58 protein-coding genes and 4 pseudogenes (1 of these 62 running past the window's edge) are annotated in these 56,711 nt (G+C 43.5%); 32 read left to right on the top strand and 30 right to left on the bottom strand.

The features are described 5' to 3' along the window. The 4 genes in view from QUA45_RS03310 to QUA45_RS03295 are tightly spaced (at most 20 nt apart) and all read left to right on the top strand, a layout consistent with a single transcriptional unit that may run on beyond the window. A protein-coding gene (locus QUA45_RS03310) for a hypothetical protein (protein WP_333219412.1) crosses the window boundary here: on the top strand, positions 1-416 show its 3' portion. It extends 97 nt beyond the left edge of the window; only the last 416 of its 513 coding nucleotides appear in the window; its start codon lies beyond the left edge, outside the window; its stop codon occupies positions 414-416. Between the two features lie 20 nt (positions 417-436). After that, on the top strand, positions 437-631 hold the full coding sequence (locus QUA45_RS03305) for a hypothetical protein (protein WP_333219410.1): 195 nt from the start codon (positions 437-439) through the stop codon (positions 629-631). 7 nt (positions 632-638) lie between these two features. After that, positions 639-938, top strand: a complete 300-nt coding sequence (locus QUA45_RS03300; RefSeq protein WP_333219408.1) for a hypothetical protein — start codon at positions 639-641, stop codon at positions 936-938. A 13-nt stretch (positions 939-951) separates the two neighbouring features. After that, positions 952-1,464: a hypothetical protein gene (locus QUA45_RS03295; RefSeq protein ID WP_333219406.1), complete on the top strand. Its 513-nt coding sequence runs from the start codon at positions 952-954 to the stop codon at positions 1,462-1,464. A gap of 39 nt (positions 1,465-1,503) precedes the next feature. On the opposite strand, the gene QUA45_RS03290 is transcribed toward QUA45_RS03295, so the two are convergent. After that, entirely contained in the window at positions 1,504-1,788 is a 285-nt protein-coding gene (locus QUA45_RS03290) for a DUF4129 domain-containing protein (protein ID WP_333219404.1), read from the bottom strand. 71 nt (positions 1,789-1,859) lie between these two features. Here QUA45_RS03290 and QUA45_RS03285 point away from each other — a divergent pair, with 71 nt between their 5' ends. Further along, positions 1,860-2,129 (top strand): hypothetical protein, encoded by a 270-nt coding sequence (locus QUA45_RS03285; RefSeq protein WP_333219402.1) that lies wholly within the window; start codon positions 1,860-1,862, stop codon positions 2,127-2,129. A gap of 225 nt (positions 2,130-2,354) precedes the next feature. On the opposite strand, the gene QUA45_RS03280 is transcribed toward QUA45_RS03285, so the two are convergent. From QUA45_RS03280 to QUA45_RS03265, 5 genes are all read right to left on the bottom strand, one after another. Continuing rightward, the gene (locus QUA45_RS03280; protein ID WP_333219400.1) at positions 2,355-2,837 is read right to left on the bottom strand and encodes a hypothetical protein; all 483 of its coding nucleotides are present in this window, start codon (positions 2,835-2,837) and stop codon (positions 2,355-2,357) included. Positions 2,838-3,104: 267 nt separating this feature from the next. Next, positions 3,105-4,103: an IS630 family transposase gene (locus tag QUA45_RS03275; RefSeq protein WP_333219398.1), complete on the bottom strand. Its 999-nt coding sequence runs from the start codon at positions 4,101-4,103 to the stop codon at positions 3,105-3,107. Between the two features lie 77 nt (positions 4,104-4,180). Continuing rightward, entirely contained in the window at positions 4,181-4,387 is a 207-nt protein-coding gene (locus QUA45_RS03270; protein WP_333219396.1) for a hypothetical protein, read from the bottom strand. Between the two features lie 96 nt (positions 4,388-4,483). Then, entirely contained in the window at positions 4,484-4,651 is a 168-nt protein-coding gene (locus QUA45_RS29070; protein ID WP_445305289.1) for a DUF6753 family protein, read from the bottom strand. 238 nt (positions 4,652-4,889) lie between these two features. Then, the gene (locus QUA45_RS03265) at positions 4,890-5,240 is read right to left on the bottom strand and encodes a hypothetical protein (protein ID WP_333219394.1); all 351 of its coding nucleotides are present in this window, start codon (positions 5,238-5,240) and stop codon (positions 4,890-4,892) included. On the opposite strand from QUA45_RS03265, the gene QUA45_RS03260 reads away from it, so the two are divergent. Together QUA45_RS03260 and QUA45_RS03255 are read left to right on the top strand one after the other, a co-directional pair. Further along, complete coding sequence (locus tag QUA45_RS03260) at positions 5,239-5,391, top strand: hypothetical protein (protein ID WP_333219392.1); 153 nt, start codon at positions 5,239-5,241, stop codon at positions 5,389-5,391. The two genes, QUA45_RS03265 and QUA45_RS03260, sit on opposite strands and share 2 nt — an antisense overlap. A 148-nt stretch (positions 5,392-5,539) precedes the next feature. Continuing rightward, positions 5,540-6,184, top strand: coding sequence for a hypothetical protein (locus tag QUA45_RS03255; protein ID WP_333219390.1), 645 nt, complete (start codon positions 5,540-5,542; stop codon positions 6,182-6,184). Between the two features lie 259 nt (positions 6,185-6,443). Here the strand turns inward: QUA45_RS03255 and QUA45_RS03250 are convergent, their stop codons facing one another. Together QUA45_RS03250 and QUA45_RS03245 are read right to left on the bottom strand one after the other, a co-directional pair. Beyond that, a complete protein-coding gene (locus QUA45_RS03250) occupies positions 6,444-7,253 on the bottom strand; it encodes a peroxiredoxin-like family protein (protein ID WP_333219388.1) in 810 nt (269 codons plus the stop codon). 454 nt (positions 7,254-7,707) lie between these two features. Then, positions 7,708-8,190, bottom strand: a complete 483-nt coding sequence (locus tag QUA45_RS03245; protein WP_333219386.1) for an Hsp20/alpha crystallin family protein — start codon at positions 8,188-8,190, stop codon at positions 7,708-7,710. 244 nt (positions 8,191-8,434) lie between these two features. On the opposite strand from QUA45_RS03245, the gene QUA45_RS03240 reads away from it, so the two are divergent. Together QUA45_RS03240 and QUA45_RS29065 are read left to right on the top strand one after the other, a co-directional pair. Next, positions 8,435-8,791: a WD40 domain-containing protein gene (locus QUA45_RS03240; RefSeq protein ID WP_333219384.1), complete on the top strand. Its 357-nt coding sequence runs from the start codon at positions 8,435-8,437 to the stop codon at positions 8,789-8,791. Next, positions 8,742-8,894 carry a WD40 repeat domain-containing protein gene (locus QUA45_RS29065; protein ID WP_445305286.1) on the top strand — a complete coding sequence of 51 codons (153 nt, stop codon included), beginning with the start codon at positions 8,742-8,744 and terminating at the stop codon, positions 8,892-8,894. Before QUA45_RS03240 ends, QUA45_RS29065 begins: the two co-directional genes overlap by 50 nt. A gap of 160 nt (positions 8,895-9,054) precedes the next feature. Here QUA45_RS29065 and QUA45_RS03235 read toward each other — a convergent pair whose 3' ends face one another. The 6 genes from QUA45_RS03235 to QUA45_RS03210 form a co-directional block, all read right to left on the bottom strand. After that, positions 9,055-10,434 carry a Rieske 2Fe-2S domain-containing protein gene (locus QUA45_RS03235; protein ID WP_333219382.1) on the bottom strand — a complete coding sequence of 460 codons (1,380 nt, stop codon included), beginning with the start codon at positions 10,432-10,434 and terminating at the stop codon, positions 9,055-9,057. A gap of 248 nt (positions 10,435-10,682) precedes the next feature. Next, entirely contained in the window at positions 10,683-11,714 is a 1,032-nt protein-coding gene (locus QUA45_RS03230; protein WP_333219380.1) for a GIY-YIG nuclease family protein, read from the bottom strand. Positions 11,715-11,818: 104 nt separating this feature from the next. Next, positions 11,819-12,520 (bottom strand): site-specific integrase, encoded by a 702-nt coding sequence (locus tag QUA45_RS03225; RefSeq protein WP_333219378.1) that lies wholly within the window; start codon positions 12,518-12,520, stop codon positions 11,819-11,821. A 155-nt stretch (positions 12,521-12,675) separates the two neighbouring features. After that, complete coding sequence (locus QUA45_RS03220; protein WP_333219376.1) at positions 12,676-13,878, bottom strand: nucleotide disphospho-sugar-binding domain-containing protein; 1,203 nt, start codon at positions 13,876-13,878, stop codon at positions 12,676-12,678. Positions 13,879-14,569: 691 nt separating this feature from the next. Beyond that, positions 14,570-14,884 (bottom strand): YciI family protein, encoded by a 315-nt coding sequence (locus QUA45_RS03215; RefSeq protein ID WP_333219375.1) that lies wholly within the window; start codon positions 14,882-14,884, stop codon positions 14,570-14,572. Positions 14,885-15,017: 133 nt separating this feature from the next. Further along, entirely contained in the window at positions 15,018-15,776 is a 759-nt protein-coding gene (locus QUA45_RS03210; protein ID WP_333219373.1) for a phytochelatin synthase family protein, read from the bottom strand. Between the two features lie 267 nt (positions 15,777-16,043). Between QUA45_RS03210 and QUA45_RS03205 the strand changes: the two genes are divergently transcribed. Then, complete coding sequence (locus QUA45_RS03205; RefSeq protein ID WP_333219371.1) at positions 16,044-16,202, top strand: hypothetical protein; 159 nt, start codon at positions 16,044-16,046, stop codon at positions 16,200-16,202. A 213-nt stretch (positions 16,203-16,415) separates the two neighbouring features. Next, complete coding sequence (locus tag QUA45_RS03200; RefSeq protein WP_333219369.1) at positions 16,416-17,249, top strand: hypothetical protein; 834 nt, start codon at positions 16,416-16,418, stop codon at positions 17,247-17,249. 41 nt (positions 17,250-17,290) lie between these two features. Here the strand turns inward: QUA45_RS03200 and QUA45_RS03195 are convergent, their stop codons facing one another. Further along, positions 17,291-17,614 carry a hypothetical protein gene (locus tag QUA45_RS03195; protein WP_333219367.1) on the bottom strand — a complete coding sequence of 108 codons (324 nt, stop codon included), beginning with the start codon at positions 17,612-17,614 and terminating at the stop codon, positions 17,291-17,293. A 178-nt stretch (positions 17,615-17,792) separates the two neighbouring features. Here QUA45_RS03195 and QUA45_RS03190 point away from each other — a divergent pair, with 178 nt between their 5' ends. The 3 genes from QUA45_RS03190 (at position 17,793) to QUA45_RS03180 (ending at position 19,951) form a co-directional block, all read left to right on the top strand. Further along, a complete protein-coding gene (locus tag QUA45_RS03190) occupies positions 17,793-18,371 on the top strand; it encodes an HAD family hydrolase (RefSeq protein ID WP_333219366.1) in 579 nt (192 codons plus the stop codon). Positions 18,372-18,639: 268 nt separating this feature from the next. Further along, on the top strand, positions 18,640-19,290 hold the full coding sequence (locus QUA45_RS03185; RefSeq protein ID WP_333219364.1) for a hypothetical protein: 651 nt from the start codon (positions 18,640-18,642) through the stop codon (positions 19,288-19,290). Between the two features lie 307 nt (positions 19,291-19,597). Next, positions 19,598-19,951, top strand: coding sequence for a hypothetical protein (locus QUA45_RS03180; protein WP_333219362.1), 354 nt, complete (start codon positions 19,598-19,600; stop codon positions 19,949-19,951). Between the two features lie 118 nt (positions 19,952-20,069). Here the strand turns inward: QUA45_RS03180 and QUA45_RS03175 are convergent, their stop codons facing one another. Beyond that, positions 20,070-20,357: a leucine-rich repeat domain-containing protein gene (locus tag QUA45_RS03175; RefSeq protein WP_333219360.1), complete on the bottom strand. Its 288-nt coding sequence runs from the start codon at positions 20,355-20,357 to the stop codon at positions 20,070-20,072. 28 nt (positions 20,358-20,385) lie between these two features. Further along, positions 20,386-20,511: a hypothetical protein gene (locus QUA45_RS03170; RefSeq protein WP_333219358.1), complete on the bottom strand. Its 126-nt coding sequence runs from the start codon at positions 20,509-20,511 to the stop codon at positions 20,386-20,388. Positions 20,512-21,162: 651 nt separating this feature from the next. On the opposite strand from QUA45_RS03170, the gene QUA45_RS03165 reads away from it, so the two are divergent. The 4 genes from QUA45_RS03165 to QUA45_RS03150 all read left to right on the top strand — a co-directional run bounded on the left by QUA45_RS03165 (position 21,163) and on the right by QUA45_RS03150 (position 25,665). Further along, positions 21,163-22,452 carry a transposase gene (locus QUA45_RS03165; RefSeq protein ID WP_333219356.1) on the top strand — a complete coding sequence of 430 codons (1,290 nt, stop codon included), beginning with the start codon at positions 21,163-21,165 and terminating at the stop codon, positions 22,450-22,452. Positions 22,453-23,709: 1,257 nt separating this feature from the next. Beyond that, a complete protein-coding gene (locus tag QUA45_RS03160; RefSeq protein WP_333219354.1) occupies positions 23,710-24,192 on the top strand; it encodes a hypothetical protein in 483 nt (160 codons plus the stop codon). A gap of 33 nt (positions 24,193-24,225) precedes the next feature. Then, entirely contained in the window at positions 24,226-24,579 is a 354-nt protein-coding gene (locus QUA45_RS03155; protein ID WP_333219352.1) for a hypothetical protein, read from the top strand. A 45-nt stretch (positions 24,580-24,624) separates the two neighbouring features. After that, positions 24,625-25,665 (top strand): hypothetical protein, encoded by a 1,041-nt coding sequence (locus tag QUA45_RS03150; protein WP_333219351.1) that lies wholly within the window; start codon positions 24,625-24,627, stop codon positions 25,663-25,665. 32 nt (positions 25,666-25,697) lie between these two features. Here QUA45_RS03150 and QUA45_RS03145 read toward each other — a convergent pair whose 3' ends face one another. Then, on the bottom strand, positions 25,698-30,062 hold the full coding sequence (locus tag QUA45_RS03145) for an nSTAND1 domain-containing NTPase (RefSeq protein ID WP_333219349.1): 4,365 nt from the start codon (positions 30,060-30,062) through the stop codon (positions 25,698-25,700). 490 nt (positions 30,063-30,552) lie between these two features. Between QUA45_RS03145 and QUA45_RS03140 the strand changes: the two genes are divergently transcribed. After that, complete coding sequence (locus QUA45_RS03140; RefSeq protein WP_333219348.1) at positions 30,553-30,840, top strand: hypothetical protein; 288 nt, start codon at positions 30,553-30,555, stop codon at positions 30,838-30,840. Positions 30,841-30,859: 19 nt separating this feature from the next. Next, on the top strand, positions 30,860-31,459 hold the full coding sequence (locus QUA45_RS03135) for a transposase (protein ID WP_333219528.1): 600 nt from the start codon (positions 30,860-30,862) through the stop codon (positions 31,457-31,459). 337 nt (positions 31,460-31,796) lie between these two features. Here QUA45_RS03135 and QUA45_RS03130 read toward each other — a convergent pair whose 3' ends face one another. From QUA45_RS03130 to QUA45_RS03100, 8 genes and pseudogenes are all read right to left on the bottom strand, one after another. Next, complete coding sequence (locus QUA45_RS03130; protein WP_333219347.1) at positions 31,797-33,209, bottom strand: caspase family protein; 1,413 nt, start codon at positions 33,207-33,209, stop codon at positions 31,797-31,799. A 134-nt stretch (positions 33,210-33,343) separates the two neighbouring features. Then, positions 33,344-35,464: a caspase family protein gene (locus tag QUA45_RS03125; protein WP_333219345.1), complete on the bottom strand. Its 2,121-nt coding sequence runs from the start codon at positions 35,462-35,464 to the stop codon at positions 33,344-33,346. Between the two features lie 150 nt (positions 35,465-35,614). Beyond that, positions 35,615-36,517, bottom strand: coding sequence for a peptidoglycan-binding protein (locus tag QUA45_RS03120; protein WP_333219344.1), 903 nt, complete (start codon positions 36,515-36,517; stop codon positions 35,615-35,617). Positions 36,518-36,558: 41 nt separating this feature from the next. Next, the gene (locus QUA45_RS29060; protein WP_445305288.1) at positions 36,559-36,687 is read right to left on the bottom strand and encodes a peptidoglycan-binding domain-containing protein; all 129 of its coding nucleotides are present in this window, start codon (positions 36,685-36,687) and stop codon (positions 36,559-36,561) included. Positions 36,688-36,689: 2 nt separating this feature from the next. After that, a complete protein-coding gene (locus QUA45_RS03115; RefSeq protein WP_333219342.1) occupies positions 36,690-36,881 on the bottom strand; it encodes a hypothetical protein in 192 nt (63 codons plus the stop codon). A 99-nt stretch (positions 36,882-36,980) separates the two neighbouring features. Continuing rightward, positions 36,981-38,048, bottom strand: a pseudogene (locus QUA45_RS03110) (ISKra4 family transposase). Between the two features lie 5 nt (positions 38,049-38,053). Further along, a complete protein-coding gene (locus tag QUA45_RS03105; protein ID WP_333219340.1) occupies positions 38,054-38,644 on the bottom strand; it encodes a lysozyme in 591 nt (196 codons plus the stop codon). A gap of 1,070 nt (positions 38,645-39,714) precedes the next feature. Beyond that, positions 39,715-40,808, bottom strand: a pseudogene (locus QUA45_RS03100) (IS630 family transposase). A gap of 67 nt (positions 40,809-40,875) precedes the next feature. On the opposite strand from QUA45_RS03100, the gene QUA45_RS03095 reads away from it, so the two are divergent. Both QUA45_RS03095 and QUA45_RS29055 read left to right on the top strand, forming a co-directional pair. Beyond that, positions 40,876-41,301, top strand: coding sequence for a hypothetical protein (locus tag QUA45_RS03095; RefSeq protein WP_333219339.1), 426 nt, complete (start codon positions 40,876-40,878; stop codon positions 41,299-41,301). Continuing rightward, entirely contained in the window at positions 41,225-41,869 is a 645-nt protein-coding gene (locus tag QUA45_RS29055) for a transposase (RefSeq protein WP_445305285.1), read from the top strand. The genes QUA45_RS03095 and QUA45_RS29055 overlap by 77 nt, the downstream gene beginning before the upstream one ends. Positions 41,870-42,473: 604 nt before the next feature. Here QUA45_RS29055 and QUA45_RS03090 read toward each other — a convergent pair. The 4 genes from QUA45_RS03090 to QUA45_RS03075 all read right to left on the bottom strand — a co-directional run bounded on the left by QUA45_RS03090 (position 42,474) and on the right by QUA45_RS03075 (position 50,522). Continuing rightward, positions 42,474-43,070 carry a L,D-transpeptidase gene (locus QUA45_RS03090; RefSeq protein ID WP_333219337.1) on the bottom strand — a complete coding sequence of 199 codons (597 nt, stop codon included), beginning with the start codon at positions 43,068-43,070 and terminating at the stop codon, positions 42,474-42,476. 468 nt (positions 43,071-43,538) lie between these two features. Beyond that, on the bottom strand, positions 43,539-44,195 hold the full coding sequence (locus QUA45_RS03085; RefSeq protein ID WP_333219335.1) for a hypothetical protein: 657 nt from the start codon (positions 44,193-44,195) through the stop codon (positions 43,539-43,541). A gap of 109 nt (positions 44,196-44,304) precedes the next feature. Next, positions 44,305-49,029: an ATP-binding protein gene (locus tag QUA45_RS03080; RefSeq protein ID WP_333219333.1), complete on the bottom strand. Its 4,725-nt coding sequence runs from the start codon at positions 49,027-49,029 to the stop codon at positions 44,305-44,307. A 47-nt stretch (positions 49,030-49,076) separates the two neighbouring features. Beyond that, positions 49,077-50,522, bottom strand: coding sequence for a lipase/acyltransferase domain-containing protein (locus QUA45_RS03075; RefSeq protein ID WP_333219331.1), 1,446 nt, complete (start codon positions 50,520-50,522; stop codon positions 49,077-49,079). 612 nt (positions 50,523-51,134) lie between these two features. On the opposite strand from QUA45_RS03075, the gene QUA45_RS03070 reads away from it, so the two are divergent. The 10 genes and pseudogenes from QUA45_RS03070 to QUA45_RS03030 all read left to right on the top strand — a co-directional run. Then, complete coding sequence (locus QUA45_RS03070) at positions 51,135-51,737, top strand: IS4 family transposase (RefSeq protein WP_333219526.1); 603 nt, start codon at positions 51,135-51,137, stop codon at positions 51,735-51,737. Then, a complete protein-coding gene (locus QUA45_RS03065; protein ID WP_333219329.1) occupies positions 51,694-52,077 on the top strand; it encodes a hypothetical protein in 384 nt (127 codons plus the stop codon). Before QUA45_RS03070 ends, QUA45_RS03065 begins: the two co-directional genes overlap by 44 nt. 178 nt (positions 52,078-52,255) lie before the next feature. Further along, positions 52,256-52,411: a hypothetical protein gene (locus tag QUA45_RS03060; protein WP_333219327.1), complete on the top strand. Its 156-nt coding sequence runs from the start codon at positions 52,256-52,258 to the stop codon at positions 52,409-52,411. A gap of 15 nt (positions 52,412-52,426) precedes the next feature. Next, positions 52,427-52,531: pseudogene (locus tag QUA45_RS29050) on the top strand (IS5/IS1182 family transposase); the annotation flags it as partial. After that, positions 52,531-52,743: a hypothetical protein gene (locus QUA45_RS03055; RefSeq protein ID WP_333219325.1), complete on the top strand. Its 213-nt coding sequence runs from the start codon at positions 52,531-52,533 to the stop codon at positions 52,741-52,743. The pseudogene QUA45_RS29050 and the gene QUA45_RS03055, both read left to right, overlap by 1 nt. Positions 52,744-53,286: 543 nt before the next feature. Then, entirely contained in the window at positions 53,287-53,877 is a 591-nt protein-coding gene (locus QUA45_RS03050; RefSeq protein WP_333219323.1) for a ParA family protein, read from the top strand. Beyond that, positions 53,874-54,125 (top strand): hypothetical protein, encoded by a 252-nt coding sequence (locus QUA45_RS03045; protein ID WP_333158371.1) that lies wholly within the window; start codon positions 53,874-53,876, stop codon positions 54,123-54,125. Before QUA45_RS03050 ends, QUA45_RS03045 begins: the two co-directional genes overlap by 4 nt. A gap of 323 nt (positions 54,126-54,448) precedes the next feature. Beyond that, the gene (locus tag QUA45_RS03040; RefSeq protein WP_333092461.1) at positions 54,449-55,198 is read left to right on the top strand and encodes an SDR family oxidoreductase; all 750 of its coding nucleotides are present in this window, start codon (positions 54,449-54,451) and stop codon (positions 55,196-55,198) included. A gap of 163 nt (positions 55,199-55,361) precedes the next feature. Next, positions 55,362-56,267: a DNA/RNA non-specific endonuclease gene (locus tag QUA45_RS03035; RefSeq protein ID WP_333219321.1), complete on the top strand. Its 906-nt coding sequence runs from the start codon at positions 55,362-55,364 to the stop codon at positions 56,265-56,267. 154 nt (positions 56,268-56,421) lie between these two features. Then, a pseudogene (locus QUA45_RS03030) lies at positions 56,422-56,711 on the top strand (photosystem II q(b) protein); the annotation flags it as partial.

Raw genomic sequence — 56,711 nt, 5'->3', positions numbered from 1 at the left:
GGAAGTACCGGGGGTATGAGGAATTGGTTTTAGAGTGCGGAAGGGTGATGGAACCCAAACCGCTGCCTAAAAACATCAAACAAGGTCAACCGAGACTTTGTTACGCCAACTGCCAGCGCTTAGTCTTAAAAAACCGCAGCCTCACTTACGTGGAGGGTTATGCAATGGCGCAAGACGTGTCTATCCCGCTGCACCACGCTTGGCTGCTCGATGCCAACGGATACGTTATCGACCCGACTTGGGAACCTTTTGGCTGTTGTTATTTGGGAATTCCCTTGGCGACATCGTGGGTAAAATCAATTTGGAAGTCCCGGAAGCAGAAGGGACGGCCTGATGAACTGAGCATTTTGCAGGGGAATCACCTCGAAGAGTTTTCGATTTTCAAACAAGGATTCCCGGCGGAGGCTCTTGCTTAACCTCGAATTAATTGAATGTCATGAACATTACAGACACCGCTAAACAATTTGCAATTGCCCAACACGGCACTCAACAATACGGCGAGCATCCCTACTCCTATCATCTAGCTCAAGTATCCCACGTTCTAAGCGAATTCGGTTATGCAGGCGATGAAGCAATTGCAGCAGCAGGATGGCTCCACGATACGCTAGAAGATAACGCCAACAACTTATGAAATGCTTGTGTCTGAATTCGGGAAAGAAACGGCGGATATTGTGTGGGCTGTAACCAGTGAACAAGGGGAAAACCGAGCCGAGCGCTTTCGCAAAACTGCCTTAAAAATCCAGTCGAACAAAAAAGCTTTGATTGTCAAATTGGCTGATAGAATCGCTAACACCGAAGCTAGCCTCCAAAGCAATCCCCAACTCTATAAAATGTACCTCAAAGAGTTCCCGCTATTCAAGGAACTGCTGTATAATCCCCAGGATGTCGAGCTATTGCCGATGTGGAATCACCTCGAACAAGTAAACTCTTTTTTGTAACAGGAATTACATCGTGAGTAATGTAACTGAAACTATATCAGGAGAGCAGATAAAGCGCTACTTAGAAAGTGTAGTTGCAGCAATGGAAGTACCGCCCGCCAGAGCGCATTGGAAGTACCAAAGGTATGAGGAATTAGTCTTAGACTGCGGCTTCATTATGGAACCTCAGCCACTACCCGAAATGATGGAACCCGGCATCCCACAGTTTTGTTATTGGAATTGTCAGCAATTGGTATTAGCTTCGGACAGCCTCACCTACGTCGAAGGATACGCCCTTCATGCTGATGTCGGGTTTCCCATTAGCCATGCTTGGTTGCTCGCACCCGATGGATATGCCATCGACCCGACTTGGGATTCTCCGGGTTGCTATTTTGGAGTTCCGCTCTCTACAACATGGGTGGAGTCTGTTCTAGCAACGCGCAACCCTCTGGATAACCTCAGCATTTTTGATGGCAACTACATTGAGCGATTTTCCCTGCTCAAAGATGGATTGCCGGTTGATGCTTTTGCTAACTTACTGCGGTGAATTGAACTAAACGCTGCGGGTTATCTATCGGTTGCACCGTTACGAATGATGGTTCCACAACAATTGTACGAGCAGTTGCAGGTGTTCGAGTTCGGGCTCGAAGCCGCAAGCCTCTTCCCAAGCCTCGGTTAAAGCTGCCCATCCTTCGGGAGTGTCGGGTTTTTGACGCATGAGGGCGATGAAATTGGTGGTGGTGCGGGCTCTTGCTGGGTCAATCCCCGACCTCACCAGTTGCAGCTCGAACGGGGGATGGCTGCTGTTGGCGAGGATGTCAGCGTAGTCGGTGTCCAGTAAATTGATTTGTTCAAGCGGCGAGTCAGTCATTTCCCTGCATTCCATATTTCTTAGTGCCTCCCCATCATTTCACGCTTGTCTGACTCTTGAGCGATCGCCAAGTGAGAGCAAACAAAGTACGCAGCAGCAGAAACTCGCTTGGCGACCGCACACAGCTCCGGCGACTCCTGGGTTTTTTAACTTGCTATCCTCAAGTTGTCCTACTGGTAGAGCTAGGGTCTTTTCGATTTATTCGGAATCATTCAAGGGCGACGGCTACTAATGTCTATTTAATGCTGTATCCTAAACCTGCTCTTGCCAAAGCGTTTTTAGAGAAGCCCGAATTGCTCAAAGAGGTGTGGCAGGCGCTCGATCGCCTGATGAGGCGTTGATGGCTGAAGATCGCGTGTATGGGGGTGGGTGGCATAAGCTCGAACCGAGGAATTGGGTAATGCTTTAGGAGAGAAGATTCTTGAGGTTTTACCTGAACGCTCATCGAATAATCTCGTAATCTAACGTTCCCAATCACCGGACGCAGATCGCGAGTCTAGGGCAAGGACAGCATCAAATCGTTCCGGTGCATTGGGCTTGTTATGCGGCTCTGATACAATCGTTCATTAATTGCTAAAGCACACTTGTAGAGATCCTCCATTGTCGCCAAGTGCATTGTCCGCATCATTGATTCGCATATCAACAGCATTAAATGAACCTGTGAAAGATGCAGAACTTTGAATCCACAAAACACCTTGACCACTACTCATTAATAATGCACCAAAAGGGAATCTCTGATCGTATTTATACTGATTGTATGGTCTGAGAGATTCAGCATCTCGTCCACTATGTCCAGAAGAACCAACAGGTGCATAGCCTCGAGTATCGACACTCCAACCTCCGCTAATACTTGCTACCTTAGAAAAACTACGCGGAAAATTAAATCTCTGCCAACCTTTCTTTGAATCTACTGCTACACAGTAGGGTCGAGATCTTTCTCCAACAATAAATTCTTCAACCTTGCTCAGGTATCTGCTTTGTTTACTTTGTGCTTCTTGATGATAATTTCCTGGAAAGGGAAGTCCCCCTGTAACTACTGCCTGAGACATCCACTCTGCTCGTCTTAGGCAATTATCAACTGCGGCAACTCTTGATCCACCTCCTGTCAGGATATCTTGTGGTCTTAAGCGTTGAGAGGCTCCATCCTTACACACCTGGAAAAGCCCTCGTGTAAACTCATCGTTGCATTGAATACCAATCGTACCAAGCGAGTAGTAGCAGCGATCGTGCCTGTTACAAATATCTCTAAAGCTAAAATTATAACCAAGACTACCAAAGTTATCATATTCGCCTGGTCTTCCTCCTGGGATAAGTAGTTAGACAAAATTAATTACATATTTATCACCAAATTCTCTGAGGATTTTTTCCACAGATGCAGTAAAAATTTCCCAACTAGAGTAAGCATCTATATCAATCCATTCATACTTAATAAACCGCCACAAAATTTCTATCAAATTTAACTCGGGTGAATAGGTAGGTAGTTCAAATATGGTAATCCCACGTTCTTTCCATTCTTCTATTTTATCAAGAATGTAACCACTGGTATGAATTGATGCTCGATCTACAACAATCACCGTGGGCTTATTGACTATAGGAAAGAAAGCGTCAATACAAGCAACAATCACATCCGAATTAATACTTTGAAGTGAAACATAAGCTTCAAGATTATTTTTTCTATTCATGATACCCAACACATTGATTCGACGACTACGACGACTTTTTATTTTCAAGTATTTTCCCCGCTCTTGCCATCCATAGGGAACGCAAGGGATGAGACAAAAACCAGTTTCATCTAAGTAATACAAATCCAGTTCCCCTCGCTCTTCTAATTGTTTAAATTCGTCGAGTTGAGTCTTTTTCTCTTGATATTCTGAGGGGTCTGGCTCTCCTCCAACCTCTAGACGCATTCGATGCCAACTCATATTAAACTTTTTGATAATTCTTTTGATTGTTTTGGTACTGATTTTGATTCCCCATGTTTCTTTGATCTTCTGTACTACGTGTTTTAATTGTTTTGGTTCTTGTTTAGTCCATTCTCTAATTTGGTCTTCTTGTGCAGAATCAAATGTGGCTTGACGCCCTCTTCCAGGTTTGTTGTATAGTCCTAATATTCCTTCAGATTCCCATCGTTCAAACCAGTTATAAATTGTTTTGCGAGTTACTTGAAAAGTTTTAATTAACTGTTCGATTTTTGCCCCTCCTGATGCTAAAATTAGGAAATGAGCTCTTTGCCGCACCTGATGATGTCGGCTTTGGCGATGAACTCGCTTCAGCAATTTTAATGAAAGAGGATTAATTTCTCGAAAAAATATCATGTCAAATCTCTGTTGATACACAACTTGTTTTATTTCATTATATTTTATCAGTTTTTTGTATAATTAATTCTGTCTACCTACTTACTACAACCATTCGGGCGTTTGGCGTAGGGATATAAAGGAAGCGTTTCATCTCCCTCACCACTATCTAAGAAATCTCGCCAGCAAGGTAGAGAATATCCGTCTTTGCTACCACAGTCCTGAGCTTTTGCTGGCTGCTCAACCGCAAATAAAAAACCTTCAATAACCAATAGTGAAAACAGAACCGTTACGATTTTTTTCATCACTCTTTGCCTAGTCTTAAATCTTAGCCGTATAACTATTAATTGTGTCGCAGTTGCGGTGTAATACCCTATTACAGCCCATAAAACCGCAAGTATTTAATTCCTAAACCTACGCTTCTCTACAGGCTCGACCCAAATTGTGCAGAACCCAGAACTAGCTGACCTACCCGTCACCTCCAGAGTCACCCCAAAACGCCGAACATCTTTTTTACATTCTAAATTAGTCAGACTATCCGAATTCCACTTCATCAAATTCCGAGCCAACTTTATCAAGGGTGCTAGTTATCCACCGCGCAGAGCTTTTCCTTGCTCGCTTTGTCAGATGAACTCGTTGCAGGGAGCGCAAACTCTCCTTGCCACCAAAACAAACCCATTAATTCCCTCAAAATACAAACACCAAACGGCAGATCCGGATAACCGCAGATACCAAAAAACGCGCAGAAGCAACCCCTCGGTCAATTTGGTTGGGCGAACCAGATAACTGAAAGCTTTTGCGATCGCCTCACACCGAATCGTCCATCCACCCGCACTCCGGGCAATCCCAATGCACCGGGGGGATTTCATATTTGGGATAAGTCATTTCACATTGGGGACACCGGCCGGTAAACAAAGGGTGGGTATCCAAGAGTTCTAACTGTTGCTCTGGCGTCCAGCGCTGCGTCGGTTGCAGGATGAGTTCGCCGCTGTAGTAGCTCGCGCCTGCGGTTTCCCACAATTCTTCCGCTGGGGCGTTGGGGTCTGCTCGAAAGTCGGGGCAAGTGTCGGTGTTAGGGCCTGCGGGGTGGACGGCGCAGACGAGGTGGGGGTTGCGGGCAAAGAGGAGGCAGCGGTCGCATTCGGAGAGTTTGGGCATGGCGGGGCGCGTTGGGTTGGGTTTGGGTTTAGTTTCCCAAAAAAGGGGAATGTTGGAGCGATCGCGAATGCTGCTGAGCGTCAAGACACCGCTGCTTTACCCCCATCAAGAATACGTTATGTGTTCGCCAGGACTCTCTGATTTACTGTGATGACAGTTTTGGTAGCGAGTGTCGTTCTTTGAATGAATTCTGCTTCCGAGTGGAAGCTTTATTTTCCGATATGTTAGCGTTGGCTAATTTTAGCTTAATCTGATTCTGATAGCCTGTTGAATCCAAGAAACCAACGATGAAAAAGTTAATGCCCTTACTATTGGGTGCCGTATTGCTCAGCAACACTGTTGCTTGTCAGAAATCAAGCGAGCCGAGTGCCAACACGAATGATCCGGCTAACAATCGCCCAAATCCTGTATCTAAGCAAAACAGCCCTACGTCCAGTCAGCTTAAAAATCAGCCAGCGGCCGTCCCTGCTGGAACCAGTTTTGATACCGTTCTCCAACAAGATTTATCCACGGGTAAAAACCGCGACAACGAGCCTTTTACTCTGCGAGTCAAAGGAGGCAATAAAACTCTTAAAGATGCCGCGATACAGGGACATCTGGAAGATGTCGTCAAAGCAGCTAAAGGTAAAAAAGCGAGTTTGCATCTAGTTTTTGATGACATTCAACTCGCAGATGGCTCAGCTTATCCCATTGATGTTACTTTGGTGAATACTCAGGTAGAAACAAAAACCAAAGGCAAGTTTGTTCAGAATGCTGGCATTATTTTAGCTGGAGCAGCGGCCGGTCATTTCCTCGGCAATCAAGCTAAATTCAAGCACGGTGCTGTAGCTGGGGGTGCAGCAACAGCGGCTTATGTCTTGTCTAGTCCTGGTGGTGAAGTTGTCCTTAAAAAAGGAACCAATGTTAAGCTGAAACTTAAAACGCCTCTCGATACGAGTCCATAATAAATTGTGCTTTTTTAGACAGCATGGATGCAGAGAACGGAGGCGATTGAGTACCAATCGAAGGCTCTCGCTCGTACAGAATAATTTGCCTCCGTTGAAGGTAACAGTAGAACAGATTTTACAGGAGTTGCCAGAGGCGCGAGTTCAGGACTATCACTTAATGTTGCGGTGTCCGGCGAGTATTGGAAGATGCAAGTCCAAGCTGCGAAGCAGTACAGGGTATAGTTGGCTCCTGCAAGTTCCACCACAAGCGCGGTAGTTAGTGCATATCGTCCTGCCCTAACGAGTCTCCATCAGCCACCATTTCTGAGAGAAATGTCAGGGGATTGCTCATATCAGCAGCGAAACCAAGGATGGCGCGATCTCGATGCTCGTAGATTAAATCTCCCTCAGCATTAAACAAGAAAGTTGCGCCTCGTTGAGTGAGATAAGCAGCATTTGGAACATAGGTTTTCCAATTACTCAGCACTTCTGTCATATTCCGCAGCCGCAAAGTTGCCAATTCAAACGGACGCTGGAAACCCTTGCCACCTGCCCACCGGAAAGTGGAGCCTTTGAGGGGCGGAAGAGGGAAAGCCTGAATAATTTCATCATCACCAATTAATTGAGGTGCTTTTGCGTCGCCTCGATATCCTCTCCATACTTCTGCCAGAGTGCCGGGGCTACCAATCCCCGCACACATGAACAATAGATTGAGGTACGCATTCACAGCCGCCGATAAACCGGGTAGTTTTAACGATAAACCTGGATACAGGTCAAGTTTGTGGTGCAGTTGGGCACTTGGATCTACAAACAAACAGTCGGCAGGAAATCCTGTATAGCCGCAGAATCGCTGACCCGACGAGAGTGAGCCAATTCCCACAGCTCGGATTGCTATCCCTTGTGTTTCCAGCCGTTGAGCGTCCCGCCGCAACCACCAAGCATATTCAAGGCTGTCGAAATCTCCCAATTGCGGCAACAACAGAACCAATTGCCTCATAGAGGAATCGCAACCGTTCAAGATGGGTAAAACGGCTCCATCGCTCACCCGTTGGCGTGAGGTTTGGCTCAAGAGGGTATGGATATTCATCGGCTAATTATCTATTGAGGAATTGGGAAAGTAGAAATCATCAGTTGTTGGACAGATGCTTTACTCACATCAAATCGGGCGGCTGCTTTCGGAATTGATGTATCACCGGGTTGAGATGCTTTAACTATCGCGCTTGAGCTGGCAGGGTATATCTAGCTGTGCTACTTTACCACAGATAAGCCGGTGATTAGAGGCGATCGCCAATCCTCTCTCCGCGAGAGCAGAATCAATAAAATTAGTGCCGACCAGCGTGAAATATTTTGGCAGACTAACTGGAATCAGCGCGGGTTCACGGCATCTGTAGGTAGCTTTTCGCTCGGCTTTCCCAAATAAAGAATACCGAGAGCAAGTGTAGCTCCCGGCATCAACTTTTCCAGTTCCGTTGTTGTTAAGTAAATCCAATCAGGCTCAATGAAAGGAAAATTTGCCTCACTCGATTAAGCACAAACGCTCGTTATTGGTTAGCCTGTTCCAAAGCTGGATTCGTTGAAGCTCCAGCAATTTCGGCTAAATTAATCTTGACGACTTTATTGCGAGCTTCAGCCACTTTGGGCAGAGTTAGCGTTAGAATCCCATCTTTGCATTCAGCTTGCACAGAGTCGTTTTGAATGGGTGCGGGCAAGGAAATTACCCGGTGGAATTTGCCGTAGCGGAATTCAGAACGGACGTAGCCAGATTTTTCGTCTGTGTTTTCGTAGCGGCGTTCCCCAGAGATAGAAATTGCTTCGCGAGTCACTTGAACGTCAACGTCTTTGGGGTCAATTCCGGGCAGTTGCGCTTTTAATACGAAGTTGTCCCCAGCATCAGCCAATTCTAGAGCGGGCCTCCAAGTGGCTTCTGAGTTATCTCTCGTTGTTGCCAATTGGTCAAAAACTTTATCGAGTTGCTGGCGGAGCGTTTCAATTTCCGTGAAGGGTTGCCAAGAGCGCATCAACATAATGTGTCACCTCAAAGATTGGTAATGCTTTATGAGTTTGTTTGGCTTTAAGCTCATTGCTTACAGTTATTATGATGCCGTTTTATAAGTAGGAGCAACAGTCAGGAGAACCCAACCCAGTTAGTCGTATTTGCCAGAATAAGTGCGAAAGAATCAGAATTAACTGGCAGTGAAGAAAACCGTACAAAACTATTCCTAGAAACCGAAAAGGCTGTAGCAACGGCATGAGCTTGCCTCGTCCGTTTTGCACGGCGCGAGCGTCGGGGGAAGTATCGGCGGTGTTGCCAACCGTACCAAAAATGCGGTGCGGGTGATGTGTAGCAGGGTAATGACGAGCACAGCGATCGCTGGTTTAACTTTTAGTCCAGACGGCAAGACGATTGCCTCAGCAAGTTATGACGGGACTTTCAAACTTTGGAATTCAGCAGATGGTACGTTAATTAACGCGATTTCAGACCACAGTGCAGGGGCAGGGGACGTGAAATTTAGCCCCGACGGTCAGATGGTTGCTTCCAGCGGTGTCCATAGCAAAGTGAAAATATGGAAGCTCGATGGCACCAAGCATGAAAACATTCACAGGACATCAGGAAGCTGTAACTAGCGTAGCTTTCAGCCCTGACGGTAAAACCCTCGCCTCTTCCAGTGCTGATAAAACAGTGATTCTGTGGAATTTGGATTCGGTAGGTGCAGGGAACAATTTCTAGGGAATTGTAAGTAGAAATAGGGGGAACAGCCGGGATGTGTCACCCCCTCAGATGTTTGAGGTACTGCAAAAGTTCGTGAGGGCGTTTTGAAGCAGTCACCCCCTAAAGAACATCAAACTGGCTTGTGAAATTTTCATAACTCCCCACAAAAAATTAACACTTACTTCTTCTGGGGTACATTTCGAGGCGGGACAGCACGACCTTCATAAAACCGACGCTCTAAGTTACCCAATCCCCACCATGCCAATGCAGCAGTAATCGGTAGCAAATTTAGGAACGCAGAAGCATGATTCGCTAACGGTAAAACCGCCCATAAAATGATGCCCAAGAATGTCACAATCAACCGAATTCGTTTCAAGTTGGCAAGCGCACGCCGACAACTCCCACAATTGACTGTATGCGAATGATAGCGATCTAGCAATACTTCAGTAGATAGGGGAGGTGACAGTGATTCCCCAGGAAAAGGATCGGCGGCAAATTGATTCACCCATTGACGTAAGTGGGAGACAAACGTATCTGCTTTAGTAGGCAAATAAAACGCCTTACTAAAGCGTTCGCTACCCCCCTTGGCTTCTAAGTAACGCTCTTGGTAATGCAAGAAGATTTGGTCATCTTCTAAGATATTATTTTGCCCGATGTGAGAATACCAGCGCGGGGTGAGTTTGATAAAAAAGGCGGGAAGAGGGGAGGAAAACTTGAAGGGAAACCGAGCAAACACCCGACACTCACCCTTACGAATGGGCGTGGCATAAACAACAGTCATTGTTCTGCCAAACTGCTTTGATGTCAGGTCATGCCACATTAAATTGGGAGCAATAAAGCGAGTATGTTGCTGCCCTAGCGTGCCTTTGCGCGGCCCTTCTTCCCACAAGCCGGTGAACCCTTGCTTGTTGGATGAGCACACTTCTAACTCAACCGGGGCTGCATTGGCGCGGTTGCCGACTGATTGATGGTGTGTAAATGGCACATGACTGGCATCCAACACATTTTCTAGTAGTGTCAGCGCATCATAGGGCAGATCGCGAAATGTGTTGAGGCAAATCCATTCCTCGGGCGATTCCTCAAGCGGTTCAATAATTGGGACAGCCACTTTTGGCGCCCGGTCTGGTTGACCCGGATAAACAAACAGCAATCCTTGGCGCACCGCAGTCGGTAATGATTGAACGCAAGCCCGTTTTGATTGTTGCGGCGTTGTCCCAGCCACTGCTTGCGGGATACGCTCGCACGCGCCATCGCCTTGAAATGCCCAGCCGTGATAGGGACATTCCAGCAATCCGTCTTCAGCAATTCTCCCTTCAGAAAGGGGCGCTAACCGATGGGGACATTGATCCTCAAAAGCTCGCCAGCAGTTAGCTTGAGTGTCCCACCACAACACCAGGTCTTGACCTAGCAGGGTAAATTTATTGGGCTTAGTCTTGTCTAAATCTTCAACATAATGGACAGGATACCAGGCTTCCTTGCAGTCAAATCGAGTTGGGTCAGTGCCGCCGGCAAAAAGTTCATTCGGCTGGTTGACTGAGACTTGCGCTTCGGTCAGCATATTCAAACGATTTAAATTTGGCTTAAGAACAAAGATACTTTACACATCTTAACAACTCACTCACGTCATGCAAGGAGTGATGATTGTGCATTGCCAATATGAGAGCGATTCATGGGGAAGTCAAAGGCTGCTGAGTTTCCCGGCGCCGGCACATCACAGGTCATAATAATAGCAATTCTCTAAACGCTCGCGACTTTATTAGTTCCGAATTAGAACCGGGATGTAACCAGTGTAGCGATCGCACTTCTTCACTTCCTACCCCAGTTGCAAATCGCATCCAACTCAACATCACTCAGCACTTTGGACTCCATCTCATACAAATCATTCAGCACCGCCTTGACGTTCGGAAATTGAAAATACTCCGTCAGTTTCCCAATGCGGTAGTTAAAGGGTTGATACCGGTGTTTGAAGTACAGCTCCACATTCCCCCGGCGTTCCCACAATCCCAGCAAGTTGACAACCGCATCCGAGAAATGCGCCCTCACATCCCGCTGCACTTCGGCGATTCTCTCCTCGATCGATCGAGTAGTAATTCCAATTTTATAGAAGCAATAGCCGTCAGCTTTAACTTCAAGGAAGTAGAGCGAATTGATTAGAATCCGACGAAGCTGTGCTCGATAAATCAGCAAATCAGCCCGCCGTTCTTCCAAGCAGGATAACCCCGCAGATTCAGCAATCTCTACAGAGCCTTCCAACGAAGCCAGCTTTGACAGCAGCAGCGGTTCTTGGACTTGGTTGAACAACGCCAGGGGAAGCGCACCGACTGGGATTTTACCGAGGTTTGTAAATTGATAAAAGCGAGATCCCTCTGACTCCAGCAATCCTTTGAGTTCCCACCGAAAATTTACCAAGTCTTTGGGAATGGCGTAATCCGTTGCCCCGTACTCTTTCCACAGCACTTTCAACTGCTCCAATTCCTCACCCTTGAGTTCGATATTGAAGCTGTCGTAGAGGGGCAGTGATGGGAAAGCTTTAGTTTTAATCCGCTGCGACACTGGTTTGCAAGTTTCTCCGGTGTGCGCGAAGTGATGTTCTTTCACCGAACCCTTTTTCGCTGTGAGTCCGCCACCGCAGTAAAGACAAGCGAGATTCGTTTTTCCGCGCGCAACCTCATCAATGCTCGTCAGTTCGCCACTGAGAGCAACGCCAAATTTAAGCCACATTGTCAATAATTCTCCTTTGAGCCGGTTTTGGAGGTGCACCCGCTCCACACGATCGACGATTGTAACAACAAATCCAGGGGTGAGGGCTTCTGCCTTGGGAAAGAAAGCGATCTGCACTCGATGCTCTTGATGCGCGACTTTAATCCTTGCATCCCAAATCTAAAATCTAAAATCTAAAATCCCAAATCTAAAATCTAAAATCTAAAATCTAAAATTGCCCGTCACCAATCGGGAATTTCTTGGGCCGCGTCGTCTGCTTGGGCTTGTGACAGTTGGTGAGGGGGCAACGGATTTTCAGGCGTTGGGAGAGCTATATCAGGATATGGGTGTTTCCTGACGTAGGAAAGGGTGGAGAGTGCAGAGACGGCTCCCCTTACTTGGTCGGGCCGCACTTCTAAGTATTTCTGCAATTGTTCTAAGTTGCGGTGGCCGCTGATTTCTTGAATAATCCGCAGCGGGATACCCGCGTTGCTCATCTGAGTGAGCGCCGACCTTCTGAGGCTGTGGGTGGAAGCGCCGATGATGCCAACTCGTTCGCAGGCTTCTTGGAAGAGGTGAGAGGCGGCTTCCGGGTTTGCGTGTTTCCAGCGGTGGTTGAGGTGGCGGCTGGGGAATAGGTAGGGGTGTGAGGGATGTTTGTAGGTTTCTAACAGCAGCCTCAACTCTTGAATGATGGGGATAGTGCGGGTGCCGAGCTTGCCTTTGGTGTTGCCTTTGCGGATAATCATGGAGGAGCGGATGGCATTCGCTGGGGTGAAAACATCGATGACTTTCAAGCTGCACGCTTCGGCAATGCGGCAGGCGGTGTAGAGACAAATCCCAAAGAGGGCGCGATCTCGATCGCTCTGCAAACCTTCGTTGAACAAGAGTTCGATTTCCTCTTGAGTGAATATCTTGGCCTGCCCGTGTCCCTCTATTTTCATGCTTGGTGTATACCCGACCCGATACCAGAAAGTTTGCCGCAAATACTGCATTGCTGCATCGCATTGGGGGTATTTCTTATTAATGCGGCGGCTCTTTTAAGGTCGCCAATAGCTGGGAGATAAAGAGAATTTGGTGTACTACCGGGTTTTTTGGGTTAGCGAACGCCAGCTTTAACAGGCTGACCCGTAGAAACCGCTTGTTCGATAATATCCGCAGCGCGAGTCACACCGCCTGCACGACGAATAGTATCTTGTAACCGGAGGGCATTCTGTTTGTAAGAATCCCCTGCTAATACAAGACGGATGACATCGCGCAACCGAGGAACATTTAGGCGTACCAGAGGTACGACCTCACCTGCACCAGTTCTGGCGATACGACTCGCGATACCGGGCTGTTCGTTAGTAATAGGAATAGCCACAAGAGGGACGCCGCTGCTTAAAGCTGCCAAAGTCGTATTCATCCCAGCGTGAGTAATAACTAGAGTTGCTTTTTCGATTAACTGTTGGTGAGGAGCGTAGGGAACCACTAAAGGTGAACCCGGTAAATCGAGAGCGAAATCTTGGATATTAGGGTTTCCTAGAGATATGACTACTTGTGCACCGTTCCCTAAACAAGCTTCGGCAATAGTTTGGAAAATTTCCCATTTGCGATTTTGCAAAGTTCCCAGAGAAGCATAAATCAAACGTTGACCAGTCAATTTTTCAAAAGGAAAAGAAATAGAGGAGAAAGATACAGGTTCTAAACCAGAGGGGTCTTTTAAAGGGCCAACGTAATGAAAGCACTGGGGCAATTCTTTTCTAGGAAAATCAAACTCTGGGGGCAATTGGCAGATTTGAGCGAGGGGAGAGTAAAAATCCTGCACGCTAGAGTAAGGTGCTAAATTCCATAGATCTCGCTGACGGGCAACAAGAGCCAGAATCGGTTGGGAAAGGATCTCGATGAAGAAATTACCCACAAGATTCCGCAGACGCGCCTGCCATGTAGGGCTATAACTCCAGTCAGTAAAGAAAGGGGGAACATCGGGTTCCCGGTTAACCAACAGAGCATTACAAATAGTAATAAAGGGAAGATTCAATAACTCGGCAACAGTGCTACCTGCGGGGCTAGTTTGATCTACCAGCAACGCTTCGATACCAGCAGCTTTAAGTGCTTCTGGAAGTTCTCGCAAAAACAGAGCGGTTTCTTGTTTTATCCAATTTGCGGTAAATTTAAACCCTGGAATTCCGCTCATTTCTCCTAACTGTTTGTATTTGCGTTCCAGACTTCCGAGGGGAAATTCTGTTTCACCAATAGTCTCAAAGTTTAAATCAGAGTTTATGACTTTGGAACGGATATCGGGAATGCTGAAGAGAGTCACTTGATGGTTTCGTCTTTGTAATTCTCGCCCCAGGGCACACATGGGGTTAAGATGTCCGATGGCTGATGGACAAATAATAGCGAAGTGGGTCATATTATTTAGTTAGATTGAGTAGTGGATGAAAAAGCTTGTTTGAAGGCTAAAGTCCCAGAGGAGCGAAGACATTATTAATTATCAATTATCCTCGTTGTTTCGGTTAATAATTCTGGCATCATGCACTGTTTGATGGCTTGGGTTTGGGCGCGGCGTTCTTCTGGCAGCGGCGATTTCGGTATCCATGTCAGAGAGGAGCTGGGGGCTCACGCATTATTGGCATTTGCCTCTACCCTGTAGGCTTCTCCGATCCGGCCACCAGCGTAGATGTTGCCAATATTTACTCCCGTCAGCTTGGGTGAGTATCTTGGCTTGTCCGTGTCTTTCTATCTCGCCAATCATGCGCTATAGACCCGACAAAGCAAGAGTTTGCCGCAAATACTGCATTACTGCATCGGTTGGGGGTATTTCTTAATGCGGCGGTTGAGCGAGAGCGAGGGGAAAGAAAGGGCGATCGCTCCGGGTTGTTGATATGTTTGGTTAAGGATACAAGTGCTGCGGTTGATAGGAATAGATATGTGTTTGTACCGCTTCCAGAACGTCAATATTTAGTTGGGCGGTATGCAATAGTGATGGGAATAATATATATAGCCCCTGCCTATTTACTATCCTCAAAACGCTCGCGCCCAATATGCACCTGCCACTCCACTACTCTGGTAGATTCTGCTAACATACCATCCCGCGCACGGGGGCTGCTGTTAACAATTGTTTGAGCCTCTTCCACACTTTCTGCCTGAATCACCCAAAGCCCCGTTCCATCATGGGGGAAAAACGGCCCACAGCACAGCAGTATTCCTTTTTCCTGTTGCTCGCGAAACCAAGCTAGCTGATTTGGGTCGTGTTCTGGATGAGCGGTTTTGTAGTCGTAATACTCTGGAATGGTTGCTACAACAACCGCAAAAAGTTTAGACATAATGCTTTCCCAAAACTGATAAAGTTTAAATCAAAAATAGCATAATACTCCAATTACTTTTGGTCGCACCCGCACTCTTGCCATTTTTGAGTAAGTGATTGAAACCCCGCTAGGCAATCTCTAATTCTCTATTTTACTGGCGCACAACTAGATAGCCCCGTGTTTTTTTGGAGGTTGAATCAGTAGTATTCATCGCTTGCCAAAGATTCTCTGTAGAAGCCCATACAGGCGGATATTTATAACTGGCTACGTCTTCAATCAGAAATCTATCGCTTTGCTCGTGATAGGCAGCAAGGGGAGAAATATGCCCGCTTTTACCCTGACCCAAAACAGAGCGTTGGTAGTTCACGATTATATAGTCGCCAGAACGGGTAAGGTTGGCTTTAGCTTGGGTACGAAATTGGTTAAGTGTTGTCTCGGACGCATAGTAGACCTCAACCTTGACGTTGTGACTTCTGAGCAAAGCCGCTAATTCATCAAGAGTCATCCCCGAAAAAGTGACGGCATAAGAAGAGCGGATGTTCTGGGTTTGACCGTCAAAAAAGGTGTCTTGGGTGAGGGGACGATATCCCTGTCTTTTGCTGCCGAGTGCATTCAAAACCGTCACACTGCTAGCCACACCACAATAGGCTGGACGTTTTTGAGTTTCAATGTGGGTGCTAAGCGGTTGAAAATCATGTTTGCTCTTGCTCTGGTTCAATAGCTGTTTTCCTTCGGGTGATTCTAGAGAAACTAAAGTTTTGGGAAGTGGTTGTCGGTCAACAGAAGGTGGCGAGAAGAGTTTCCAGGTAAAAACGCTTAAACCTGTGCCGAAGATTAGTAGAATACCCCCTCCAGCTTTTATTAGTCGCCCTTGCCATCGGTGATTCCCAGACGTTTGATTTAAGTGCATATCTTCATCTCTCTCAAGAACAGTTGTTTAAAAAACTCTTAGTCACAATTGGTAGTAGAATAATTAAACATTACAACGTCTAAACCTTGCCATTTGGTTAGTGACTCTGGTAACTATCGCTTTTGCTTTGGACATCATTATAGCAAGCCTTTTTATTGTTAAAACTTCATTATTATTAAGGAAAAACATCATTTTTATAAAGTGGTATGAAAAACTTGGATTCTGTAATATAATTTTGAAATTTATGCCTGGGAGCAAGATTGCATCATGCCGCCAATCCCAACAGTCACAGTCAAATCGGGATACAAGCCGCAATCTATCGATACCAGCATTGAAGCTGACGTGCTGGTGTTTCAGATACTGCTGCCGTTAACCCTACCCCAAAATCAGAATCAACTCGCCAAACTCCTACAGTGGAAGACATAGAGCCACTGCTAGACAAAAAATAGACACAATGCTAAACAATAAATTAGTGGCTGAGTTCGCAGAGTTCGAGGAACGGCTGGGAAAACTGAGCGCCTGAACGACCGCAACGAAGAGGCATCGCGAGGGCAACAACTCGCACAAACTCAAGAGATCTAAGACCGACTTGACAGAGGTTGGGGAAATCTTAGAAATACTAGGAGGGGATATCAATTAATGAATAGTAGATTTTCTTTCTGGCTTTGTTATGTCAAATTACTGGTTTGTGATTCAGATAAAAATTACTGTCATTGGGAGTTAGTCTATTGCTCGCTGCCCGCAGAAAAATATAGGGATTTAGTGACTTTTCAGAATGAAGAATTAAAGATAATCGCTATTTTTAATTTTCATCCTATGAACCGCTGTGCTATCGCAGAGATTGATGAACCCGAACACATTAAAACCTCAATAAAAGTTTTAATGGTTGGAGATAATTGGTTGAATTTTAGCGGAGCAGCTAAGCGGTTTATTCTCAAATTTAATTTGGTTGCATATTATGGGTTTAATGTAGAAACTACTATGCAAATCGCTGTTAATAAGCAAGTGGATATGATTATGGTAAATACAGCTTATTCGGATAAATACAATGATAAGCAAGTGAATGGGGTGGAGATTGCCAAAATGTTAAAACTTAACCCGGAAACCGCACAACTTCCCGTTATTTTAAACCTGCGCGGTCAACTCATGATAGGTGACCGGGAGAGATACTTAGATGAAAGTGGTGCTGATGATGCCATTCGATTACAGCCTGAGAGTGAGAGTTGGGAACTCCTTGTCAAAAAAATACAAGATCACCTACCTAAAGAGAACCTCCCTGCGGACGATTCTAGTCTAAACACGAGAATTAATAAAAACAGAGTTAGCGGCTACCAGCCAGTTAAAATACAAGAAGAAAAAGAATCTGTATTAGAATTTATAGCATTTAAACTCTACCAACTCATGCTGATAACTGGTAGAGCTATTTATTTAACTTATGCTTTTTTACAGCGTTACAACCCATTTAGGAAATGATGTAAATAACTTGTTTAAGTTTAACTTAGGGGTTAAGTCATTTACCGCAGCATTAATATGTCTTGCCGGCGTTGGGTTTCCAAGCTGCCAGGAGGCTTCGCAAGTCTTCGATTGCGGGAATGATGCGGGTTTGGAGTTTGCCCTTGGTGTTGCCCTTGCGTCCGTTGATTTCGGGGCGGACTTTCCCCAAGGCGCGTATAAATATCTGCAACGGACAGCGAACACGCTTCGGCGATGCGGCAGGCGGTGTAGAGACAAACGCCGAAGAGGGTGCGATCGCGAGCGGTTTGCAAACCTTCGTTGAACAAGAGTTCGATTTCTTGTTGAGTGAATATTTGGGCCTGCCCGTGCCGTTCTATCTTCACGCAGGCGTGTATACTCGACCCGACGCTCCAAAGTCTTGCATACTTACTGCATTGCTGCACCGGCAGGCGGGGATTTCTTAATGAGGTAGGTGAGGGGTTGGCAGGTTTATATCACAAATCCGTTACAATAAGCGAAATTGCGTAATTTTGAAGCGCTTGTATCAAATAAATCAGTATCATGGCATTAAAAAAAGCAGTCTTTTTAGACAAAGACGGAACCTTAGTGGTCGATGTCCCCTGCAACGTTGACCCGAAGAAGATTGTCCTAGTCAGTAATGCAGTTGCGGCATTACGCCTATTGTCGGAACTTGGGTACAAGTTGTTGGTCATCACCAATCAATCGGGTATAGCACGAGGTTATTTCTCTGAACAAGAGCTAATTTTGTACCTACACGAACTTGATACCCTGTTTAGAGAAAGTAACATTATTTTAGATGGGTTTTACTACTGCCCTCATGATAAATCAGCAGATTGTGATTGCCGCAAGCCGAAGCCAGGAATGGTTCAGAAAGCAGCTCGCGAGCTGGGTATTGATTTAGCCGCGTCTTGGTTCATTGGCAACACCCTGAACGATGCTGAAGCGGGTTATCGGGCAGGATGCCGAACAATTTTGATTGACGGCGGCAATGAAACATTAGAGGAGTTTAATCGCGATAGCTCTTCGCTGCTGCAAAGCGCAGAGCGCCTCCCTCACTACATTGTTCCCGACCTCTACAGCGCCTCACACATTATCAATAGTAAAAGTAATTCATTGTGACTCGGGGTACGAGCGGGTTAGTAGCACTGCTGTACCTATAGGTCGGCATAGATTCATCCTCATTTTCTAGATTTGTCTATATTTTACTTTAATTATGACCACCTACTTATACACACTTAAAAGTAGAGTGGTGGCGAGGCCGTGTTGAGAGCGCTCCTCTTCGTTAGCTTAGCTAATGCACTTCGCTCCCCCCAATCGCCATGTATAGTGATAGCTTTTTGTATAATCTTGAGATAGGTGATAAAACTGGTACACCGTATCATTAAGCATGAAACAAAACAACCAACAACGTGCTACTGCCAATAAAATCAAAAAGTGGATTCAAGCCACCCAAGAAGTTGAAAAAGCTCGGTTTGCCATACCGATAACCAGGCTGACGAGTATCAAAAGTTTGTGCGCTGATGAAGTTGCTGCCGAAAAGTTTGCGCTCTACATTGCTCGACTGGTGCAGCAACAGATGAAGCGGGCGAATTGTCCCGAACATTTCACGGATGAAGAATGGGAACAGCAAAAAGAGTTAGTGGAGGAAGCAATCTCACTGATGCAAAGTTACTTAGAAAGTCCTAGTTACGAAAGCAAGCAATCTCTCAGAAACTTATTGAGAGACATTGATGGCTTGCAAGGGGATGACTACCGTAATTTTAGGTGGGCAACGGTGCGCTTTGTCCGCAGCGGAGATTTACTCAAGCTAGAGTATGCACTGCGGTGTTTCGTAGAGACAGATTTTCCCTATTGGACTTATAAACTAGCTAGAGAATATGTAGAGCGTTATGGATTGCAATCTGGTTCAGGTATCGTGGCTGAATCAGTACCCATGTTGTTGGAGGTAGCAGAATTTTGGTGTCAGTATTATTTCAATCAGAGTTTGAACGAGAAATTTCCCGATGGGGGCGATCGCTGCGTTCGACCCAACCCGTGAGAATTTTCAGATGCAGATTGAGGGTTTGTTAAGCCTGCGACCCCTAAGATTGTCAAAACCGGTGCCAATACTCAGCACCTAATTCTACAATTTCTGCCGTTACAGAGCGGGTGTGCCACTAAAAATCTAGGCGGGGAAACGCAACTTTTCCTATCTAAGACTTGGAAGTGCTACCCGTAGAGTTGATGAAAAATAAAACTCTTATTCTCTCTAATTTTTCTAAGTTGAATAATTAAATAAATCTTAAATAATATGAAAAAAATAAGTTCCTAGCTAATATATTTTAATATATTTAGGAGCGAGCTGTATGTTTCAGTATTTTGTAAGGATTCCTTCCCTTCTTGAAGAAAAAGACGTAGAAAAAGAACAAATCAATTGGTCGATGCAAGTTGCTAAGTACAATTTTAATTTGGGCTTACAAGTAGGGGATGACATTGAGCTGATTCTTCACTACGGTGACGAATGCTTTTCGTTTGCAAGTAAGGTGGTGAAGATATTAAAAGTTATAGAAAATGACAAAGAAAGACTTGATGATATTTTCAGAATCGAGGCTCATGTAGAGATTTCGGACAAAGAAGATTTTGTAAAAGTTCGAGAAATTCTTAAGGGACTGAATTCATCGTCTCGTTCTGGTTTCCATCCAATGGGTTTTTCTAGCTAGTGAGGAGTAAGGTTAGGCGAGGAAATGCTTAGATACTGATGAATCTATAGAAGTGTTAAGCCCTGGGTCAGGATATGCGGATTTGTTGAATAAAGTCAATGCTATCAGGGTACTGTGTCTAATCGGATAGCAGCTCAATAGCCTTTGGGATTGGGGTAATTGGATTGTGATCTAAATCAACCTTGATTTGATTCGACATTTGCCCGATTGCATCTGGTATTTCGGTTATTTGATTGTGACTGAGGTCAAGCTGTGTAAGATTGGACAGTTGCCCTATAGCCTCTGGGATTTCGGTTATCTCATTGCCATGGAGGTTAAGTATTTTTAAGTTGGTTAATTGAAGAACAGCATCAGGAAACTTAGTTAGCCGTTTTCTCCTTTCTTTCCGTTTTTCATGGAATGGCATGAACTGGAATTCCATTAACACGAACGTCTCAAGCTGCGTACATTTGCCAAGTGCCCGAGGGCACTTCCTCCAAGTCCAACCCCGACAAATTCAGTTTCTTCCAATTTTCCTGGGCTGCCCGGTCAATTCGTCGCATTGCTTCGTCTCGCGTCATATTCTTTGTCTCGGTAAGATTCATTTCATTGTGATGACAATAATTTTTGTTTGGTGGCTGACGGGGTGACAACCCCATCAAAAGCTTTATAAAATCAAGGACATAGCCCTCAACCCCGGTAAAAGAATGGGAGGTTATTACGCCTAATTTTTATCAAATGAGAAAAGACTTAAGGTAACGTAAATAAGCTGGAAAGCATATTGTATGTAATAAATTTTAAGCTTTCAATCTCTACTATCCATGCTCTTATTAAGACCTAAAGGCAATCTAGCAGAAACTTAAAGACTAAATCACTGAGAATTTAATAACTGTTGCCAATTCAGATTCATTAATACTATCTTGCTTTACAGCAGCCCAAAGTTTCAGAAATATAGCACTCGCTGTTTTCCAAAAAGTAAGCACTGTATATCAAACCAGCACTCATAAATATCTAAAATTCTGATAGTCGTCTTGGGAGGCTTTTTTTACGCCTCACCGCTCATGCCTCCCACACTTCTTTGAACTCAGAACTCGATCGCTCCAAAATCGATCTGTGACCAAGAAAATGGGATACAAGCCCCGTCCTTCTAGGACGGCTTTAATTAAGAATTGTGAGTAATCGCATTTGCGTTTAGCCAAACTTCTATAATTAGGATAGGAAGGACAGAGCAAATGTTTAACTTAACCTACGAATTTAAACTGAAACCAACAGCGGTGCAAACAGCCATCTTTGAAGATTGGCTAGAGCAATGCCGTCGCGTCTACAATTACGCGCTAGCTGAACGCAAACATTGGTTTCAATCTCGTAGCTGTCAAGTTAACGCTTGCTCTATCCGTTCTGAATTCATCATCCCTGCGGAAACAAAGCGACCGACTTACGCAAGTCAGTGCAAAAACTTAACCGCAGCCAGGGCAAACATTCCTGCTCTCGGTGCGGTTCAAGTCCACGTCTTGCAGCAAACATTGCGAAGGCTTGAGAAAGCATTTGTCAGTATGTGGGAACAGAAACACGGATTTCCGCGCTTTAAAAAAATTGGTGGAATGCGTTCTTTTGTGTTTCCAGAAATGGGCGTCAATCCAGTTCAAGGCGAGAGGGTGAAACTACCCAAGATTGGTTGGGTGAAATTCCATCAATCGCGTCCCATTCCTGATAGTGCAACAATCAAGCAAGCTCGAATTGTCAAGAAAGCTAGCGGTTGGTATGTAATGCTAACCCTGCAATGGGACGTTTCTGTACCGACGGTTATGCCTCACGGCGAAGCTTTGGGTATTGACGTTGGTCTAACTAATTTCATAGCGACTTCCAACGGTCTTCTAGTAAAGCGCCAAAAGTTTTTCGTTGACGCTGAACGCAAGCTTAAATTGCTGCAACAGCGCGTCAGTCGAAAGAAGTTAGGCTCGAATAACCGAAAAAAAGCTCAGAAGAAAGTTGCCAAGCTGCACGAATATATAGCCAACTGTCGCAAAGACTGGCACTGGAAACTGGCACACCAACTTTGCGAAGATGCAGGAATGATATTTGTTGAAGATTTGAACTTGATTGGTTTGTCTAGAGCAATGCTCGGTAAGCACTGTTTAGATGCTAGTTGGGGGCAATTCTTTACTATCTTGCAGCAAACCTGTTTTAAGCATGGTGTGTGTTTTCAGAAAGTAAGTGCTCATAAAACAAGTCAAATTTGTCCTAATTGTGATGTGGAGACAGGCAAGAAAAAACTGTCGGAGCGAACCCATTCTTGTTCTAGCTGTGGGTATACAACAGACAGAGATGTTGCAGCAGCACAAGTAGTTTTAATTAGAGGGCTTGCAGCCGTAGGGCATACGGTCAAGATGCTTGGTGAGGGTAAATTCGTTGGAATCCCTGTGAACCAAGAATCCTCGTACCTGATAGTCGAGGAGTGTCAACATCGCTCTAAATCTTGCCTTCAAACCTCTGATGCCAGAGGATATACCCCGACACGGTAATAACCAGAGTGATGCCTCCTCCTACCCAAGCCAGCATAGGATTGTAACCGCTACGGCTGAGGGTCTGCATCCATAGATGGGTGCGATCGGAGGATATCAACCAATCTGCGACGACCGGAAAAAGATACATCAAAGATGCACCAACGATAAGCCAGCCGACCATAGAGGCGAGGAGAAAGATAGTTTTGGCTGTAGATTGGCTACCCATGAGCAATTGCGGTAAAGAACTAACTTTGAGATTAGCTCTTGAGATGCGTTATGTCAGCACAGGTATAGCCCGAGACAGTGGGCGATGCAAGCGTGAAACTGTAGAATTGATTTGAAGCGAAAGGTAAAGGGCGTTGCTGATTTAGGGTATGACTGGCTCAATATGCAAGTCATATCGTTTCCGGTTGCATTGGAATCATAAAATTGAGTCAACAGACAACAGTCAACAGTCAACAGTCAACAGACAACAGTCAACAGTCAACAGTCAACCATCATTCCGGTGTTACCGGAATTGATATCATATAAACCAGTATCCACAAAACTTCGGGATTTTCAAGTTATTTTTTTCATACCCTGATTAAGCAACGCCTGATTCCTTATGTCCCAAACAAAGAACTCTCAATCGAAACTTCATGGACTTGAGATATTCCCAGCCACGCCCGCAACAGATTTTTTCACCCTTGAGTTCACTCATCCAGTCGGCTACTTTAGGACCATTCCACAGCCCGCTATCGGGAAGGTTGCTGTAGGGCTAGCCATAACGATCGCTTGTTTTACATCATTGAGCAGAGGGTCAGAATCAGTATTTTTGCAACGTTGAGATCCGAGGGATTTTGGTACTAAATGGTTGTATCCCCAGACTCGCTCCATAAATCCAACCGCGACTACAACCAGTCACTGCCATCACTTCTGCCGCAGTTGTGGAGTTCGCTAACAGCCCAATAATTTGATAATGATGGACACAAGCCGGCGTTTTAGCCTCACGGAAACAACTCATCAAGCTCTTCTACACTCAGATGGGGCGCGATCGTAATAATTCGTTTGGGCATTCTCGCTCTGAGAGGGCAGTATTCCTCAAGATTGTATCATGGTCAATCGACCAGACATGATATTACATCTGCAGAATGCGGGTCATAATAAGAATAATTAAGATTTTTGATATCTAACTAAATCCTGGTTAAATTGCATTAATTGGTTGACGGAGATTGTTTGCCCAGCCAAAAATAATCAGTAACACTCTTGTTAACTAAAGCCTGGAGACAAGTAATCATGGCAGAAGTTGAAGTTCTTGTAGAAAGTTTGTGGGAACTTGATGAGGATCAGCTAGAAGCACAGATTGGCTCTCACGTACAAGCTATAGGGGATGATATTGCTGGACGTGGAGCAAGAGGGCTAGACCCAGCATCGTTGGAATCTATTGATGTGAACGTTGCAGCTCGATCATCGATCGAGCCAAGGTTCCTAGAAGCAGGTAAGCAGTTGTTCGATCGAGTAAACCCATTAACTTACGAGTTGATGTGCAAACCCCTCGGTGGAGAAGACCCGGAGACTCAGAAGATTTTAGATGAAACAGTCAATCAGAACTACACCAAAGCGGCTGGGATGTTGGCTCCTGTTTTAGTTAGTGGAGTTGGGTTAGCTCCTGCTGTTGCTACTCTGGTGGCTACTCTAATTATCAAAAAAGTTTCCAAGTACATTGCTACTGGAATTTGCGAGACTTGGGAGAAAAATCTACCAAAGTCTGCAAGCTGAGCTACAAAATGGAATTAGCAGAGGTACTTCAAAATGATCATCAAGGTTAGCGGCTTACCAGTTAATATTACCAAATCAGATTTGGACGAGCTTTTTTCACCTTACGGTACAATTCAAATAACGGAAAAGTCTGTTCTCATAAAGATCGAACAGACTGAAAGTATTGCACATCTAGAACTAGACAAAAACGAACAACTTGCTATTCAAGCACTCGATCAAACAAAATGGCGTGACAAATATATCCTTTATCTCGATTCAATCAGAGGGAATGGAACTAAGATAACTCAGCGTGGAGGAGGTGGAGACCAAGAGCCAGTAGATGAAGACCAAAACCCTGGAGGTGGAAACCAAAACCCAGGAGGTGGAAATCAAAAACAGCGGGGATAATCCAACACATATTTTTACGTACATAAACGGGAGTAAACTTAGCAAATGAATGAAGTGGCACAGGAAAAACAAAAAATTATGTGTATAGCAACGTACACTCCTAATATAGCCATAGTTGATGAGTTGCGAGAAATCAAAACTGTTACACGAGGTAGTAACAGTAGATTAGAACTTGATTCTGAATATGTCACATCTGTTGGGGAAATTTCGGAGCTAATTCAGAATACAAAACCTGTCCCTCGAATTATTCATATTTGTGGAGAGGGAAAAACAGATGGAACAGTCGAGATCCCAAACCCCGATGCTCCTGATGAGCCTGATGAGCCTGATGAGCCTGATGAGCCGGACGATAAAAAAATAGACCGTGTAAAACCTAAAAAAATAGACCGTGTTAAAGCAGATGAACTAGCAGAATTTTTTAGTAACGCCACAGACGTGAACTGTGTGATTCTCAATTTTTGCTATTCATCTCAAGCTACCGCATTAATTGCTAAACACATTCAATGTGTGATTGGAATAGAGGGTTATATTGAGAGAACAGCGGCAGTCGAATTTTCCAAAAAGTTTTACAGCTCTTTAGAAGGTAAAATTATCAATCAAGAGGGTATAGATGAGGCATTTTTAAAAGGAATCGCTGCTGCTAAGCCAAGAACGGGAGATACAAACACATATATTAAACTTACTGGACCGAAGCCGCAACCAAAAATGCAGATAATAGAACCCTCAAAGGGAAGTACAGTTCCTTATGTATGCGAATGTAGGGGTACTTTCAATAACTTGGATGAAGGTGCAAGTATGTGGGCTTATATAAACGCGACAATAGAAGGTAAATTCTATTTAGTTCCAATTAACAACTATCCCATTCATTCCACAGATGGAGAATGGCAAGTATCCTTGAAAATCGGTGAAGAACAAGCGGATGATGACAATTATAGAATAGGTGTTTTGATGGTAAATCGGGAAACTACTCCAGGCTTTAAATCGCAATATAACAAAAGCATTCAAGAACTTGATTATTTTGCGCTGGATAGTCTGCCTACTGATGGAACCCAAGCTTTCGACGGTCCCGTTGTGAAAAGACACTAGAATGTCCTAATAGTTAACTTGCAAAACTGACATCAATTACATAATTCTTTGATTTTTTTTGATTTAGTTTGCAAGTAATTGTGGAGATGGTTGCATCCTTTCCCCAACAACCCTTGAAAACTCATATCTGACACATTCCATAGCAAAACAACTCCATCTGCCCCGGCAGAGGCCAACCATTTGCTATCGAGACTGAAATTCACCGCTTTCACCCCCGCAGTATGTCCGCTCAGGGAGGTGATGAACGTTCCATCGCGTTGCCAAAGCTTTATTGTCCCATCCATACTCGCAGAGGCGATCGTTTTGCCATCAGGACTAAAGCTGGCATCAAGCACCTGAGCAGTGTGTCCCCTCAGTGTGGCGATCGACCTTCCATCTCGGTGCCAAAGTTTGATTGTCTGGTCATCACTAGCAGTAACGATCCTGGTGCCATCAGGACTAAAACTAACAGACCCAATTCCACTTGTATGTCCTGTCAGTGTTCTGAGTTGTTGCCCCCTAGAACTCCACAATTTTACTGTTGTGTCATCACCAGCAGTGGCAATTGTTTGTCCATCTGGGCTAACAGCCACACTCAACACTCTCTTCTTGTGTCTTTTTAGGGTGATCGGTTCTTTACCTTCCAAACTCCAAAGTTTTGCGGTTCCATCAGCACTCGCTGAAGCAAATGTCTGTCCGTCACGACTGAAGCTAACAGATATGACCCTATTTGTATGCCCTTTCAGTGTTCTCTGGAGTTGCCCATCTAGACCCCAAATCTTGATTGTGCCATCGTCGCTACCACTAGCAATTGTGTTTCCATCAGGACTAAAGCTAACGGCATTCACCTTGCTGTTATCTGCTTTCAAAGTCAAAAGTGGCTTAGCTTCTCGATTCCATATCCTCACAGTTCCATCGGAGCTTGCACTGGCAATCCGTTTACCATCTGGGCTAAATTGAACCGAATTCACCTCTTCCTGATGTCCAAACAAAACAGTTAACGAGTTTCGATCGATCTGCCAAAGCTTCGTGATATTATCGTTACCTGCAGTTGCCAGCGTCTTTCCATCGGGACTAAAAGTAACACTAGAAATAGCCCCGTTATGACCGACCCAGGTATCTAGTAATCTGCCATCTTGTGCCCACAGCCTTACGGTTCCATCTTTACTGCCAGAAGCAATAGTTTGTCCATTTCGACTGACACTCACGCTCCATACCTCTCCTAGATATGGAATAGTCTTTATAGTTTTTAAAGGTTGCCCCTCTCGACTCCATATCTTGACAGTTCCCTCTAGGCTAGCAGTAGCAAAAATCTGACCGTCACCACTGAAACCTACATTTACAAAAGGCTGAGAGGGGTTGGTAAGAGTCTTGATTAGAGTCTTGCCATCCCGACTCCACAGTTTTACGGTTTTATCACTGACTGTGATAATCCGATCGCCTTGAGGACTAAAATCCACTTGCCTTACCCAGTTTTGATGTCCTTTAAGAATACGAATCAATTTACCGTCCAGCCTCCAGAGTTTTACGGTTCGATCGCCACTGGCAGTAGCGATTATTTTTCCATCTGGACTAAAACTGATACCGGGCACCCAATTATTTTTATGAGCATGAATAACCCGTACCAGCTTGCCGTTGCTGTCCCAAAGTCTGACTTCATCTAGACTTCCGGAAGCAATCATCTTTGCATCAGGACTAAAACAGACGCTTATCACCGCGTCTGTATGTCCTGACAAAGTTTTGACTAGACTTCCATCCCGTCGCCATAACTTAACTGTGCGGTCGTAGCTAGCTGTAGCGAGCATTTGACCATCCGGGCTAAAACTAACATTCTGAACAGCATCAAGATGCCCTTGCAAGCGGTTTTCTTCCCTTACCCAGATTACGGATTGCGCCAAAGTTGCGAGAAGGTCGGTTTGGAGTTTTTGGTCTGTGCTGCCCCAAGGTAATTGTTGCAAACGTTTATTAGCTGTCAGTGCATCAATCAGGGCATCAAAAGAATTTCGATTCACTGCGAAATTAGCTTTTGAAGATTGTGTTAAAGCCTCAATTAGTTTTATTTCTGCTTGTCTCCACTGATATCCAGCAAAAACTGCAAATCCACTTAGAGCGAGAATGACTCCAGTCACAGTGGCAACCAAACTACGCTGACTGTTTTGCCTTTTTTGCAAACTACGCTTCACAAACTCTGATTCTACCTGGTTGAACCAGTTGTTATCAGGGGAGTTTAGTACCTCCTTTTTCAATACATCCAAATAGGGATTGGCATTCCAAAGAAACTTTTGCTGTTGCCTATCTTTCCACTCTAGAGCAGCAGGTGTTAAACGGCGCTCCAATCTTAAGTTTTTCTCATCTTTTACCCAATTCAGCAGCTTTTGCCAACCGCGCACCAAAGCATCATGGGCAGGTTCCACATAGGAATTACCTTCAGCATCTTCTCCTTGTACCAGTAACCGTGAATCGGTAAACCGCTCTATTACAGCTTTAACTAAATAGTTTTTCTGTGGCGGATATTCCAATTCCGATAACGGGACTTGTCGGCGCGCTAATTCACCCCCACCCAGGGCTACCATCCGCAACATTACATGACGGATAACTTGGCTGTAAGCTGGATTTTTTTGAACTAGCGCCTGATATTCCTCATCAGCCTTTTGAGTCAGCGATTGTATTACTCCCCCTAAAGCTTGATAATCTGCTTGAGTCAGCGAGCGAGCGATTGTTATCCCTCCATTTTCTGCCTCCCATTGTCGCTTTAAATACTTGAGATAAAGTTCGCTCAAACCAAAAGAAAGTAGGGGCAACGATCCCGGCATATCCGCCACTTCATCAATTAATTGTTCTACTAAATCGTGGGGTTGAAAATACATTACCCGTGCTTCTGCTGGCTTTTCAATTGCTTCCCGCAGTTCGGCTCGTGTCATCGCTGGTACAATAAATCGTCCGTCGCTCCAACGCTTTTCAAACTCAGTTTCAGTGTTTCCTACTTCTTGTTTAACGACGGTGGAGAAAAACTTTAAGCCAGCATCTCTGACTTGAGGTTCAAAGTCCGATCGCAAACTTAATACTACCCGTAATTTATCCTGATGGGCATTAGTTGCTTTCACTATTTGTTGAAAAAAATCATTGCGGTCGTTTTCAGGAGAACCGAGTGTAATGATTTCTTCGCTTTGATCGATAAAGATAATTAACTTAAAATTGGGATAATTTTTAGCCCAAACTGCAATACTTTGAGTTAGCGTTTTTTGTGGGTTTCGTAAATCGAGTTGGGGTAATTGGGCATCAACCAGTGCATTATTCAGGGATTGAAAAGGTGTTTCTCCCGGACGGATCGGTGGAAGTATACACCATTTGTCGTTTTCTTCCTGTTTCAATTTGGGAATTAATCCGGCTTTGACCAAGCTGGATTTACCCGAACCCGAAGCACCTAGTACCACAGTTAGAGGATGAGTTTTGACAAAATTTTGCAACTTTTCTATTAGTTTGGTTCTACCGAAAAATAGTTGGCTGTGTTTTTCCTCAAACGGTGACAAGCCGAGATAGGGATTTCTGGATTCATCTAATGGCGGTGCTGGAGGTAGATTTAGCACGTGTCCTGGTGTCAGGAAAATATACTCGCCTTTGTCGTGTTTTTTGAGGCAATGAATCCCTGGAGTTTGGCGAATAGCTCGCGCTTCTGTGGCAATTTCCACCCGATCGCGCAAATATAGATAAAGTTCCGTTGCCGTAATCACCCCATCCCCCGCAGGCTTACCCGGTTCTGCTGGTGGAAAGGCATCGGCTTTACCCTCAAGTGCTTCAATTAACGCACGGGCAAACGGTGAATGGCTTCCAAGTTGTCCGCGATCGTCTTTTAGGTCAAAGGCATCCCATGCAGATTGATCGTAAGCAGCCGAGGTGACTACTTGCCATGCAGGGTCTTGAATGAAGCGATCGTAACGTTCTTTGTGGAGTGTACTCAGTTCAACAGGAATTGCTTTGCGTAGACTTGACCAGCGAAAAGCACCGGCAAAGCAACAGTCGAGAATGCCTAAAAAGTGACGGCAGGGAAGATGAAGTAGAGCTTGATGTACCTCTGACATCTGCAAGTAAGTGCTAACATTGCCCAAGCGAGCATCTTGGGGAACTAGATAGCCTTCAGGACCATCCTCGCAGTTTAGGGCAATACCATGTCCAGCAAAGTAGAAGAGGAAGCGATCTCCTGCCTTAATTTGTTTCGGTAGTTCTCTTTCTAGCACCTGCCGAAGTTGGCTGAGGGTAGCCGCTTGATTTAGAAGTAGAGTAACGGTGTAATGATGCTCCTTTGCGAGGATACGGGCGATTTCTGTTGCATCGCTGACGGCAGTTTTTAGTGAATAAATGCCGTTGTTGTAGTCGTTAATGCCAACGACCAGGGCATAACTGCATTCAAAATTTGACATAGTAATTTATCTATTATGACCGGAGAAAACCTTAAATAATTGGAGTTTAGACTAAGCAGGTCAAAAAGTGCGATCGCACTGAGACTAGCTCACAGTTCTCAAGAACGGCAATGGTCGCTGGCGAGCGACTATCAGACTCAACCATAAGATAAATACCAGCGACCGTTGACGTTCTCTCTGACTTGCACTTCGAGAAAAAAACTGTCTGCGATAGTTTCAACAGACAGCAGAGCGGGTAGAAGATTGAAATTCGACTAAAAATCTCAAATCTACCTGCCATGAAGTTAGAACAATTACGAGAATTTCGTCAACTGGCTTATCAATGCCTCGGCAACGCTTGCATATGCCACATTTGAACTAGCAGATGCAGTGATGACGACCCGCCAGGTCTCATGTGCGAGGAGATTTTGCCCTCAGTCCTTTATTTCGACGTGAGTGGTCAAGCGTCTACGAGGCGCTGCAAGATTGTAGACCAGATCGAGCAAAATTGATGCAACTATATATCGAACAAATGTCACAAGTGGAACGGCCAGTATTGGCGATCGATCATACAGCATGGTTAAGACCCCATGCACGTACCCTCAAAGAACGTACTTATGAACATCAACCCACAGCCTTACCTCACGGTATACCTGTCGGCATCGGTCAAGGATATAGTACGATCGCACTGATACCTGAAAGTAGTGGCAGTTGGGCGCTGCCGTTAAGACACGAACGTATTACCAGTTGGGACAACCCGATTAGTTTTGGGGCCGGGCAATTAGCACGCTTTATGTGAATATCTTCAGAATAGACCGATCGCTCTATTTGATAGTGAGTATGGGTGTGCACCTCTGATCGAAGCCACCGCTGCGAGCGCGGATGATAAACTAATGCGTATTCGCTCCAATCGTTGCTTGTGGTCAGCACCCCCAGCCTATAGTGGTAGAGGACGGCCCAAAATTCACGGTCAACAGTTTAGACTCAACGACCCTCAAAGCTGGTGGTCACCAGAACAAACTCTGGAATCTCTGGAACCCAAACTGGGAAAAATTCGGTTAAAAAAATGGGATGACTTGCATTTTCGAGGTAGTCCCAAACATCCAATGACCTTGATTTTAGTCGAACGTTTAGAAACTGTAACGGGTCGATTAAACAGTCAACCTTTGTGGTTAGTGTGGGTTGGTATGCAAATGCCATCTCTGGCTGAAATTTGGCAACTGTATCTGCGCCGCTTTGCCCTCGAACATTGGTATCGGTTAGCTAAACAAACCTTACATTGGAATGTGCCGAAGTTGAGTACCCCTGAACAGTGCGAACGATGGAGTGATTTGATGCCTTTACTCACCTGGCAATTATGGTTGGCTAAAGATCTAGTCACAGAAATTCGTCTACCGCAGGCATTAGTCTCTGACTGAATTGACACCTGGAAGGGTTGTACAATCAATGCTTCCACTTTTAATCAGGATTGGAAGTCCTGCTGTTTCTCCCAAACGGCGAGGAAATTCAGATGGATGGCAAACAGGAAAACCGCGCACTCGAAGATGTCGCTATCCTGTCGTCAAAAAGGGTAAAGGTCGGTTCCAAAACTCGTCAAAATCCATCAGTTAACCTGGGAATCTCTCTCTAAATTCGCCACAATTTTTACTCAGCGTTAGCTGGGTAAATTTGTGCTTAGTCTAAACTCCAATTAAATAATTGAGTAGTGTTTTAGATATGTAAGAAATACAGGAATTGCCTAACAAATCTTTGTGATTAAGGTTTAAGAAAAAGAGATACATATTTCCCGGAAGCAGAACCAATGGGCAAAATTTGAAATGAGTCTGAAGGAAATTTATTTTGAAGAATTTTTTCTAAATACTTAGCTGCTTCTTCATTTTTTGAAGGGTAACGAATTTCATTGATCGGTGTATTGATGTCCGGATTTGGGAAAGCATATTTGTCGAAAAACTCTTGTTCTTTAGGAATTAAAAATATATTTTTGTCCCCAAAAGTCTTGCTAAATAATTCTTTAATTTTCTTAGCTTTTATTTCTAGATCCGCTCTATTTTTTATAAAATAAATACGAATTTCATAATCTGTCAGGATTTGAGGCTCTACATAAGTTGGCGTTGGTATAACTTGTGGGTGTTGATAAATATTAGTTAAAATAGGATAAACGATTGTCATAACAATGATTGCAAAAAAAAGGCTCAGTCCGATTAATTTCAACTTGGGCAATTTCACATTTTTAGGTTGACCTTCTTTTGCCTCGTCCTTTAGGTGAAATTCTGTGTACGGCTGTTGCTCATTTCTTAAAATATTAGAGAGTTCCGTAGAAGGTATGATTGAAACAGGCATACTACGGTCATATGAATTTGCACCAATCAAAGGATGCTGCCTGTGATCGGTTGCACGTTTAACATTGTCACGCACATACTCAAATAGCTCCCCAACCGTCACAATTCCATTTTTGTCGCGATCGGCAGCACCTCGCATTCCTTCTAACAGATAGTAGGTAAAAACTCCATGCCCCCCTCCCCATTTAGCATCCTCAAATGAAACCTCATTTGCTTCCGCCGAGGTTAGTAGAGCGATTCCTCCTCTTGCCTTACTCACTGCTTGTAGATAGCAATTTACAAATGTAGAATCATCAACAGCACTTCGACGACCAATTCCTCCAGCAATCGCTGCACTGTGGCAAGTATCCGCTAAGACAATGACTTTCTCGGCGAGCAAATTTTCCTTCAGAGACAAGTCAATTTCACGCATGGGTAGCGCAGTCCCTGCGATATCACCCGGAGCTGTATCGTGAGTAAGCAGGTAGACATTGCCTGGTCGGTCAAAATCCGGTGCGCCGTGACAGGCGAAGTAGATAACAACAAGGTCTTCTCGTGCTGGCTTTTTCAAAAAAGCACGGAGTGCTCGTGTAATGTTGCCAGTTGTTGCTTCCTCATTGGTTAATTTACAGATGAATTCTTTCTTAAAGTTGCCTCCACTGGGCGTGAGGAGTAGGTTCTGAAGCTCCTCTGCATCCCGATCGGCATATCTCAGATTCCAACCATGATATCGGTACCGTGAAATACCAACAATAATTGCCCAGCGATCGCACTTGCGATACTCTGAGTACAGCTCTAACTCTGAGATTATAGGTTCTGCACGTCGGTTAGTAGGTTGCTGCTCGGACATTTCACAGATAGGTCAGTTGCTAGTAGGTTTCCGCAGTATTGAAAATTATAGAACTACTCCAGAACTCAGGATGGAGTTCATGTAAAGAAGCATTAATTTACTCCTATCTAATGAATATTTCTTTTACAAAACGCCTATCGCGTTAGCGTGATTTTAATCTCCTTCGTTGTCCATTCCTGACTAGGATCGAAGATTGGTATTGCTGCACGGGTGATATCTGGAGAGCGATCTACATCAGCACCAACCGCAGCCATAAGTTGTCCGAGTGGATTATCTCCGCGAGCGAGTTTCTCTGCCTTTTTCTCAATTTCTTCATCAAGGGAAGGTAACTCTAGCCAACGAAAATCGTTTTGTTTAATGGTAGCAAAAACTTTGATAGTTTCTTTTCCACTTTGATGTTTCTCTGGTAGCGTCAAGTTGAGTGGAAGCAAAATCTCTTGATTGGGATTGAATGGATAAAAAATAGCCTCTGGTTTTTGGAGTGGAATGCGGGAAACCGCCCAGTTGGGTTCGACATCCAGCACAGCAACATTCAAATCTTGAGAGGAAGTATTTTTAATTCGCAAGAATGCACACTCACCAGATTTAACAACTAAATTAGTGGGATCTGGAAATGGTTGCGGTTTTTTAGACATTCCTAGTCGCCAGTTGGGTTGTGTGAGTAATTCCACCTCTAGCTGGCCCGTCAAATCAGAAAAGTGATTGCTCAACTGTTGGATCGCCTGATATTTTACCAAGTGTACCAACCGTTTCACTACTTGTTGCGGAGCATCAGAATCATCAATCTTTAGCGCAGGTGTGAGGTTTTCGATCGGTGTACCCGTGCAAATCTCATACTCCCCTTTCTGATTAACCCCTACTTGATAATCTTCCTTTTGGTGTGCATCCGCCAATTTCAACCAACCATTCCCTGCCAGTGCTTCCTCGACTGCTGATAGTGCATCATCCTCCAGATCCTTAATAGTTTGAGGCAGTTGATTGTCTTTGTCACCAACCGCTTTTTTGAAAAGACGTACTGCCCGTACCAAATCGACAGGGGCTGATAGCATCACGGCTTGAGCGCCGAAGTCAATTTTACCTGAATGCAAAACTTCAATCACATCTGCCCAGGCATCAGAAGCACCAACGCCTGCAATCTCAACGATAGCCAATTGCTGATTTGTCTGAGTAAAATCTGTTGTACCAAAGGCATAAATTGCGAAACGAGCGCCTCGACTGATACCGTTTGCCATCCCCGCATTAAGCCGGACTTGCTTGGGAACTCGCTTGGGTTCTGAGTCTGCCTCAGTTACCTCTTCCTCAATCACCTCAAGCACATTCACGGCATATTGTAAGAAGCCATGCTCTACTCCGAAGACAAAGCGATCGCTCTCACCCACCAACATTGGCATCTGAGGAAATTTGCTTTGAATTTTTGCACTGACGCGATCGTGCAATGTTTTGTATGTCAATCCTGAAGGGCTGCTGGTCAACGTATCGATTGTCCAGTATGTCAGCGCGCCATGTCGCTCCTTACCGCTCACGGCATACTCGTAGGCATACTCGCTAGGACGACAGGCGGCGAGCAATACGTAATCTCTAGATTGAGGAAGCCAGCGCCCGGGGGTAATACTTGCAGCCGTCCCATCCGTTAGAGCTTGCCAGTTTTCGATGAGCTCTTGTTGTGGAGCAACCAAACTTTCACAGTCTCGCGGTGCTGTATCGATTTCTCCAATTCCTCGAATTGCAACATCGTCGCCTCTAGTTGCTTCCCCAGAATGGCAGCTATCCAAGACAAGGGTGACAATCAACCCTTTGTCCGTCATCCGCTTCAAAAGTGTCGCCAATTCCACATCTCGCAGGTAGCGCCCAGATTCATTACCGACATCCATTGGCACAATTCCCTCATCGAGTTGGTCATTCCCCTTCAATTCGGGATAAATGGTTGTTGTTCGTCCTCCATGTCCAGAATAGTGAATGTAAACCTGCTCTCCCGGCTGCGCTATTTGTGTAATGGCATGAAACTGAGCCACAATGTTTGCATAAGTTGGCTCCGGGTCTTTAATTTCGATTGTTTCAGGAACTTCAGGATTCGGAGAAGTCAGCCTAAAAATCCGTTCTGATGGAATCTTCAATGTCTGGGAGAGGTAGCTTGCTACAAGGTTAATATCACGCACAGATCCTTTAAGACTTTTATACAAACGATTGGGTAAGTAGTAGTCAATACCAATTAATAATGCGTAAACATTTGGTAGTTCTTCAGGTAAATTAGTCATGTTTTTTCATTACTGGGGTATGGGTTTATAATGTAGGTAGTTGGATATTGACAGAGTTTTATAGTCGCAAGTTTAAGCTCTTTATAAAACTTTACTATTTCAGCGACGTATCCTTCGGCTCCAAATTTTGTTAAGTTAATCGCGAACTCCTTACGCCATTTGTTCGCGGGTTTTGAGACCGACTATTCCATCTGACTTCAACCCTTTTTTCTGCTGAAATTCCTTGACGGCTTTATCTGTTGCCGGCCCAAATTCACCGTCAGTCCCAACTATCATGCCAGCCTTTTTCAAGCTTTCCTGAAGCTTGAGTACATCCGAGCCTTCCATTCTGGGCACCGCCAAGCGCAACGTTCTCGGTTTGCCATCCCACGGCGCTTTGGAAAAACCTGGAGCAGGCGAGCGATTAAGTGCATCCTCGGTGTGAGGGCCAAAGCCGCCATCTTCGCCAATCATTTCGTGAGGATTGTTCTGATTCCAAAGCTGCTGAAATGCAAGTATTGATTTGCTGCGAAGATCGATCGTACCGTCGCCTATGTAGTCGAAGTGAGGCGGGTCGCCCGGTAAGGGATGCCAGCCGTATTGCATCAAATAAACTTCCCAGCCTCTTGGATCTTCAATGTCGATCGCTAACCCGGTTTGGTGGTTGCTGGCTCCCGGTGCAGCTACAGGATTGGGGTTGTTGGAGCGATCGTTGTACAGCAGCATTTGCTGGGCGATAGTGCGGTAGGCGGAGTTCACCTGCATGGTTTGACCTCGATCTTGAATCGCTCTCTGGAGTGCCTGTTTCGCTGGGGATTGTACGTAGGGAAAGGCTGCATCCAGCAAGTCTACATTGAGGTCATCAAAACTGACAAAGGCATCGGGTACAATCAGTTGCAGTTGATATATCAACTGCTGGGATAAGCCATTGACCACCGCCGTCGAAGACATGGGTGCATCTTGGAGCAATCCGGGAAAACTCCCTCTAACTCCTAACCGATCCCGTTCCACAAATTCTTCGCAGGCTTCGACAATTACAGGTTGATTAAAGAGAAGATCGCTTGAGTCAGTCATGGTTTTCTCCAATCTGTTTGAATTTGGTTACACAATCTATGTTACAGTCCCAATCTTTTTCGGGTTTCCGCACCTACAACACCATCCGCTATTAGCCCTTTCTGCTGCTGAAACTGCCTCACTGCCTTGTCAGTAGCGCTGCCAAAAACTCCATCAGGTTCGAGATTGATTCCTACTGCGCTTTTTGTACTTGACGGACATCCTCACCTTCCATGACAGGCTCGGTGAGTTTCAAGGTGCGAAGTGTTTTCGAGATTGTTTCCCCTGTTACTTCTTCGCCTGTTCCTTCATAGGTTAAAAAAGACTGCCAGGGTTTTCCCAAGAACAGTGCTCGTTCAGCCAAGCGTCGGCGCGTGAGTCCCACAAAGGTTCACCGCTGACCTTATTCCACACGTGAAATTGATTGGCTGCTCCTTGATAGTTTCCCTCGTTCAAAAGGGTGCATCTCACTTTGGCAAATACATCAAATTGAAAGTTGACCGTTGAGATAAGCACAGCGAAGAGAAAGGATAGAGGGAACGCTCTCAATTTTCCATTGCGCTCCTGATATTTTCACCCTGAACCCAATTCGTTTAATAATTGATTCAACTGTTCCCGAACCTATCGAACTTATGGACTCTTCTTTATAGTATTGGTAGTTGACTATTCGGCAGCGATGGGTCTCTAAATAGTTACAAAATGTTTTAAATCCTTTTTTTTTCCTCTCTTTCAATAGATTGATAACTTCATCTATTTTACCTTGCCACAACATATTTTCTGCTAGTTTTAAACGTTTTAGCGAACCTCCTACCTTGTAAAGATTTTCTTTCAGATGATACCAATCTAAGATTTCTTGTCTTTGTTCAGTATCTCCTATTTCTTGAAATATTTTCCAAATTCCCGCATGACCATCTCAATCGGCAATACATAGGATGTAGTAATTTTTGGCTATTAGTCCAATCAATTAAATCTTGATTATTTTGAAAAGATGCTCCCGAATAAACATTATCTAAACAAATGGCTTTATAGTCTTTCCAGTAACACCCCTCGCCTTTGGTTTCGTTGCGTAGCCTGACTTTCCCGCCATCTAATGTAATTTCTTGGACTCCTTGTTTAGATGTAGGTAATTCAAATTCTTGTCGTTTAACTAATCTTTGTAATGTACTATGAGAGACTTTGACCCCCGTGAAAATCTCTAAATCTTTTTCTGCCATTTGATAAGATTCGTTGGCACTGATTAAAAGACAGCATTTTTCCATCATTGGACTGAATTGACTATACGCTTTCAATCCAAAATATTTCGCTTGATTGTCTGTAATTTCGAGCGAACCGACTATTGATTTTATTTTTCTGGATTTTCCTGTTTTAATCCCTGATACTGCTGAAAAAAAAAGCTACCTAGTTCTGGTCCCACTTGTTCTAGCATTTTCTGACGGAGAGATTTTTCTATGCTGTCAAAACTTTCTAACTCGGTCGGATCTGTATTTCTGTAAAGAATGGATGCTGCCGCTTTTAAGTAGGCTTTTAGCTGTTCTTGGTCTGAGGGTGTCATTTTCTTTACCTCATATTTTTTGGCAATTTTACTAGCTTTTCCATTTTAACCCTTTTGCGACTTATTCGCCAAAGTGAGATGCACCCGTTCAAAAGCCTCAGAAGAGTCGAACCTCCAAACCCTTCTGCTTCTGGGCCGACATTGAAACAAAAGCAAACCAGTGCAGAAAACTGACTGTCCTTAAGCTGAACTTCTACGGCATCTTCAACATAGGATTCAAATTTTTCTAAATCTATTCTCAGCAATTCCTCTGCCTGCGTTTGGCTAATCGTCAGTCCTTCATAAACATCATCGCCTGTATGTCCGCAACCAATTGTCCAAACTCCACCGCCGTCATCATAAGCAGTTAGCTCGCATCCTTCAAACGCCGTCAAAAGCTTAAAGCCTTCTTCATTGATATGCTTTGAACCTCTGCGTTCTGTCACATCAGGCGGTTGTTCGTCTGGAGGATGAATGTTGTATGTTTTAGCCGCGCTGAACCGCAAAGCATCAATTAATGCTTTAACTTGCCCCTTGGTCTCCGTGACTTTAACGGCTAGGTCGTCTTTTATTTCGTAGATGCGACCATCGCTGAAAATTTCAAGTGATCTTAGCATTTTTTTCCTTTCCGGTTACACCGGAATGATGGGGAGTGGGGAGTAGGGAGGGGGGAAGGGGGAATTATTGACCTTGACTTTATCATTCCCATCCAACCGAAAACGATATCAACTGTACAGTGACTTTTTATTTGACGTGGAGACATATGAGTGCCGTTAAAGAGGCAAAGCTAAATCTGGCTTGCTTTTTTGGCTCAATCTAGCTTGCCAATGCTGATCGTCAAATGCTAGAACGCGCTCGCAAACTTTCTCTGTAATCCTGTAATAGGGAAGGTTTTGCTCAGCGACACAAAATTGTCTCGATGTCATTTAATTAGGCACTGTACAGATCGGGTCGAGTGTCTTGTAGTGCTTCGTAAACGCTTGACCATTGACGACGAAACACACTCTTATAATGATAAATCCGCTAAACTTTGAGCTGTTCTGGTCAGTAAAACTGCATCCATTAATTCAAAGGTAGCATCTTGCGCTCTGCATAGATTTTTGTAGATGGCTTGACGAAACTGTTGCAACCATCGTGACAACATTCATAGCGGTCGATCGGGGTTGGTGAGACTTCTCCGATTTTCCGTCATCCGGGTCAATTCAGGCATGAGCTGACCCGGTATTTTTTTATTTTGTGACTCAAAAAATTATGACCCTCTCCCGTGTTTCTTTCGGGAGAATTCGCGCTGTCAAAGAGAACGTCAACGCTCGCTGGAATTCTATCTTATGGTTGAGCTTCCTAACTTTTCGTCAGCGACCGTTGCCGTTCAAGAGTACACTGACGATCGTGGTTTAATAGCTGTTTAGTCTAAACTCCAGATACAAAGGTACCCCTCGTTGCCACAAGCGCTCGGCAGTCTCAAGTGATCGAATAACTAAAATTCGTAGTGTGCCAGTTGGTGGTGCGGAATGTGGGATATATATCAAGACTTCGGGACTACTTTGCCCTTCATAACACTCTTGCTAGATTTACCCCCAATAGAAAGATTTTACTTTCTCCAGAGTGACAAAAGAGGGTTAAATTCTACCACCAACCTGCGGAATGTGGGATAAAAAAGTCCAACAATGAATAAGCTGTTGCACATTTAAACTGTGATACAAGCATCCCCCTTGTTTTTGATTTTTCGACCCCATTTAATAATTAACTCTCCTTCATTTAATAGGCGATGTAATAAATATTCTAGCTCTTCAATTGATGTAAAAAGTCGATGTGCAATATATTCTTTTGTCGAATGCCAGACTAATTTAATCAAATTATATTCTGGGAGGAATTCTAAATGAATATTAGGCAATTCTGTCTCTATTTTTTCGAGGTACTCTTTTTTTCTGTGAAAACTAGCATTGTCAAGGATGATTACTATTTTTGCTCCCTTTTCAGCAAATTCTGATGCTTGATTACCTGCTTCTACCCATTCATTAATTAGCTCTTGGTAAAAGATTTCCAGCACTCTGTAAAAATTATTTGAATTGCCTTTATTTAGAAACTCTACAAACCTTTTTTTGTCTGAGTACCTCAGACATCCCATTACATTAATTCTTTCTTTTCTTCTGTCTCCCCTGACATTCTTTCGGGTTATTTTTTTACACCAGTTCTTTCTTCTAGTGACTCTCAAACTAAATCCACTTTCGTCCCAAAACCATACCTGCAATAGTTCAGGAGTTTCTTTTTCTATTTTTAAGTATTCCGATATTTTTTCTTTAAATGCTGTTATTTTGTCGGGATTTCTTTTAGATCTACGCTATATTTTGCCCAAAGGTAAACGTATTTTTTTTGCTTTAATATCCTCCGAACTTGCGCTCCACTTAATTTTATTCTGGTACTATGCTCTAAATATATTGCTAATCTTTGTGCTGTCCATATTCCAAATTCGTATCCTAACTCTTGAGGTTCTTTGTCTATAGTTTCTAATAATATTTCTATATATTTATCGGTGGCTTTTCTATGATTCCCACTCATCCTTGCATCGGTTAGAGTTTCTAGATTATCGGGATCTCCCTTCAGACACCAATGAGACACCTTATTTACTGAACAACCCAAAAATTCAGCAATTTTAGCTTGAGTTTTTCCATCATTGAGCAATAATAAGATCAGAATTCTTTCTCTAATATCTCCGTTTTGTTCCTCTTTAAGTGCTTTTTGACTGTAGTTTAGACTAACCAAAGATGAGAACGGTGGCAAAAGAAGAACTAGAGCCACCGCGCTGGGAGAGAATAAGGGTGAAAAAGAAAACCTATCCACTCCTTAAATGAACAGTGAACGATTAAAGGACTTTCGTCAAGCAGCATACGATTTATTGGTGAAAGCCAATGATGCAACAAGAGAGCTGATGGATGCAGTGATGACCACTCCGAATGCGTCATCTCTGGCGGAATTTTCGCTCAATCCATTATTCAAGCGTCAATGGCCAAGCGTTTACGAAGCGTTACAAGACACAAGACCAGACCGGAAAAAACTCATGGAGTTGTATCTGAAGCAATTACAGAAAGAAACACCCCCAACAGAACACATATTAGTAGCAATTGACCACACTGCATGGGAGAGAGCAGATGCCAAAACATTAAACGACAGAACCCATGAATATCAAAGGGGTGTAATTGTCGGACTTTCGATACAGTACAATTGCGTGGATACCCGAAGCAGAAGGAAGTTGGGCATTACCTCTGCTCCATGAAAGAATTAGTAGCGGGTCTTCACCCATACTTCAAGCAGCTTCTCAACTCAAACTTGTCTGTGAACAAAGCGTCAACCCTGTTTTAGCAGTTTTAGATCGAGAATATGGAAATGCGAATTGGGTACTGGCGCTAACAGAAGCTTCCATTCAAGCTGATTGCTTAATGAGAGTCCGAAAAAATGCCTGCTTGTGGTCAGCACCACCGGCCTATAGTGGCCGCGGTAGACCACGAAAACATGGGCAAAAAATGAGACCGGGCGACCCAAACACATGGCTTCAAGCGGATACAGAGATTGAAATTGACTCTCATCCAGATTGGGGAAAAGTCCTCCTCAGACAATGGATTGACTTACATTTTTATCGTGCCCCTGGACAAAAAGTCAATTTAATCCTAGTCGAAAGAATGAAGCCCATGTCAAATGGTCAACCGTTTCCACCCTTATGGTTGGCTTGGGTTGGAGAACGAACTCTACCTTTAGGAACTGTTTGGTTCAAATATTTACGACGCTTTGGAGTGGATCATTGGTATAGGTTTGCATTCGCAACGATTGCATTGGACATTGCCTAATTTAAGAACCCCTGAACAATCCGAGCGTTGGAGTGATTTAATGCCATTGATGAGTTGGCAACTCTGGCTGGCCAGAGATTTAGTAATCGAGAATAGACTTCCTTGGCAATCTGCTACTATCAATTTAACTCCTGGACGTGTTGCCCAATCAATGTTTTCGCTTTTAGTTGACATTGGGACTCCAACAAAAATGCCTAAACATAGGGGAAAATCCCCCGGTTGGGAAAAAGGAAAGGTACGTACCAAGGCACCATGCTATCCCACTGTCAAAAAACGGATTTCTCGGCGCAAAAAGTCTTCAAGATTAGCTATTTAATCTTCTACTTTTTAAGTTTTTGAGCAACAGCTTGCCTGAGATTCAAAGGTGGCTACTTTTAGCTGCGCTCATTTTTTAGTCTAAACTACAGTTTTGAAGTTGCTCTATCTGTTTGGAATTAAGATGATTTTTGGCTGGCATTTTTCTACAAGTTGACTAAACTAAGTTTTAATTATACCCTATTTAAATGTACAACAGCTTAATGAGCATAAATTATTGATAACAATCTGTAGTCTGAAACCCTTAATATTTCGATGTTTCCACACTTGACGGGAAAAGTCAGATTGATTAAGGTAGAACGGTGACAGGAGTACCAATATCAACCATTTCATATAATGCGATCGCCTCTTTATTGTGCATCCGAATACAACCATGAGATACTGCTTGACCAATGAGTTTATCCTGATTAGTTCCGTGGAAAGCTAAATCAAATTTTTTACCTTTTTTAAATACAATCACACGCTTTCCCAAGGGATTATTAGAGCCTGGTTTGATTACTTCACCAGTGTTGAAGTTTCTAAAAATTGGGTTTTTCTTCATATAAAAAATCTGATAGTTTCCAAGCGGAGTTTCCCAACCAGTTTTACCAACAGCGATGGGAAAGCTATTTAATATTTGTTTTCCATGATATACATAAACCTGACGTTCACTCCGCTTGACTATGAGACTAATTTTTATCGCGGCTCTTTCTTTAGGTGCTACTACTTTTAATTGAGTTTTAGGTAATGCTACTTTAGATGGAAATTGTGCTTGTTGTGTGATTGCCTTATTAGAAGACGGTGTATTTAAGTATCCTATTAAATATCCTACTGCACAACACAAAGGGATAATTCCAAAAGATAATAGTTTACTTTTTGCACGTGCTTTAGTAATACAAATATTCATACTAAAAAAAATCAAAGAGTTGTTAAATAGATTATCTCACATCTTGCACCAAGAAATCTTGATATCAATTCCTTGCTGTTGTAGCAGGGGTTACAATCGAAGGATGTCAGTCAACAACACGCATACGACCAACTGACGAAGGAGAATGTGGCTGTGGTATCACCACCACAGCCGAGGGGTGGGCAAGAATTGTTTCCATTGTTCTTGCTATCTTTTGGTTTAGCTTCACGCCCTTTTCTCTCATTCAAGGCTATCACTTGGCAACCAGAACATTTGTACTGGCGCAGGATGTGAGTTATTGAATCATGCGGAATTAATCTAAAGTTACTTTCCACAAAAAAATATTGCGGAGCAAAAAAAAAATATACAGCCCTCGCGTTACACCTTCCAGCGAGGACTGGATATTTTATGACTTGGAAGTGCCTTACGTCTTGCCAAATTTTGTTGGACAAAACAACTATGTTTTACCTACCATCCCACCTGTAACTGTTCAGGAATTTCATTAACCCTGCTTGCATAATAATTATAGGCAAGTGGGTCTGACTCTACATATTTCCATTCTCCGAAACAAAAAACAGGGGTGGTGCATAAAACTCTGTTAGGATCGATATATATCGATTGATTGGGATCGGAGGGATTAAGCTTCAACCAAGAACGGTTGTCCACTTCAACAACTTCAACAACATCGTAAAATGTATCTTTTCGTAGTGTTAATGGCTCACCTATAATTGAAGGATTCTCTAAAGCTTGGCGATTAGGAACTCTATAGGCTATTAAATCATCTGTTATGGGAACAGCTTGAAACTTTTTTGGTATTACTCTTATCGCAGATAAACCCTGTCTTATTCGCCTTGCAGCTTGAAGTCTGGCGCTAGCTGCTGCAATATCATCTACCTTGTTTACTGGCAGTTTCCGTAAAGTATTTGCTATATCCTCCACTAGACTGGGAGGAAGAGGCGGAACTGCATCTGCTTTTGAATCTTGAAAAAACGGTTTGTTTACGGCAAGATAATAGCCCAAACTACCACTAGCTAATCCTAAAATTGAAATAGCTATCATCGGCGACAGCCTACGAATCTGAGCCGAGCTAGACAGTTTATTAGTCAAATTATTAAGAAATTTCATATTGCAAGTATCTCCATTTTTATACTTTAAGTTGTAGACTCGCGTAACATGAACTTTGAAACTCTTTTATGTACACATTACATAAATTATACTCATTTTGATTCTCCAGTTAAAATTTATTAGTGGACAAAATAGTATCAATCTCATGCCAGTCTGAATCCTCCCATCCAAAAATGTATATTGATTCTTGCAGAATTTTTGCTAAAAGCCCTGGTAGAAACTGTTCAAAAGCAGGCTGATACTCCATCAAAGTAGCTAAAAATTCACTAGGTGTTTCTTTTAAGCCAACAATACTAAGAGCTTTTTTAAAAAATTTAATCTGAGCTAAAGTTTTTGTCAACGAGTTCATTGTCAATAAGTAATAAATATTATTCTCAATTTCTCTTGCAATGTTCTCTGCTTCGCTTACGACATTCTCTGCTTCTGTGAAACTTTTAAGTAAAGCATAAGCTGTGGCCAGTTTACTTAGTGCTATAGCCTTTGCCCATTGCTTGTTAATTAAGTCTATAATTTTTATTGCTTTATCAAATTTTTTAGCCTGAGCTAAAGCTGCTACCAATTCAATCAGTATCCAAGGTTTGCTATTATTATCTTCCTCAATAGAAAGTGCTACTTTCTCAGCTATGCTAAAAATCTTGTCCGCTTCTTTATTTTCAGTATGAGCTAGAGCTACTGCCAATTTACTAAATGGTATACTTTTTGCTGGTTCATAGCTAATTCTTTGTATAACTTTCTTTGCTTCAGAAAAAGCCTGAGCTAGAGCTAGCTCTACTGCTAATTTGCTCTGTGCTTCTGCCTTAAGGATATCTTCATGGATGGTATTAGCGATGTTCTCCGCTTTGGAAAAGTCCTTAGCTTGCGCTAAATTTACTGTCAATTTAATTAGTAGTTGTGACTTTTTAAGTTCTTCTTCACCCAAAACTAAAGAAGTTTTTTCAGTATTTAGAATTTCGTATATAGCTTTATCTAGCTCGGTCAATATTAACTCTGCATTCCGCCCACTTTGAACTAGAGCTACAGCTAATTTACTCAATCCCTCTGCCCTAGCTAAGTTTTCCTTCAGGTTGTAAACGGCTTTTTTAGCTTCCCTAAATACCACACTTACTTTATTGTCGTCATACTCTGCTCCAGCTAAAACTGTTGCTAATTTACTGAGTATCTCAGGCTTTCTCCAGTTTTCCTTAACTGCCCGTTCGACTTTTTGTGCTGTGGTTGCTATTTTCTCTGCTTCATTGAAGTTATTTGTTTCTTCTAAAGCTTCTGCGAGTTTACTAAAAGCGGTGGACAGTTCCCAGCCACTTTCTATTCCACCTGCCACTTCTTCTGCTTTAGTAAAGAAGTCTCTAGTTTTGTTGCCATCTTTTCCATGAGCAAGGACTGCTAGTTTACATAAAACCTCAACCTGCTTTGGTTTATCTTCAATTACGTTTGCAACTGTTTCTGCTAAATTGAATTCCTCAACATGAGCTAGAGCTACTGCTAATAATTGAATTTGATCAGTAACTATGCCTCCGTTGTCATTTTCATCAATGCTGTTAATAAGATCATTTACTTTGATTAACAAGCTTTTTGCTTCGTCTTTACGTTCAGTTTGAGCTAAGGCAACTGCCAATTCAATCATTCTGTCTATTCGTTGCCAGTATTTCGGAATTGCATCTGCAACTTGCTCCGCCTTCTTAAAGACAGAATCTGTCTCATTTGATCCAGACAGAGCCAAAGCAATTGCCAATTTAGTCAATACATATGCCTGTCTCCAGCCATCCTCATCTTTGCCAGCGACGTTTTGGGCTTCAGTGAACAGGTGTTCTACTTTTGTTCTACACCCAATCTCTGCCAAAACTTCGGCCACTTCTATAAGTGCTTGTGCCTTTGCAAAATAGCTCCCGATTGCCCTTGCTGATTTTTCTGCTGCTGTCGCGACTTTTTCTGCCTCGCTAAAGTCTTCAGCATAAACCAGAACTGCTGCCAAATTAGTCAGCATTTTTGCCCTATTATGGTCTTCCTGAATTTTTTCTGCAACTTCTGCTGCTTTATGTAAGAGAGCTTTTGCTTTGTCGCTAAGTTTTGCTCTCACCAGAGCTTCTGCCAATTTGATTAGAGCTTTAGCCTTGCCTAAATAGTCCTCTCGAATTCCATCTACAACATCTTCCGCCTCATCTAAAATATCAGGAACGAACTGACCCAATTCTTGCAGTGCATAATGAATTGCTAGTAAACAATTTAACTTGCTTTCAGAATCTTCTCTGAGACGAGCATAGCTTCGAGCTTCTACTTCACGCCCTAAATGAACCAAAGTTCTCAAATTAGGAATACTCACTCGTTGGTTAACAACCTGTTGAGCTGTGTAAAGCTTTATCAGTGTTACTATCTGGTTTGGCTCTTCCAATGGATCGGCAAAGCCATCAATTGCTAAGTTTAAGTCATCAACATAAGCTACATTACCGAAGGTAATAGATTTTGCTTCCATCCATTTCGGTGAGCCAGTTAGCAGGGTGTAAAGTTCCTCTTTTTGTTCCGATAACTTTAGGTGTTTTGGCAAGTATAAGAGGCCATAACTATCGATTTTTTTCTGGTTCAGGTCATTCCAATGATGGGTTTCTTTTTTGTAGAAATTAATAATTTCTTGGTGCTGTTCTATTGCATCACAGTAGAAATCTTCGTTTTTCTTTTCATCTAGTAGATAATCTCGAAAAGATTGGTGAAATAAAGTATATGTTTTGCCTTTTGACTCGTTATTTTGAAATATATCAGTAAACTGAATTAACACCCTTAAGTTTTGTTTGATTTTAGTTTTAGTGAGTTGACGATTTTTTGTAAAATTTACTAACTGCGTTTCGGTAACTGCTGCTTGAGTCACTGCTAAGGTTCCTAAAATAGGTTGATATTTATTTTCCCATTCATTATCAGAACAGCGCCGACGCAACATTTCGTGATAAATACCGTATAAACCACTTGGTAATGTATCCAATTGGTCAAGAGGCTGATAGCCCAACTCAATTTCGTTTAAAATTAATTTTGTGTAAAGAAAATTACTAGACGACTTATCAGTTAAGCTGTCTACCAGAGTTGGGCTATCCACTTTAAATATATCTAATTTCTCGTGTATTTTCTCACTATTAAACCTTCTGATAATGTACTGAGAAATATCATTAAGACTGTTTTTTGACTGCTCTTTCAGATGATAAATAAAAGGCTTGAGAGTTTCCAAATAACTCAATACTCGTCGCTCTTGGCGAGTCGTACATATAAAACGTACCCAAGATGGCAGATCTTTTACTTGAGATAAAAGAGTGACAATATTCTCTTCTTCCTTGTATGTTACTGCTTCATCAAGGGAGTCAATTAAAATTACGATAGCTTGTTTTTGAGTTTGAGACAAATCTATAGCTTTTAGGGGTTTACGCAGCACAATGTCTAAAACTTCTTGGGGATAGCTCGTGTATAAATTGTTAATCACCATACCCTGGACTTCACTATTTTTAATAGTTTCAATGGTAATGTTGACATTTACTGATAGATGAAATGGTTTAATCGTATTAACTAACGCCTCAGCATAATCATATGGAAAATATTTCATAAGTTGAGCTGCTAGAGATTGCAGTACATTATTAGGTTCCGTTGTACCACCCCTCCCAGCAATACAGAAGTGATAAACTACGATGTTATTTTTGTCTCTTTGATTTTGGATAAATTGAGCTGCGATTGCACTCTTTCCCAATCCTGGTTCTCCTGTCAGAATAAAAAATTGCTTATCACTGTTTGCAAGCCAATTATCAATCTCTTCAAACAACCATTCACGTCCTGTGAAATCTTTAGTCAATGTTGCTATTACATCATCAAAAGGAATGGCAGTAATTTTGGGCTGGATGGGTGTACCTTCCTTTATTCCTGTAGCTTTATGTGTTGATTTTTTTTTTAAATCTCCTATCTTATTTCCTACAATTTTTGATTTATTAACTGTACTACCTATAATTTCAGCTTTAACCTCTCCACACGAAGGTGCTTCATCAAGTTCGTTTCCGGTCACCTTTGAATCTGTTGCCGTCTCAAATTCTATACGAGCAGCAGCTGTAAAATCATCTTGTTTTGGTATATTTGATAAATTTGCGATTTCTAAAGGCTCTATTTTCCAAGAATATTGTGCAGTTGCAATATCTATTGCAAATTTAAAAGGTCTATCTTCATAGGAGAGTTGCTCACTTCCAGCCTCTAATGCTCGACTAAAGTCTAAAAATCCGTTTTCTCTTTCTCTTGCTTCTGGATATTTCAAATTATCATCAAAGCTATTTGTATGAGTAAAACCAGTACATTCAATAGCTATATAAGCCTCATCATCAATTAGTTGTTGTAATTTTTCCAATTTTTTTTTTCCAGCCAACAATTCTGGTTTCCCGTTTTCTCCCTGAAAGAGTTGTAATTCACGTCGCCCAGGAGCGTTCCATTCTCCATCATTACGCTTATAATTAAGAGAAACAGCCGCCAAAGCATGACCATCAATCACTATTAAAAGCGGTAATAGGTCACATCCAAAACATAGCCCACAAAAAAGTAGTGCCAAATCAAGGCAAGTTCCTTCACCAGGAGAAGAAAGGATTTCAGATGGTGTCCTGATTAACTGTATTTCCTCTTCAGGATGATACTTTTCATACGTATATGTAATCTTTTTACTAACTAAATTATTATAAATTGCTTCAACTAATTTGCGGCGACCCTTCTTATTCTGCACCAAGTCAAACCGATTTACTGGTAGCTTAGGTAATAACTCAATTGCTTTTCCATTGACAAACTTTGCCAAATCTTTTTCATTAGCTTTAGACCATTTCCATTCATTCATAAAAGCACAAGTGCCTCATAAAAAATTTGAAATATGCCAGGTATAAATTACCTCATGACTTCAAACAAATCGCTAACAGGATTTGGTGATTCAGAATTGTAACTACCTGTATCTACCTTTAAACGGTAAAGTCCAGGTGCCAAATCACCAATAATTAATACCCATTCACTATCTTGTTGTTGAAAGTCTACACTCCGTGGAGAACCTTTTTCAGAAACATGTGTAATTTCAGCTTTTAATTTTTTAGCTTCAAAATTGATTAACTTTGCACTTATTTTTACAGGTTCTTCCTTAAGATAGATGTCATCAATACTAAGACTAATTGCTGATTTATCTGCTTTTTCTGGACTAACCTCGGGTCCGCGAATATCTCCTAGCCCTTTAACTTGCATTGCCTTGAGACGTTCGAGAAGTTGTTGTAAAATTTGACTGTTATTTTGAATCGAGCTATGTCGTTCAGCAACATAAGTATCTCTGTATTCCTCAGACAAATCAATCGGAATAGCTGATAAATAAGGCACTGTTCCATCACCATCACTCAAGAGCAAATCTATTCCTTCCGGCAGTTGATTACTAATTAGGATTTGTCCATTAATCAAACTAGCTGATTGCATAGTAGGCTGTTTAATACCAACCATAGGGATTGTTTTATAGGACTTCCGATACTCCTCATCCTCTTCGTGACACTTCACAGCTTCGTCAATTTCCCAATGAAATTTCAGAGCATTTTTAGCTTTTTCTTGAACAATATTGGGAAGATTAGGGGTTTCTGCAATACGCTGGTATTGCTTATCAACTTTGAGCATTGGGTATCTTGGTAACAACTGGTAGACTGAAGTCAACGAACGCAGCACTTCTGTCACATCAAGAAATAAATTTTTATATCCATTTGTTAAAAAATTGACTGCATTTATAGAACCTCGATAAGGTGTACCAAAACTAAATAAAGCTTTACAATCTCGCCATCCTTCCAAGACCTCTAAGTAATAACGGGAAATTAACCCACCCATACTGTGTGCTAAAAGAATAATCTTGGCATTTTTATTACCTGTGTATTCCCGCCACTGTTTTAACTTTGCATCCAGCAAGCGTTTTAGTAATCTAGCTGTCACACGATTATCACGCCGCCAATCATAGGGAAACTCCAAAAAATTTGCTGGTTTATCGTCGTTATAAATATTACCTTTTATTACTTGAAAATTATCAATTATCAAACGTGAGAGAGCAGTGTAACCATCTATTTTGACCAAGCCTGGAATTAGATAAGCATCAGCTATCAAACGGGTAGCTTTAATACCATCTCCCAAATCGTCTGCTTTTAGATTGTCGTCATCGTTAAGCTTGAGTTGCTGAAACGAATTCCCAAGAGAACTGAACGCTTGATATACTGACTGTCCTGAAACAGCCCAGACATCTTTGTTATCTTTTTGGAGAACGCTACCCATGATTCCAGGTATAATCACCACCATATCTTGCATACGTGCTTTAGACATTTTTAGTACATCTAAGTTGTGATAAAAAAGTATGTGAGTTAAAAACGCGTCAGTCTTTTCGTAAGCGTAGCAGGATCTTACTTTCATGTTACTTTTATATAATAAAAATAAGAAATACCTCTTTAGACAGATTTTGGCTCTCCCGTACTTGTGGTTTGTGGTGATAACGCCAGCTTAATAATCTAGGCTAGGTACATCAAGCTTTTCAACCTTCATTGTCGAGTTAAAATGTATCATTTAATACTTTTTACACAAAACATTGGGGACACCATTCTCTTACCAAAACGTGAAGCTATCGTGCTGGGGGGGTGACAACCCACCCTAAACCCATAGCTAGTAAGGATTGAGCCAACTTGTGGTAAAAAAAGATAGGCAGCAGATTTGTTACACGCTTGCCTATCCAAAAAAATAATGATACTAAGATTCTACCAGACTCACTTACAAAAATACCTGACGCCATCTCAGTTTTTGGTGATGACAATTTTGCTATCCTTGATGCAATCAGAAAAACAAGTGAGATTAGAGAGGCTCTCCCGAGTATTTCCCTGTCTAATTACAGCCTCATGTCGGCGACGTAAATTATAAAGGTTTTTAGATTTACCTCACTTAACGATTGAATTAATTTGGTTCCCATTAATTACTTATTGGTTGAGAACTTATTGCCGTGTTGGTACTCGCTTATCAATTGCAATAGATCGCAGCCAGTGGGGCTGTATTAATTTGTTCATGGTTAGCTTAATCTGGGAGCGAAGAGCAATTCCATTATACTGGTCATTGTTACCCAAATTTGGCAGCAGCAACTTCGAGGAACAAACGAGAAATCTACAGCCTGTTTTACCATTATTTTCAGAATATAAAGTCATCGTTTTAGGAGACCGTGAATTTTGTTCAATTGACCTAGGAAATTGGCTGAAGCAAAAGGGTGTGTCTTTTTGCTTAAGACTGAAGAAGAATCATTGTATCGAAACAGAGCATTTAGTTTGGCAGCGATTAGATGAATTAGGAATAGTGCCGGGAACCTCTTTATATTTTCAAGGTAAAAGAGTGAGAAAAACTCAGCCTGCTACTGGATTGGATGTTGCTTGTAAGTGGAAAAGAAACTATAGGGCATGGAAGCTTGATGAAGCGTGGTTTATTCTGACAGATTTAGGTTCATTGCAGGCAGCGATCGATGCTTATAAGCAACGGATGGGTATCGAAGAAATGTTCCCTTGATTGTAAAACAGGAGGCTACGATCGGGAAGGAACTAGCTTAAAAGGCAACCGACTGATTAACATAATTCTGCTGATGACACTCGCCTATAGTTTGGCAATATTTGAAGGTACTGAACTTCGGAAAAAGCAGGTAGGGAAATATGTATGTCGGCGTCAAGAACCTAAAAAAAGATATCGAAGACGGAGTACATTTGGTGTTGGATTAGATGGAGAAAAGTGGGTTAATTATCTCGAACAATATTCTTTGGAAGTGGAACAGTTAATGAAGTTAACTCGAAATAAACGTCGCTTTTATCAACAAGGTATGCGGGCTACAACCCTGATTCAGTCTATCTCCTAGGCCTCTTTGTCACCCCCCCAGGCTATCGTGTTCTCTTTTTTACTAAAGTAGCACTCGTCGGGTTAAGCACCAAAATCCATGCCGTGATGGATAAAGAATGGAAATCCGGTTCACTTTCACCTCACGCTAAAACTTGCGTGTGACACAAGATGGTGTAAATGTCCTATTGCCTGGCCTGATGGCGGACACTTTACTCTCCGACAAAGGATACGATGCCGATGCACGAGTAATCGATGTTCTCCAAGCGCCAAACAAGACTGCCATGATGCACTCCAAACTTAACCACACCCCCAAGCGCGACTACGACAAAGACTTATACAAAGCCCCTGATTAATTTGAAAACTTTTTTGACAAACTCAAGCAATATCGTGCACTCGCCACCCGCTACGACAAGCTCAAAGTTAACTTTCTGGGTGCAATTTACCTCGCTGTTACCGTAATTAGGATCAACTGATGACACGCCCTAGAATGATCGCCCCAACCCCTCCACCTCTTTCAACCCATCCTCCAACAGCATCCGCACTCTGGCCCACTTTCTTGCGCCCCGTCCTAGCAGCCAACACCTACAGCTTGCGGAGATCTCCCGACGGACACATCCACAGTAAATCTGACAGTCGCTTCTTTGTCGGGCGCTTGCAGTTTGGTCATCAGGCTGGGTTCCTTTGATTAAACGAAAACTGGTTGTGCATTAGTGCGGGCTGCGGTGGTGTTGCGGACAATGCAGTTTCGGGTGTTAGTGATGCTGTGCATATTGGTGCTGGCGATGCAGCTTCCATCAAAAGACTTTGACTCGTTTTAGCACCCCGGAGCGCGCCACAGAAAGATTGAGGGCGATTTCCTACGGCATACCTTCGCTATGCGCGCTTATCGCCAGATACCAGTTGCATAAATCTTGAATTATTCACTCAGACATCTAGATGTTTAGATGATTAAATCAACCGCAGGTGATGCGGCCCGCGACATTATCACACCTTCGAGAGAGCAAATAAAGGCAAACTCTTGCAGTGCAGCAACTGCTTGATTTTTGGGAAGATCCACCTCCTCCAATCACCTGTAACCGAGCGCTACGTTGTTATCCTTAATTAGCCGAGCCAACCCGCCCTATAAGTGGCTAGATACGGCATCATCTTAAACATTCAATCATTCAAATGTCTAGACATTTAGATGATTAAAGGATAAAGTTGAGTTAATCAACGTATCGATAAACCTATGATCGTGACAATCGCCTCATTCAAGGGCGGAGTCGGCAAGACAACTACAGCGCTGCACTTAGCCGCTTATCTACAAACCAAAGCGCCCACGCTTTTGGTAGACGGCGACCTCAACCGCAGTGCTTTGGATTGGGCTGCGCGGGGTTCCCTCCCCTTCAAAGTGGTGGATGAAAAGCAAGGAGTTCGGTTTGCCAGAGATTACGAGCACATCGTGATAGACACGCCTGCCCGACCCGACCCCGATGAACTCAAAACTGTAGCTGAAGGGTGTGACTTGCTGATTGTGCCAAGTTCTCCCGATGCAATGGCCCTCACCGCGATGGTGCAAATGGTGGAAGCCCTGCATTCCCTAAAATCCAATTACCGCATTTTGCTCACCCTCATCCCACCTGCTCCTAGCAAAGTAGGGATTGAGTCTCGCAGAACGATCGAGAAAGCCCAGTTGCCGATATTCAAAGCTGAGGTCAGGCGGCTAGCAGTATTTCAAAAAGCAGCGCTCGCGGGGGTTCCCGTAAGTGCTGTCAAAGATGCCTACGCCAAAGCTGCTTGGGGTTGTTATGCCGCTGTCGGCAAGGAGATATTGCCATGAGCCGCTTTGACGATTTGTTAAAGGCGAAGAAACTCAAACCCGGCGAACCAGATATCGCCCCTGCACCCGCTCCCGCGCTGCCCAAAAGCAAAGACCCAAACTTTGTCAGGGCTACTGTTTACCTACCCAAACAAATGCACCGCGACCTCAAATCTGCTGCCGCACAGTCAGGCGAAGAAATCAGCGAGCTGGTTGAAAAGTCGGTCGCTCAATACCTCCAGCAGCTTAGTGCCAATAAGAACGTTTGAACATTTGGATGTTTTAACATTTGAATGTTTGAATGTTTATTAAATCTACTGGAGTTATTTCTCCCGTCTATCGCTGCATTCTGGAGGCAAGCGTACTGGTGGTAAAAAACTCAGAACTTACGCAACTATCACACGCGATGCTTAGCAAAACTAGAGCGAGAAGGTTTGGAGGACAGAGCCTTGAGCGGCAGGGAAATTTGTACGTTCAGGTGAATCGCGGGTTTATAATCGAACAGCTCAAACCGTCATTTAGAATCAACCCCATCATCAACTCCCTCTCAATACATAAGTTTTACCCTCAATAACCGCAGGACTCATCCAAAATGCAAAAACTAGAAGGAAAAGTTGCTCTCGTTACGGGTGGCACCAGCGGCATTGGTCTTGCCACTGCCAAGCGCTTTGTTGCCGAAGGTGCGTATGTCTTCATCACAGGTCGTCGCCAAGCTGAACTGGATGCTGCTGTCCAAGCGATCGGTAAAAACGTCACAGGGGTTCAGAGCGATGTCTCCAATCTGGCAGACCTCGATCGCTTGTTTACCACGATTGAAGAAAAGCAAGGACATCTTGATGTAATCTTCGCCAATGCTGGCGGTGGAGAAATCGCCCCGCTCGGATCGATCACCGAAGAACACTTTGACAAAACGTTTAACACCAACGTTAAAGGTCTGCTGTTCACCGTGCAAAAGGCACTGCCACTCTTACGCGAAGGCGCTTCTATCATCCTCAACGCCTCGACTGCTTCTACCGTAGGTACCCCAGCCTTCAGCGTTTACAGCGCAACCAAAGCAGCCGTGCGATCGTTTGCCCGCAATTGGACGCTTGACCTCAAAGAGCGCCAGGTTCGAGTGAACGCCATTAGTCCTGGCGTAGTTCCTACTCCTGGTTACAATCTCCTGGGACTGAACGACGAGCAAGTGCAGGAATTCGTGGACAGCCAAGCCGTCAACATTCCATTAGGGCGAGTCGGCACACCTGATGAGATTGCTAAGGCGGTTGTTTTTCTCGCTTCAGACGACAGCAGCTTTGTCAACGGCATCGAGCTGTTTGTCGATGGCGGTATGGCACAGATTTGAAGCGCTCTAAAAGTGGCCGCTAATCTTCCAAGCGCGCTACTTCTTTGAAAGGGCAAACGTACTAGAGATTTGCGAAGTTGTTTGGCTGTGGCTGCATTCTTGCGGTTAAGTGTCAAGCTGCTGATAAGCTTGGGATTGACGAAGAGAATAGGGGCAGCAAATAGTGCAGAAATTGTGGCAGCGGGGGACGATCGCTCTGATTTTAGTAGGGATTCTTAGCGGCTGCAACTTGACTGCGCCATCACCGCCGTCTCGACTTCCTCAACTCGGTCGCGAGAAACCGAGAGTACAGCAACCGACGGCAACACCCGGAAACAGAGAACCAATCAGCTCAGCTACCAACAACCGCAACTTGCTTTTGGGGAATCCCAGCAATGCAGCTTCCAGCGTTACCAGCACCGACAACTATTTAATGGTGAAGCCGCAGTACGTGCTCTCCTACAACAGCAAAACTAAGACCGCCAACTGGGTTTCGTGGCAGCTCAATCAATCTTGGATGGGAGCAGCCGATCGTCAAGACAACTTCCGCCCTGATGATGCCCTCCCCGCCACTGTGTACAAAGTGCGCCCCAACGATTACACCGGAAGCGGCTACGACCGGGGACACATTGCACCAAGTGCCGATCGCACTCGCAACGAAGCGGACAACAGCGCTACCTTTTTAATGACCAATATGATGCCCCAAGTGCCAGAAGTTAACAGAGGTGTGTGGGGTGACTTGGAAGATTACTGCCGGGAATTGGTGCAGCAGGGCAAGGAACTTTATATCGTAGCCGGGCCCGTGGGGAGAAAAGGCACCATTGGCAGGAAGGAGAAAATTGCAGTGCCGGCTAAGAATTGGAAAGTCATCGTTGTATTAGACCAACAAGGATTGGGAATGCGGGGAGTTGACGCAAACACCAGGACGATCGCCGTGATGGTGCCCAATGATGCCAGCGTCAAAGGCCAAGGATGGAAAAGCTTTCGAGTTTCCGTGGCAAGAGTTGAGCGCGAGACGGGGCTGAATTTCTTATCGAATGTGTCACCCCAGATTCAGCAAGTCATTGAGAGCAAAGTAGACAGTCAATAACGCGCAGTGCCGGTACCTGCAGGCTCAACATAACCTCAGCTTATTCCCCGCATCAGTTTAACTGTCGCTACACCTCTTTACAAACGTTAACAACACCGTTAATAATAGAGACATCATCCAAACATTGACAACCAAATACAGCAATCATAAAACCATGACAACAACCTTACAGCAGCGCGAAAGCGCTAACCTGTGGGCTCAGTTTTGCAACTGGGTAACATCAACCGACAACCGTCTCTATGTAGGCTGGTTCGGCGTCCTGATGATCCCAACCTTGCTCAGCGCCACCATCTGCTACATCATCGCCTTCATCGCTGCTCCTCCAGTGGACATCGACGGCATCCGCGAACCAGTAGCAGGTTCCTTAATGTACGGCAACAACATCATCACAGGTGCAGTTGTTCCCTCATCCAACGCCATCGGGCTTCACTTCTACCCAATCTG

This window comes from Microcoleus sp. Pol12A5 (genome assembly GCF_036701435.1).
Classification (GTDB): Bacteria; Cyanobacteriota; Cyanobacteriia; order Cyanobacteriales; family Microcoleaceae; genus Microcoleus.
This window is presented reverse-complemented; position numbering and strand designations above follow the sequence as displayed.

Bases quoted from the DNA above. Each gene is read 5' to 3' on its own strand.
- QUA45_RS03305 (WP_333219410.1), top strand. From the start codon at position 437: ATGAACATTACAGACACCGCTAAACAATTTGCAATTGCCCAACACGGC.
- QUA45_RS03290 (WP_333219404.1), bottom strand. From the start codon at position 1,788: ATGACTGACTCGCCGCTTGAACAAATCAATTTACTGGACACCGACTAC.
- QUA45_RS03280 (WP_333219400.1), bottom strand. From the start codon at position 2,837: ATGTCTCAGGCAGTAGTTACAGGGGGACTTCCCTTTCCAGGAAATTAT.
- QUA45_RS03275 (WP_333219398.1), bottom strand. From the start codon at position 4,103: ATGATATTTTTTCGAGAAATTAATCCTCTTTCATTAAAATTGCTGAAG.
- QUA45_RS03270 (WP_333219396.1), bottom strand. From the start codon at position 4,387: ATGAAAAAAATCGTAACGGTTCTGTTTTCACTATTGGTTATTGAAGGT.
- QUA45_RS03260 (WP_333219392.1), top strand. From the start codon at position 5,239: ATGGCGGGGCGCGTTGGGTTGGGTTTGGGTTTAGTTTCCCAAAAAAGG.
- QUA45_RS03265 (WP_333219394.1), bottom strand. From the start codon at position 5,240: ATGCCCAAACTCTCCGAATGCGACCGCTGCCTCCTCTTTGCCCGCAAC.
- QUA45_RS03255 (WP_333219390.1), top strand. From the start codon at position 5,540: ATGCCCTTACTATTGGGTGCCGTATTGCTCAGCAACACTGTTGCTTGT.
- QUA45_RS03250 (WP_333219388.1), bottom strand. From the start codon at position 7,253: ATGAATATCCATACCCTCTTGAGCCAAACCTCACGCCAACGGGTGAGC.
- QUA45_RS03245 (WP_333219386.1), bottom strand. From the start codon at position 8,190: ATGTTGATGCGCTCTTGGCAACCCTTCACGGAAATTGAAACGCTCCGC.
- QUA45_RS29065 (WP_445305286.1), top strand. From the start codon at position 8,742: ATGGCACCAAGCATGAAAACATTCACAGGACATCAGGAAGCTGTAACT.
- QUA45_RS03235 (WP_333219382.1), bottom strand. From the start codon at position 10,434: ATGCTGACCGAAGCGCAAGTCTCAGTCAACCAGCCGAATGAACTTTTT.
- QUA45_RS03225 (WP_333219378.1), bottom strand. From the start codon at position 12,520: ATGAAAATAGAGGGACACGGGCAGGCCAAGATATTCACTCAAGAGGAA.
- QUA45_RS03215 (WP_333219375.1), bottom strand. From the start codon at position 14,884: ATGTCTAAACTTTTTGCGGTTGTTGTAGCAACCATTCCAGAGTATTAC.
- QUA45_RS03210 (WP_333219373.1), bottom strand. From the start codon at position 15,776: ATGCACTTAAATCAAACGTCTGGGAATCACCGATGGCAAGGGCGACTA.
- QUA45_RS03205 (WP_333219371.1), top strand. From the start codon at position 16,044: ATGCCGCCAATCCCAACAGTCACAGTCAAATCGGGATACAAGCCGCAA.
- QUA45_RS03200 (WP_333219369.1), top strand. From the start codon at position 16,416: ATGAATAGTAGATTTTCTTTCTGGCTTTGTTATGTCAAATTACTGGTT.
- QUA45_RS03190 (WP_333219366.1), top strand. From the start codon at position 17,793: ATGGCATTAAAAAAAGCAGTCTTTTTAGACAAAGACGGAACCTTAGTG.
- QUA45_RS03185 (WP_333219364.1), top strand. From the start codon at position 18,640: ATGAAACAAAACAACCAACAACGTGCTACTGCCAATAAAATCAAAAAG.
- QUA45_RS03180 (WP_333219362.1), top strand. From the start codon at position 19,598: ATGTTTCAGTATTTTGTAAGGATTCCTTCCCTTCTTGAAGAAAAAGAC.
- QUA45_RS03175 (WP_333219360.1), bottom strand. From the start codon at position 20,357: ATGCCATTCCATGAAAAACGGAAAGAAAGGAGAAAACGGCTAACTAAG.
- QUA45_RS03170 (WP_333219358.1), bottom strand. From the start codon at position 20,511: ATGACGCGAGACGAAGCAATGCGACGAATTGACCGGGCAGCCCAGGAA.
- QUA45_RS03165 (WP_333219356.1), top strand. From the start codon at position 21,163: ATGTTTAACTTAACCTACGAATTTAAACTGAAACCAACAGCGGTGCAA.
- QUA45_RS03160 (WP_333219354.1), top strand. From the start codon at position 23,710: ATGGCAGAAGTTGAAGTTCTTGTAGAAAGTTTGTGGGAACTTGATGAG.
- QUA45_RS03155 (WP_333219352.1), top strand. From the start codon at position 24,226: ATGATCATCAAGGTTAGCGGCTTACCAGTTAATATTACCAAATCAGAT.
- QUA45_RS03150 (WP_333219351.1), top strand. From the start codon at position 24,625: ATGAATGAAGTGGCACAGGAAAAACAAAAAATTATGTGTATAGCAACG.
- QUA45_RS03145 (WP_333219349.1), bottom strand. From the start codon at position 30,062: ATGTCAAATTTTGAATGCAGTTATGCCCTGGTCGTTGGCATTAACGAC.
- QUA45_RS03140 (WP_333219348.1), top strand. From the start codon at position 30,553: ATGCAACTATATATCGAACAAATGTCACAAGTGGAACGGCCAGTATTG.
- QUA45_RS03130 (WP_333219347.1), bottom strand. From the start codon at position 33,209: ATGTCCGAGCAGCAACCTACTAACCGACGTGCAGAACCTATAATCTCA.
- QUA45_RS03125 (WP_333219345.1), bottom strand. From the start codon at position 35,464: ATGACTAATTTACCTGAAGAACTACCAAATGTTTACGCATTATTAATT.
- QUA45_RS03120 (WP_333219344.1), bottom strand. From the start codon at position 36,517: ATGACTGACTCAAGCGATCTTCTCTTTAATCAACCTGTAATTGTCGAA.
- QUA45_RS03105 (WP_333219340.1), bottom strand. From the start codon at position 38,644: ATGCTAAGATCACTTGAAATTTTCAGCGATGGTCGCATCTACGAAATA.
- QUA45_RS03095 (WP_333219339.1), top strand. From the start codon at position 40,876: ATGAACAGTGAACGATTAAAGGACTTTCGTCAAGCAGCATACGATTTA.
- QUA45_RS03090 (WP_333219337.1), bottom strand. From the start codon at position 43,070: ATGAATATTTGTATTACTAAAGCACGTGCAAAAAGTAAACTATTATCT.
- QUA45_RS03085 (WP_333219335.1), bottom strand. From the start codon at position 44,195: ATGAAATTTCTTAATAATTTGACTAATAAACTGTCTAGCTCGGCTCAG.
- QUA45_RS03080 (WP_333219333.1), bottom strand. From the start codon at position 49,029: ATGAATGAATGGAAATGGTCTAAAGCTAATGAAAAAGATTTGGCAAAG.
- QUA45_RS03075 (WP_333219331.1), bottom strand. From the start codon at position 50,522: ATGTCTAAAGCACGTATGCAAGATATGGTGGTGATTATACCTGGAATC.
- QUA45_RS03065 (WP_333219329.1), top strand. From the start codon at position 51,694: ATGCTTATAAGCAACGGATGGGTATCGAAGAAATGTTCCCTTGATTGT.
- QUA45_RS03060 (WP_333219327.1), top strand. From the start codon at position 52,256: ATGGCGGACACTTTACTCTCCGACAAAGGATACGATGCCGATGCACGA.
- QUA45_RS03055 (WP_333219325.1), top strand. From the start codon at position 52,531: ATGACACGCCCTAGAATGATCGCCCCAACCCCTCCACCTCTTTCAACC.
- QUA45_RS03050 (WP_333219323.1), top strand. From the start codon at position 53,287: ATGATCGTGACAATCGCCTCATTCAAGGGCGGAGTCGGCAAGACAACT.
- QUA45_RS03045 (WP_333158371.1), top strand. From the start codon at position 53,874: ATGAGCCGCTTTGACGATTTGTTAAAGGCGAAGAAACTCAAACCCGGC.
- QUA45_RS03040 (WP_333092461.1), top strand. From the start codon at position 54,449: ATGCAAAAACTAGAAGGAAAAGTTGCTCTCGTTACGGGTGGCACCAGC.